Raw genomic sequence first — 41,380 nt, 5'->3', positions numbered from 1 at the left:
TTTCATAGTGAATATTTGTCATGTCTAAATAGTCGCGACTATTTAGACATGACCAAAATACACCGAAAAATGACTACTGCCAAAAGAGATTTAGTAAACGGTAAAGAAAGTATAGCCGCTGAAGCTAAAAGGTTATTCTCAGAGCTTGATTTTACAGGTATAACAAAAGGAACATTTATTACCAAAATGCTGGAAGAGGTGTCTGCTTCTCCCTCTGATACTCATAGCCTCATTAAGCATTTAGAAGCTGTGTGGCGTGGTAAAGCTGCTCCTACAATTGCCGAACTAGATAGAGCTAAAAAAATGGTTCAAAACTTCAACGGAGAGACTAAACGAGAAGAACCACAAGTCTCGCAGTCCCTTTCTCGCATGGGAGTTTACGTGCCCAAATACGATAAAACACGTGAGTTACAGCAGAAAATGAAAGCCTCTAAGAAGTCATGAATTCAATAGTCTTGCACTTACCCTATATCGTCGTCGCCCTAGGAGTGGTGGCTATGCTGCCATTCCTATTCAGGGCAACCCGCTCCCCTCGGAAATTCAAATAATGTTTCACCATAAATTCTAAGCAAAATGAAAATCTATTGGAAAACTAGCTCGGTTGGCGCTGAGCTTATTCAAGAGCCAGAGCATGATGGCAAGCCAGAAAAAGTATTGGGTGCAGTGATTATAGCACACGGGTACGCATTTCCCTGGGCATACAATACGCGAGATTCCAAGATATTTCTACCTAGCCTTTTTTCGGAGAAAATAGAGCAAGGGAAAAAAAGCGTAATCACCTATTTACAGCACATTGGTATCCTCCCACTCGAAACCACCCCAATGGCCCATGAGAAAGCTGCTTGAAATAGTCGCATTGTCTTGTATGGTGGTGGTTGCTCTTCTCATTTGCATCGCCACGGGACCAGACCCTAACCCACCCTACCATGACTCCGATGAACGTTAACCGTCCTTTTGCCCGCCCTCAGAATCCGCTTACTTGTTCGCTTCTTTGGTTTAACCTGAGCTACAGATATGCAACGTATCCCAACATCTAAAAGCACAATCGTAATGACGCCCACTACAGTGGCACAAGTAGAAGAGTTGCTACAAAAACGCCTCTTGTGGAAACTAGGAGCGGCGGGGCAAGCCGCTTGCCGCCGAATTATTCGTGATGCTATTGACGACCTTCCCAACCGTTTTCCGCATCCGAGTCAAGTGATGGCGTATCGGATGCAGAAAGGCAAGTTGGAGAGAACACTAGAACGATTAGGTAAATAAAACATTCACTGCCCCAGCTCCCGTTAGAGACCTACACAAAATGTAGAGTAAAGGTTTGGGTTTTTCAAATTCCTCTTGTCCCTGCTCTGCGGGGAACGAGAGCTGGGGCCAAACCAATAAATTCCATGAGCACAGAAACTTTCACTTACACGTACAGATTGACCTTTGCTGGCAACAAGGTTATCAAAAAAACCATGACCGCCGAAAACCCCCGTGCCGTGTGGCACGTGGCCTGTCGCGATGCCGACGCCCAAACGCGTGAGGTACGCAGTATTGTCGTCGAGAAGGTAGCCTGATGGCATCCATTTCTAATTTCCGAAGTATAAACCTGATTTTTTATGTCGAAGATTGACATTCAACGCCTGTTTGCCGAAGATGGTGGCCGCGCTTATATCATCTATCTCTATCCTGACAGTGAACAGAGCTTTGATAACCCCAATAGAAAATTTACACTTCGCCCCGAAAAAACCCCATCCGCTTCATTGAAGCGGATGGAAAGTGGCGAATGGGGCGTAACAGATTTTGGGGACGATAGCAAGTGGAGAAATGCCATTGCCCTTGCGATGAAAGAATTTAAGCTGGAGTATGGTGACGCCATCAGAACCGTAGCCGAGTTTTATAACTACAAGGATGAAAGTATCAATCTTAGCCCTAAACCTCTATTTGAAGACCGCCCCGCACGACCCGACGAAGCCGAAGGACAATGCGACGTTGAGTTCAAAGAATTTGAAGCCTGGGAATGCCGCATAATACTCACCGATTCGGCATGGATGGCCCTTGATAAATTTGACGAATTGAAGCGTTTTGAGGCGGCCAAAAGCCTGTTTCAACGCTACCATCTGAAATGCCTTCACAGCTATACTACTGTCAAAAACGGCAAAGCACTGAAGCGAATCTCTACCACCAATTACCCCATGTTTTACTTCGACGAAGGCGACTGGGGGAAAATCTACCTTCCTAAAGCTGAACACAAAAATCGTTTTCGGTACCGTGGAAAAAAACCTGCCCATTATATCCACGGCCTGAAACAGGCCCAGGACTTCATACGGGAACTACGCCAAAAGAAACTCAACGAGGAAGGCAGCGCCGAAGAATTTCAAAGCTCAGAAGAAGAGAAGAAGAAACAAACAGAGCAGATGACGAACGTAAAGCTACCTGAGCTGATTCGTTGCTCGGGAGGCTCTGACGCGCTCAACGTCGCGGCCCTGGGCTATCGGGTGTTGTGGCAGAATAGTGAGTCGGAACAACTCGACGATCACGATATGAAGCTCCTTCGCTCCCTTGCGTGGAATATCTACAACCTGCCAGACATCGATGCAAGTGGCCGCAAAAATGGCCATGAGTTGGGTATGAAGTTTTTGGATCTCAAAACCATTTGGCTTCCTGATGAATTCCTGAAGGTGGACGAAAACGGCAAAGCTGTTTCCAAAGACCTACGCGATTGGTTACGCTCAGGCAAAAAGAAATTCGATTTTGACCGCCTTGTGGCGACTGCCATCCCATACCGATTTTGGGACGAGGAACGTCAGTTCGACAGTGAAGGCAATCCGAAATATAAGTTTGGGCGGCCGTTGTTCACCTATAAGTTCAACCACGTTCAAGCGTACAATTTCCTACACAGAAACGGGTTCGCTCGATATAAATCTGAACGCGAAAAGGAGGGCTATTTCTACATCAAAATTGATGACAATATCGTGACGCGCATCGAAGCCAACGACGTGAAAAACTTTATCCATAGTTTCCTAAACGAACGGGCGCTCATTGATGATACCATCACGCAGGACCTTCGCAATGCGATGTACACTTCCAACCAATTGAGTGTTTCTAACCTTGCCAATCTCCCGCTTATTGAGCTTGACTTCAAATCATACGGCCCCGACTTCCAGTATTTTTTCTTCCCCGAACACACCTGGAAAGTCACCAAGACGGGGATAGAGGAAGCCAAAGGGTTAGTAGGCGGAAAATACGTATGGGCAGATAAGGTAATACAGCACCCAACGAAGGGCAACGAGAAAATTAATATCAAAAAGCTGAAGCCTTTTTTTGAAGCTCAACAGGTGGATGATTCCTGGCATATCAAATTGCTGGATAAGTCGTGTATGTTCTTCCGTTTCATTATCCAAACGGCTCGGGTGCATTGGCGCAAAGAGCTGGAGGAGCGCCCGCAGCTCTACCTAAAGTACGACACTGCAAAGAAGCAGGAGGAATACGCCCTTGAGCATGGCCTTACGCAAGCTGAGCGTGAGCTTTTCTTTGCTCGCCGTACTCCTGAGCAGGTCAAAGCCTACCTCGATGCCAACAAGTTTGAGATTGGCGGAGCATTGCTCACCGCCGAAGAACGCAAAGAACAAGTGCAGCACCTGGCCAACCGAATATACACACTTGGCTATATGCTGCACAGGTACAAAGACCCTGCCCGCGCCTGGTGCGTTTGGGCGATGGATAACAAACTTTCGGAACTCGCAGGAGACGATGCTAAATCGAACGGAGGTTCTGGAAAGTCACTGACGGGCAAGGCCCTCAAATGGTTTTGGCGTAATAACGTGGGGCTTTCGGGTCGTAACCCACTGTTGACAAAAAACCCGCACGTGTACGATAAGGTATCGAAACAAACCGACCTAATCATCATCGACGACTGTTACGAATACTTGGATTTCGGGTTCTTTTACGGTGACATCACGGGTGACATGAACCCCAACCCCAAACAAACCCAATCGTACAGCATCCCGTTTGATGAGTCGCCAAAGTTCTGGTTTGACTCCAATTTTGGCGATCGAGATTTTTCGGAATCCACTCAGCGTCGGAAGCTCGTCACCTCGTTTTCGGATTATTACCACGAAAACAACGGCAGCTACTTAGAAACCCGCTCCCCTTCCGACGATTTTGGTGGCCGTCGCCTTTTCTACGATTTCACAGCTGCCGACTGGAGCTATTTTTTCAACTTCATGGCTCAGTGTTTACACTTTTACTTGGCCGTGGATTCGAAAATCAAACCACCAATGCGCAACCTGGCCAAACGTAACCTGTTGAGCGCGATGGGTGGGCGTTTCTTCGAGTGGGCAGAGGTGTATTTTGCGCATGACAGCAACCGTCTCAACACGATGGTATGCAAAAAAGACGCAAAAGAGGAATACATGAACTCCGAAAAAATCAGAGAGCTGAGCACTCAGAAGTTCACCGAATACCTCAAAAAATACGCCGAATACCACGGGTATGTCTATAACCCTACCGAATACCAAAACTCACAGGGGCGGATTATGCGTGACCACAACGGCAAAAAAGAGGAAATGATTTTCTATCGTACTGTTGGCAGCACTTGGGAGCCTACTGCTGAAGTCACCCCCGAATTTGACTTTTAGCCCCCCCTGCCCCCCGCAAAAACTTTTTGTATTTCTTAACTTTTTATCAACCAATAATTTCTAAGCACAATGGAAACACTCACAAAACAAGGGGCTATGCTTCGATTTGAATCACAACGAAAAGCCCCCACAAAGGCTGTCGATTGGCTGAGAGGCTCGCTGATGGCGCTCATGCCCGATGATTTTAAAGACTTTCCCACCGTACTTACCAAAATCAAAGAGAAGATTTCTGAAATGGAAAAGCGCTCCGCGACGAAGCCAGGAAAAGTATGGCTTTCTGTTTATGATTGCCCCACCAGCGACGGTCTTAGCCGTGCGTGGCTTATGTATGGCTGCGATAACGGCGGCACGTGCATCGGAATGATAGAAGCATTTTTCCCAAAGGAAGGAGGTGAGCAATGAAACACGAGAATCAACCTTCAGGCCAATGGGTCTCCTATGAGCTTGAAGAGCAATTAAAACAGATAGGAGTTCCACAGATTTGCCAAACAGGCTATAATGTACATGAGCTTTTTGAACTACTCCCAATCCCAACAGGTAACAGCGAATTGTTTCTACGCATTGGTATTAGCCGTCGTCATTTTACGATGGGCGAACCCAAGTATTACTGTATGGTCAGCAAATGGAAATCGTTTTTGGCTGATTCGGCTGCCGATGCAATGGCCAAAGCCTTTCTTGCTTTGGTCAAGTCAAAACGTTTGAATTTTACTCATTTACAGGAAGGAGGTGACGGATGAATGAAACCCTTAGAATGTTAACCGAAGGTTCGATTTGGTTAGACGAAAAAATGAGAACCATTGTCGTATTCCGAATCCATTTTTCTAACGCCGCCACGGTGGGCTCATACGAGCTGCTGGTAATACCAACGATGAAGATAGCAACGAGAAGTGCCAATTATGTGGCAGAGCTCGTTCAAAGCGGAAAAATGCAGTTTTGCCGCGAATGTGAAAGAGTTTAATACTTCAAAACCTTATACAAAAATGGAATGGATTTCAATGGCTGAAAAGCCACTTCAACAAGAAGACGCTTTTGAGGTGATAGGATTTCACCAAGATTGGATAGACGCAGACTTTAACCCAAACGGCACACGGGTGGGGTTCATCGGTGGTGATGACACATTTATTTCTGCACGATGGTCAGACTATCAAGATTGCTACACAGAAGATGATGAAATAATGCCGACTCATTACATGTTTATTCCTCCAAACCCAAACCAAAAACGCTTAGAACAATGGCAAAATTCGCAAGATTAATCGAGGTCGATGACGACCAGGTATTGTTGACGGTTACGTACAATGATGAATCTGAGCGTTGGGAAACATCCATCATGTCAATATTTGAAGACTTTACCGCAACATTAACCTTTGGTTATACTGACCGAGAAAATGCCGAACAAATGATGAATGAATATACATTAGAATCCGCCACGGAGTTTATTAACAATGTCAGTACTCAGTTTACGGGTTAAAAAAATACAATTCTAAGTCCATTTTAAAAGGCTCGCTTCGGCGGGCTTTTTTTATGGGGCAACGGGGGGACTTGCCAACTCCCCAACTCCCCTCCCTTGAAACTCTAATTATTTTTGTAACTTCTTATCTTGAATTGGAAAGTATGGCTTTATAGTGTGAGAATCAGCCTATTAATGGGATAAATATTTTTTTATCTTTTTTTATTCAAAAGATAAAAAGTTACAAAAAAATAAAAATAGAAAATGGCCTTCGGCCTATATAAAAGGGGCCGATACAAAAAATACAAACCCCAATAAAAACCATAGTACGTTGTTTTGATGGCTAAAAGTCTGACAGTCAGCCACAAAAAAGAAAATACAAAAGTTACAAAAAAAATGGTACTTCAGCTGGGGTAGCAGTTTGGGAGGGATAGACAGCAGCAAGTAAAAAAACAGGAAGAAACGTAGGAAATACCCTCAAAAAAACCTATATTGAAACTTCCTAAAATGCAAAATCCCCTGTTGGGTTCAGGGGATTCAATGCAAGGTTTTCCAGCTTTGTATATTTGGAAGCGCACCCAAATATACAAACAATGGCTGATTCTGTCTCTTACGTATTTACCAACAATGCCACAGGTGAGCGCTTCATAGAAGTGCTTGTGCCCCGCCACGTGCGTCAATTTTTGCTTATTGAGTATGCCGAGCCTCGGGCTGATTCTATAAAAGCCTGTCAGAATCAGTTTTTAGGGTCGTTGGTGGTTTCGGTCTGCGAAAAAGTACCCTACAAACGCGTCAGGTCTCGCAAACGCTTCAAAGGCTCAAAAGTCCGCATCATTCTACCCGAAGCGGCTGAAGATAGCCACGTCAGCGGCCAAACGCTCATCGACCTCGGTATTATTTTCGAGAAACTTTTCTTCGAGAAATTCAACTCATTTGTGCGGTGCGGGTACCACGTACACTCCAGTGAGTTGAATGCCGTTTCGCTTTTCCTGCAAGTCTATGACATTTGCCCCGACGACTGGGACCAGGATGCCGCCTATGCCTGTTGGAAAAGGTACAAGGCCAAACTTGAAACCGATGGTCTGCCCCGCTTAAAAAACAAGGCAAAAGCAAAAAAATGAGTGGCAAATTCGTCCTGTTTTAGGGGCGGTTTCATCCTATTTTCATATTGAAAGCCCAAGTAGCTTTGTGGTATGAAGCGACTGCCCCAACTCACACGATTTGCCAACAACAATGCACCTGGCCTTGACCTGGTCAGGCTGATTGATGTGCGTGACATCGTAAGTATGATTCCCGATGTATTACTATGGTCAGAAGTGTACAATGGAACCCTACCGAAAGGCGGAATTGTGCCATCCCAAAGTTCGGTTTGGATTGATATGTTCTTTGCGCCTGGCTTGGCTCGTTACACTTGTGTGAATGACCCAAACAACCACGGGCCATTGTGGAAAAATACCCTAACACTACCTATTTCGGGAGATTCACCACTACACGCCCAAACCGCCAAAATGCTATCGAAAGGACGATGGATAGCAATGGCGATGGATGCCAACGATGTCATAAGGCTTATTGGAAGTATAGCCCAACCGCTCAAGCTACGTCAGGGCAATTTTGGTACCGCCCCCAACGAATGGGGCGTTGAGCTTATTTCGTCTAGCCCTAACCCTGCCGCATACCTTTCGTCATGGGATGACCTCTATGGAAACCCTGCCGATTATAGTTTTGATTTTTCACTTGACTTCAACGCCTAATACCATGCCAATCAGTAGTTTAAACGAACTTGTAACAACCCTTACCACCCGATTTGCAAAGGCAAAACGATGGGTGAATGGCTCATTGGGCATTACGAAAGAAGAGCTGCTTCAAAGTATGATTGATGTAGCTACGTTTTCGACTGCCTACGGGGCTCCACTTCGCTCCAACTCAACCGTCAACGTCATACCTTTTTTGGGTACATCCACTCAGCTCAATGACTCAAAGCTGTCTCATTTTGGCGGTTTGGGCGGTGGTGTACGTTTGGATGGCGCTTGGCAATTAAGTGCGAATGGAATCACCAAACACGAGCTTTTTCAACCAACTGCCCACGCTTCCAATCGGTATGAAACTACGATAGCACTTCCGAAAGGAAGCTACGGCGCTGTGACGTTAGAAGTGAAAGTGGTAGCGCTCGGCCAATCGTCTGGAATTATTAGAAAGGTCTATACCTTCGATGCCAGTACGGCAACTGGAGCATCGAACACCGTCCAGACAGCTCAAGGCGACATAGCCACCAAAATATTTGTGGGTGACCCTGATTGGAGTGGTAGCAATATCATTGTTCCACTGTATGAGCGAAGTGCGGTTAATACCGCCAAAATATACGTTGTAGAAGTAAGTATATCTGCCAATACTACGTTTTTGGCTCAGTTGCTCACGCAAACGACGCTACTCAGTGCAGTGGCTACCACTACTCGAAATGCTGCCTCGCAAAACGTTGGGTTAACATCAGGCACGCAAATGTCAATCACTTCTGATGCTAATGGCTTAAGGCTCATAAATGACGTTAGCACCCCAAATGCTTTTCAACTGTACGGTACCAACAGCGCTGGTACGCGTGGCTGGTATGACCAAGTTGCCTTGAAATCCGTAGTATTGAAAGCAAATCGGAATAGACAAACTACTTCTTATACGCTTGCCCTCGCAGATGCGTGGGGGATTGTTGAGCAAGATGTAGCAACTGCCAATACAGTGACTATACCTCCAAACTCAAGTGTGGCATTTGAGATTGACACGGCCTGCACAGTTATACAGCTTGGTGCTGGACAGGTAACGATAGTTGCAGGCGCGGGCGTCACGCTACGTACAGCAGACGGCAAGCTTAAACTAAGAGTTCAGTATAGTTCTTGCACAATGATTCAACGGGCAATTAATGATTGGTACGTAATCGGAGACACAACGTCATAACTATGCTACTCAGAACAGGTATAATAGCGTCTTCGGGTGCTAAAAGTCAATTAATTCTGGACACATTGGCAACAATGGGTGTAACACCTGCTTTTGCGATTAGCTCTAGAAAGCTTAGAGAGGGGTATAATGGACCTGCTTTCACAGCTTACAATCTAACAAATTCAGCAGTCGCTACGGTCGCGTTTTTCAACGGTATTGAGGTGACAGACAGCAGCATTGTCACCATCACGGCGGCGGGTAGTAGTGGACATTCAGTAGGCCAAACAATGCCCTACAGCACTTTTCGCGGTTCGGCAACTGTGACTGTCGTGCCTTTCGACCAATCGACCAACGCACGCCATCCAACTCAATCCAACGCTAGCAACCGACCCAGAATTACAAATGCAGGTAGTAACGAAACGATTTCGAACGGTAAGATGGGTATTCGCTTCGTGAGTGCAAGTAGCAATTTCCTTTCGGTGCCTAACGTGGGTACAGGCAGTGCAATATGGGGTAATTTGGTGCTTAGAAGTATGGCGGTACCGCCTGCTTCGGCGAATGGCCCCGCGCTTGGAGATTTTTCAAGTATTACGGACGCAATGCACTGGCCTTGGACTGATAGCGTGATGTATGATGGATTCGGTAGGAGCATACGTAATACGATCGGAACGCTCAGCCCAAACCTATCTAATGTAATGGTAATGAGCATAGTTTCTGACGCTACTCGTTACGAATTATTCACGAACGGTGTTTCGCGGTTCAGCAATACGGGGGGAGCTGTCAACATCCATACTGGAAGTCATAGAATTGCTAGTGGCTCACTTAATGCAACCACCTATTTCTGGGATGGTATTGTAGGAGAAGCAATTGTTTTTCTTGCATCGCCAAGCGCAAGTGTTAGACAAGCGCTTGAACTCAATCAAAAAGCCTTTTTTGGAACACCTTAAATATTACGATTATGAATTACATCTGGAAAATTGAACCTTTCGACATCCCAAGTACCGACCGAACAGCCCCGCCGAAACAAATTGTAGGTATCGAAGTCGGCTATTTTGCGGGCAAAGTAGCTGTTTTGGACAGCGATTTTTCGCCCGTTACGCTCGTCATTGATTACTATGATAATCAAGGTCGCAAGCGTGAATACCTTCAAGACCGCATCGACGAAAACGTAATACGTGCGAAAGCTGCCCAAATTGGCATTGAAGGCGAAAACATTGAATCGTTCGTAAAACAATCAATGGATACGATTGTGAAAATGTTCATTGGAGGTGTTTCCATTGAGGTCAAATACCAAGCATTACAAGAGTTAGCAGGTATGTTTGGGCAAGTTCTTATTCCTATTGAAGCTCAAAATGGCAATATTGAAACAACCCCCAATCAGGCACCTGCTTGACGCTCCTCGTGACGACTGGTACGTCGTCGAAGAGCAAATCGTTTTTGCTTGGAATGAACTTGGCTATGTCACGATTCCCGATGGATACGTCACCGATGGGTGTTCGGTACCGAAACCATTGTGGGGAATTTTTCCGCCCATGGGTGCTTTCCTCGTTCCTGGCTTAATTCATGATTACTTGTATGAGAGTAAAGAAATTGAGGTGGAAAAAGGTGAGAAACGGTATGTGTATCGGTTTACGAGAAAGGATGCCGATGCCTATTTTTTAAAACTGCTTCATTTATACTCGCCTAAAACAAGAAGGCGTAATTATATAAGATACTTGGTAGTGCGAGCATTTGGCAAAGCTTACTGGAAAAAAGCAAAGCTCGTGAATCTAAGTAACTACCAAAGAGCGTTTCCATAATTTGTTTTGTAGTATAGTACCCAAAGCCCTACCTCATTGAAGTAGGGCTTTTTTTTCGTCCTACCTATAGTATCTATTCGGCAGTATTCTCGCATCGAAATAATTTGATACGTCGATGACGCGCGAACGCCTACTTGCAGAACGCCACTTGGCAATGGAAGATGCCCATGCCAACGCTATCCTTAACAGCCAAACAGTCAATTTCAATTTTGCAAAAATCGAAGAACCCAAAGTGGAGTTTTTCGCGGCTGAAAACACCTACAGCGAATGGGAACTGAACTGGATGGGAATCGGTACCAATCAGGTTAAATCTGGACTGGTTGCAGTATTACCCGTTCGTGGGTCATTATCCCCCGACTGGAGCTGGGGTGGTACAAATACCGAATGGCTTGCCCGACAGCTAGATATATGCGTTGGTAATCCACTGGTCTCGGCCATTGTGTTGGCGGGTGACAGCGGTGGCGGCACTGTAAACGGTACTGCCCTTGCGGCCAATGCCGTAAAAGATGCAAATGCCGAAAAGCCTGTTTTGGGGTACGTCAAAGGGCTAGTAGCAAGCGCTGCCTACTGGATTTTCTCCCAAACTTCGGAAATATACCTTTCGTCTGGGGTCTCGTCAGCTGTAGGCTCTATCGGCGTTATGGGGGTCTATATCTCCCAAGCGGAGGCGCTTCAAAAAGCAGGTATGGACGTTCGGGTACTTCGTTCAAAGGGAGCAGAAGACAAATTTGCGCTTCACCCTGCTGAAAAAATTAATGAAGACGCCCTTGCAGAAGAGCAAAAAATCATCGACGCCATGCGTGTCGAGTTCTGGAATGCTGTGCAGGCAGGGCGCCCACAAATCACCTCCGATCCAGGGGGAAAACTCTACTACGGCCGTGAGGCCATCAAGGCAGGACTAGCCAACGAAGTTGGCACACTCACCGACGTAATCAAACGTGCTGATTACTTGGCCCGTAAACGCGCTTCTTCAATTTCCTAATTTTTCACAATTCAAACCACACCAAAAAATGCAATTTTCTTGGCAAAACCTCAAGGCAGCTATTGCCGAAATGGTTACAAGTAAGCAGCTTTCGGTAGAGAGTGGCAAGCTGATTACCGACGCTGTGGAAGCAGATGTATCTGGAACTTCAGCAAGTGCCGTTCCTGCTACCCCTCCTGTAGCTGCTACGACTCCTGTGGCTACTACCACGCCTACTGCTGCACCTGCTGCGGCCGCTCCTGCTGCTTCAGCACCCGTTGTTCCTGCTCCTGTTGCTCCAGCTGCTCCCGTAGCTGCAACAACAACCGTTCCCGTGGCTGATGCTGATGTTCAGAAACAGCTTGCCGATGCTCAGGCCGAAATTCGTAGATTGAAAGCCGCCCAAACCCCTGGGCTCGCCGCCGCCGCCGCCGCTGGTGACATTACTCAGCATTCAGGAAAAACGTCAGCTTCAGGTGAAAAAAATTCACACTTTGAGAACCTGAAGCGAATCAAGGCTCAATACAATCGCTTTGGTCTGACTGACGAAATCAATCTCGGTAGCTCTCAAGACTAGCTTTCCGACTACACACCATTTTTCCACACCTTAATTAATTTTTCAAAATGTCAGGAATTAAAGTCGATGTAAGTGCCCTTCACGCGGGCCTTACGGAAAATTGCAAAGACTACGAAACCATTTTCAGCCAAAAACTGGTGAATGCTTTTGCGGCCAAAAACGACATGGTATCGTTGCCTGTCGTGCAAAAAGTTACGCTCGTGCGAGAAGAGTTAGGGCCTGTTTCGCAACCAGGTCGCACGGGGGAAATCAACAACCCCAATCACACGCTTTGGACTTACAAGGAGCGTACTGCCGAGCTCAAACCTGCGAAAGCAGATATTGGCATTGAGGAAGTGCAGTTGAACAAACTTGCTGTAAGTTTTCTTGCAAAGAAAGAACCTGCTGACCCGCGCGATTTGCATGGTTTTGCTGGCCAAAGATACCTCATGGCGAGGATTATTGATAAAATTAGAAAAGAGCAAAGTGCGGCGATCATCAAGGGGCAATTGGGCTACAATTATGATTCTGAGAACAAGCAAAGTTTATTCCAAGGTGGGTTAAACTTGTTCGATGGCTTGGGATTAAAGTTCCTTACAGGCTACGCGACCTCTGGTACGGGCGCAGTTGGTGACATTCCAAGCGGCAACAAAGTAACAGGTGCAGCTTCTACCGTCACGGCGTCAAACATCCTTACTGAACTTGGCAAGCTACAAGACCTGATTTACAACAATCAAGACCTTCGCGTTGCTGAAGACGAAGTAGGTGGGCGCGTGTGGATTGACCCTGTATGGTATGGTTACGCGCTCGATGCCCTTGACGCATTGCCATACAAGCAAGATTTGGTCGTTCGTCAGGAAAATGGCCGTTTGGTGTTCAAAAAATTGCGCAACACGGAAATCGTGAAGCGTGAGTACATGGCAGGGGTACAGAATATGTTTTGGTCGTTGACCGACAACATTTTCTATCTTCACCAAGACACTGAGGAAGATATCCCAACGATTGAGATTCAAAAAGTCGGTCGTGGCCTTCAAATCTTGATTGACTGGCAAAGCAACGTTGACTACGCTGATGGGCGCTACGTAGCGCTTTACAAATAGTCTTTTACCCCCTCGCTTTCTGGCTTGGGGTTCTTCTTTTTCAACTCTAAATTTTATTTTCTCTAAATGAAATTCTTAAAAAATCTTTCGATTATCGGCTTTGTGCTGTTGTCCATCGCAGCTGGAGCATCGGTAGCAGGCCCTGTGGGGGGCTTGGTTGGTGGAACGGTGGCCTATGGAGCGCTGCAAGTTAGTGGTATTGTAGAATTACCTTACGCATTGTTTACGGGCGTAAAAGTGGGCAACATCAAACGTAAAGACCGCCGTGAAGACGACGTCTTGGGTGGTTTTCAAAAAATGGCAATAATCTTGCCTGAGTCGTTTGCATCGCATTGGCCCTTAGCTTCCCACATTACTGATGGTCTTATTTCGACGGCTCCTACACTTCTTCTAAACGAAACGTTTGGACAAATCCTGTTTGACCTTGATAAGGGAACGATGAAATATTCGCGGAAAGGAGAAATCAACAGCCGTAATTATCAACAGGATGGAGACTTTACAACCTCTGGCGTTACTGACGATCAAATTGCCGAAATGGATAAAACAGGCGGTGGAGTTCTCATAATTGGATGGGATAACAATGGCCGCCGATGGCTGGCAGGTACGACACGTCGGCCGTTGAAACTGGAATATGACGTAATGCTCGGTAGTAAACCCGATGACCCAGTAGCAATCGCGGCGAAGTTCACCCGAGACGGGTATCGTCATGGCTTGTTACGCATCCCTGATGATATTGTATTGCCATTGGCCACCCTCACAGGCTTAGACTAATCTTTCATTCTCACCCGTGTGGCGCGGGTGAAATTTCTCCTTACACAATGTACGTAGTTAAAGAAAACATGGACGGTAAGATTGATTTCGACTTCGGGAGTGAAGTCGGAACCCGTACTTTGAGCAATAAACTCCCTCAAGATTTGCTTGAGCGAATTTATAATGGCCCTTATGGCTCATCGTATGTTACCAAAAAAAAGGGCGCGGAAGCTCCAGCGCTAGAAAGTGAGGCGACCAATGGCTAAAGTTAAAGATGTCCAAAAGGCAATTTCGGTTTTAGAAACTGCCAAAAAGCAGGTAATTGCTGTTTTGGGAGAAATGGCCTCCTTGAGTTTCATGCCGATTGAGTCGAGTTTGAAAGCCGAATTGGAACGTGCCAATGCCCATAATCCCTACGAAGGATTGAGCGACGAAGAAGTCGAGTCCAAAAAGGAAGAAGCTCGCAAAACGCAGCTTGAACAACTTGAAAAAGAGGCCAATGAACGACTTGCCCAAATCATGGAAGCCCGTTCGGGGAAAAAAGAAAAACCAGCGCCATCAGAACAAGATGAACAAAATGGCGAAATCAACCTACCAAACGGCGCAAATGTCGAACCAAATGGCGACAAGATTACGCCAAATGGCTCAGGTATCGAACCAAATGGCGACAAGATTACGCCAAATGGCTCAGGTATCGAACCAAATGGCGATAACAGCACACCAAATGACTCAACTATCGAACCAAATGGACAAAATGGTACAGCAGATGGAACTTCAAATGCTATACCTCAAACTTCTGCGGATTCCTAGTCAAAATTTATTGGTGCTGACAAAATAGAAGCTAAAAAAAACAAAAAGCCCCTGACTGAAAAGACAGGGGCTTTTTGTATGTTTGTACCGCGCATTCTTAATTAAACAGCAGGTCATCCGGAAGGCTTTTCCGGTTGGCAATGGGTTGTGAGTACCCTGTTCGACCTGTTGGAAGAATGCGCAAGTGACCAATCGGATTTTTTTATGATACCAGCGCCTTCAAATTTTACGTCGTTGGGTGAGCATCTGATAGATGACCACTACAATCCTTCTACGTTGGCGAAGTGTCTGATTTCCTACCTTACCGCTCCCCAAAACGCTGAGTCGGTTGGTCAAGACGAAATGGATGATATGCACCAGCGTTGGCAGTACAGGGAGATTATCAAAGATTTTGTGAGAGTGTTAATGCCGCACTGCGAAGGCATTGAAGATGAGAACGACTTGTTTTAGTTCTATTGCTTAGGAGGGTTGTACGTGTATGTTTGACGAAAAACAACATGCACGACATACAACAATTAGAGGCGCAGGTGGCAATGCTCAAGGCGATGGTAGCAACGCGCCGTGCAAAACCCGAAGAGCTTCATCGAGCCGAAGAGGTGTTACGACTTGCCAACCAAAAAGCCCAAGCGAAAACCGTAACGACTCGACCCATTGCCGAAAAAACAGAAGCGCCTACCCCCGAACCCGTGCGGGCATCACCTGTCGTGACGTTCACGCCTGATTGGGTAGTAGAAACCGTCTTTAAGCGCAAAGGTGAGCTCATGACGGAAATCAAATCGCTGACGGCCGAACGCAACGAACTGTCGAACCGACTGCATGAAATTCCTAGCGAGGTTGCCTGCCAAGAACTGACAAAAAAGATTGTGTCGTTGCAACGCCGAATCGAATCGTTTTGGACAGAATACAGGTTCATTGAGCGAAATGGCCGTTTACCTGATACCAAGCCCAAAGAGGAGAAGCCGTATGACCCTGAGCGCGAAATCAAACTATTGCGTATCAGTACCGACCTGAAACGCTTGCGGGACATTCGTCTGAAGCTGGAAAAGAAACTCGCTGAACCACACTTAAACACGAAGTTTCCAGAGCGAAAAGTCCCTGAATGGCAGCAAGACCTTATTTTGGTGAATGCCCAAATTGATGAGTTAGAGTTCCAAAAAGATAATACATAACATGAACGAACCCCTCAAATGGCATACCGTGTCGATGACATGGAATGACATGATTCCTTATGAGCATAATGCCCGTAAAATTTCGGCCAAGCAAGTCCACAATTTGGACGGCTCTTTGAACGATTTTGACGTCGTTGAAATTCCTGTCATCCACATTGATAACATTATCATTGGCGGCCATCAGCGCCATGAACGTATGATATCCTTAGGCCGTGGCGATGAGTACACCGACGTACGGAAGCCTAACCGGAAGCTAACCGAGGAAGAATTTAAGCGATTGAACTTTATGCTCAACGCCGTGAAGGGCGACTTCGTAGATGAGATTCTACGAGCTCACTTCACGGGGATTGTTAACTTCGATGATTTTGGAATGCAACTGGAGGCGCTAGATGAACTTCACGCCTCACAAGCTCAGGAAGAAAAACCAGAACTACCGATCGTGGCCAAGATGAGCGAAAAGTATAGCTGCTACGTGATTGTATGTACCAACGAGATTGATGAAAATTTCATTGCCGAAAAACTGGGTATCGCCCGCGCCCAATGCTATAAAAGTTCAAAAGTAGGTACGTCGCACGTGTTGGATGCTAAACAGGTCATTGAGCGATGGAAGTAAAAGTAGTTATTCCTTCACACAAGCGCTGGGACAGGGTTCTGACCACGAGCGCGGTTGATAACGCAATACTTTGCGTAGCCGAAAGCCAAAAGGCCCTGTACGAAAAATGTAACAAGAGTATTGAGATTGTAACGCATCCTGATAATATAATTGGACTTGCCAGGAAACGCGACTGGATCACGAAGCACTTCAAAAACGTGATGATGCTCGACGATGATATTACTCACCTGACGCGCATCTACACCGAAAAAGGAGAGCCTACCATCGTAGAACCAGAGGAAGCCTACGACATCGTCCAAATGACTGCCAACGCTGCCCAACAGGCAGGGGCTTACTTGTTTGGGTTTAGCAGTTCGCCTACGCCCATTTCTTTCAATAGCCTTAATCCCATCCAATTGAGCGGCTACGTGACGGGTTGTGCGCATGGAGTGTTAGACGGCTCGAAGCTGTGGTATAATCCCGACATCATTTGCAACGAAGATTATTGGATAAGCCTTTTGAATGCCTACTATCATCGACTCATATGGAAGGATACGCGTTTTTATTGGGCGCAAAAAGATACCTTCGTGAACAGGGGTGGTTTAGCAGAATTTCGTAACTTAGATGCTGAAGAGAAGGACTTTCATCTTTTGAAGCGTGTGTTTGGCGATGTAGTAGAACTCCGTCGCAACCCCAAAAACGCCAAACATCCATTCCAGAAAACCTTAAAATTGCCTTTTTAGTATGATACCCATACAGTTTGACGAGGTTAATGTCGTATTTGGGAAACCAGATACGATGACCGACGAAGAATGCGGCTCACTTCCCGCTTTGGTAGATACTTTACCCAATGGTCAAGACGTTATTGTCTCCTGTTGGCAATTGTCTGAGGATGAAATAGCGATGTTAACGAAAACAGGAAGAATTTACTTAACGGTTTACTCCAAGATTATGTTTCCAGTACTTTTGTCAACTGAAATAACTGTTTAACCAATAAATTCCAACCATGGCAAAGTTTGTTTATTTACCACAGCTGAAAAAAGCTATCAATCTTGATTGTATTAGAGAGGTCTCTTTTTATGAAGCTGATGACAAAAAATGTAATATCGTTTTCTATGATGCTGTTTCTTCTGGCAACATAAGCATTACCGTTGATTCGATTGAAGTAGGCGAAAATATTCTAAAGAAAATTACAAGGCTAACAGACGGGTTTAATGTCGAGTCTGAAGCACCTGCACCACCAGAGCCTTTGGATGTGGTTTTTTTATAAAGTTTGATACTTTTTTGGTAGCCAAAATTTCTTGCCGAAGAGATAATGATAGCAATCGAGGCCAGTGTTTGGAGTCCACAAATAGAAAATAAGGCTTGCTATCGTGCCTTATTTCACAGCCGCTAAACACGTCGTTTAGGGGCTTTTTTTATGCCTTCTAAATAAGATTTTAACCTCAAAAAAATAGGAAAAACGCTTTTTTAATCCGTTTTGCTGGGAGAAATTTAATTGTAAATCAAGCAATTAAGTATTTACCAACCAATCAAATTTCAAGCAAAATGGAACAGTTAATCTCACCTCAAAGTACCCCTTCAAAGCGCAACTTAGAGCGTTTTATCGCCGCCACTGGCAAAACAGAAGCCGATTACCAAGCCTGGGCGACCGAAGTAGGCAAACGGATGCACATCAACAATTTGGATAAATTGGTTTGTGCCAAATTGGAGATTTACACCGTGGCTCATTTAAACTACATTTTGACAGAATTACCCGTAGCTATCCTCGAAAACGAAGTCGATGAGTACCTACTTGAGCATTCCTACAATCCACTGGAGCTTGCTCGTTTGTGGGCTTCTACGATGTCGGATGCTCAGGCATGGAGCTGCAAGGAAAGCACCATTGCCAATTCCTTAGCCTGTTTCCCAAAAAGTGATTTTGAAAAGTGGGGCGACAAAAACCACCTCGTTGATGTCAGTCGTTCTTGGTTCAAATCCGACGGCCTTCACTTAGATACGCAAGCCGCCGAAATGAGCGAGAATAGCGGCTACGAAATAGAGGTGCAAGATTTGATTGATTTTGTAATGAAACATCGCCCCCGTACTTATCGAAACCCTGCCGAACTAAAGCTAAAGCGGATTGAAGCCCGCTGGAAGGAAATAGTAGGTTTCTCTATCAAAGACTACTACGTAGAGCACCTGATGAAAATGTGTGGGTTTGAAAAAAATGAGGTAGTACCTTTTTAACCATGCCTAAAACAGTGGATGTTCCTGTTGAGCTCAGAGAGTTCAACAGGATATTCGAAACGATTGCTTATCGTTTTGGATGGAGCGAAGTTTTCACGGATTTCCTTGACTACTCAGTAGCCTGTTTTCTTGACACTGGAGACGTGATTGTTGCTGAGCGTCTTCAGAAAAAATACCAAAACCATTATAACAATTTTAGGGAGCTTTTCAAGGCATGGATTATGGCTCAGGGTACAATGGTGAAACACGAAAAGGATTGGTACGATGGGCTTGGAGCCTTTTACGAGGTTATTTCTTCGAGTGGAAAAGCAAGCGCCCTTGGACAGTTTTTTACTCCAGCTCCGTTGGTCGATATGATGGTTGAGCTTAATCAGTGTGAGATAGGTGCTGGCAAACGAATGCTTGAGCCTGCTTGTGGAAGTGGTCGTATGGCCATTGCTTTCCATGCTCACTATCCTGGCAATTATATCTATGCTTCCGATATCGATTGGATATGTGCCAAGATGACGGCCCTCAATATGGTGATTCACGGTTGCGAAGGTCAGGTAGTATGTATGGACGCATTACACCCCGACGATTGGCGTTTTGGCTATGTCGTCAACCCGTGGATTCGAAGTGTTGGGGGTGTACCACACCTGGTACGCATCGAAAAAGAACAATGCAAACAATGGAGACATTGGCAACACGAAAAGGCCATCATTCAGGCAAGAAAACAAGCAGAAACGGAAAGAAAAAAGGAGGAACAGAAGACCCCAATAGTACGAGAGGAACCGAGAGTTGGCAAGCATGGCCAACTCTCTTTTTTTTAGAAAAAACCCTAAAAAAAACAGGGAAAACGCTTTTTTAATCCGTTTTGCTGGGAGAAATTTAATTGTAAATCAAGCAATTAAGTGTTTATCAACCAATCAAATTTCAAGCAAATGAGTACTTTTCAACAAAAGACAAAATCACTTAGAAACCTAAGTATTGAGTACGGTCAACGTGCAAGTCAGGCACGTAGAGACGGAAACGAAGAGGCGTACCAGCGGTTATCACGGCTTGCCGCGCAATGCTCTCTCGAAATTCAAATCCTTGACTACAAAGAGCATTTTGGAGAACAAATGGCCATTGATTTCCTCAATCGACTAGCAGTTAATATTCAAGCCTCTAATTCCTATCACAATGAAAAATTTTAGAATTAGCTACGTAGATGGTGGTGTCAGTGGCGAAATTACCATCAAGGCAATCAATCGCGGTTCAGCTCGTGCCGCATTTCGGCAAAAATTCGGGAGCGCGAAGGTTGAGAAAATGGAAGAAATAATCACCGAAGCTCAGAAGGTAATTCAAAAAGCAGTGACGGAAAATGTGTTGACTTTCGGGATACAAAAATCGTTGCAGCTGGGCTATAATGATTTACCTCTTTTTAAAGACACTAATCAAACAGAACTCTTTTAAAAACAGAAACCCCGCGTGGCGAGCGGGGTTCTGCGATTTACTGGTGTTAACCAATAAATTCCAAGCGGAACAAAGATGAAAAGAAAAATTCGAGTAAGCAAGTTGGCCAGGGTCAACACAATGAAAAAAGTGAAATGGATTCCCTCGATACGATTGGCGGGGAATTGGTTGTCGGCCGCTGGCATTCAACCAGGTTGCGTAGTAGAAATTGAGGTCCTTAACCAAAAATTGATTGTCACATGTCGAAATACGAAATAATCACCAAAAACAATTATTCGGGCGAAGAAGTAATATCAAGCCTTCAAAAGTGCATTCGTCGCGGTGAAGAGCAAGATGCCTTGTTTTGGGCCGTAGAGTTATACGAAAGCGGATACGCCGAATGGTGCTGGAAACGCCTTCGCATCATTAGCAGTGAGGACGTTGGGTTGGCCGAACCAAACATCAGTACTGAAATTTGGTCGCTGTATCAGATGTTCAAAGAATCAGCCAAAAATAAAGAAGACAAGGCAGAGCCACAGCGCTTGTTCCTTACTCATGCAGTCATTAGGCTTTGCCGATCACGAAAAAGCAGGCTCATTGATTGGGCGTTGATTTGGGCATGGCTCAGGCACCCATTCCTAAAAACCAACATTCCTGACGTAGCCCTCGATAAACATACGACCCGCGGACGGATGATGAAACGCGGCTGGAAACATTTCTTTGACGAGGGCAGCTTCTTGGCTAACCACTCGCCCCAACACTTTGAAGAGCATTACCGCGAATGGGCAAAAGATGCGATTTCAAATCCTTCGGGGATTAGTTTGTTTGGCGATTCTGAATAGCCTTCGTCCTACACTCTCGAATAGGTGTGCTGTATGATTGCGGTACACCTATTTTTTTTCGTCGATGCAACTTGAAAAATCAGAGCATAAGCTCGATGCCTATCTAGATCACCTTAACCCAAACCTCAAACGCGCTTTGACCAAAAAGCAAAGCGAGATGATGGATAAATACTGGAAAATTTTCGGGTGGCGCTGTAAACTGTTTTCGCCCGAACAAACCAGAAAGATGATTATGCAGGAATGGGACGTTTCCTATTCCTGGGCCTGCGAGATGTACAACGACATGGAGTACATTTTCGGAAACACGGAGGAAGTGAATAAGAATACGACGCGTCGAATTCTATTGGAGCATTACTACACGGCTCTTTCGTTAGCAGTCCAGGGAAAAAATAAAGACCCTCTCAAGGCTGGGGAGTTGATTGCCAAAATTACCGACCGCATCGCGGCCTTATGTGGTATTGGTGACAATACCGAACAAATCCCGCCTGAGCTGCTTATGCCACGTCGTTCAGTTACCTACGTGGTAGGTACCATGAATGTCAACATGAGCAACGAGCAACTTGAGCCTACTACTATACCCATTATCCCTGTAAATCCTGAAAAATAATGAGCGCTACTCAACAACTGAGCGTGCGCCTAAATAAAAAGCAGGCCACGTTTCTTGAAGCTGTATGCAACAATCAGGCTGATTTTGTGCAGCTCGACCGTAAAAACCCTACCTATGGTCAAGCCTATCAGACTGGACTACGTGCCACTTTTCAGGGTTCACGCGGGTCTGGGAAAACAAACGTATTGCTCAGGCTCGTTGCCAACTCAGCTTTTGAACTCCCAGGTGCATTGGCTGGACTTGCTGCACGTACGTACAAGCAGGTGCAGGATATTGTACTGAGCCAAGCGAAAACCGTTTGGGAGGAAGAAGGCTTAATCGAATACAACACGCGTTGGAAGGGGTTTGGGCATTATGCAGTGAATTGCCGTCCACCGGCTCACTGGCCCAAACCTCATAATACCCCAAGAACGTATGAAAATACAATCACGTTTTGCAATGGGTACACGATAATAATGGTATCGGGAGACAGGCCAGAGACGCAACGCGGTCTTAACTTAGACCAATTGTTTCTCGACGAATCGGCCACCATTTCGCGTGAATTCATGAAGATTCTACGCCCTACCATTCGTGCCAACAAGTACAAATATTCTGATACTCGCCCTGGGCGTACTGGCTATAATCACCCGCTACATTGGTTGGTATGTGATTTTACGTCCGCTCCGTGGCTCCCTGAAGGGAAGTGGATATATGAGACCCGTGATAAGTCCAAAGAAAATCCAGACCGTTTTTTTTGGATTGAATCTACTGCATACGATAACCTTGAATTTCTCCCGGGCAACTTTATTGAGTCACAGAAAGAAGACCTTACCCCTATTCAATTTGATGTCGAAATCCTCAATATCCCCTACAATAAAATTGAGGGTGGATTTTACAGCTCGTTCAGTGCGGTTACCCATACTTACGATAAAGTATATAGATACGTATGGAATGCTACAGCGAATAGGGCGGAAGATGTACGCCTAGACTATGACCATGAAAAGCCCCTTGATATTTCCTTCGATTTCAACAGTAGGTTCACCAGTATGATAGTAGCTCAGGACTTTGGTGATGAATACAGGGTAATTGATTGCTTCTACGTCAAGACATCTACCACTACGTTAATTGATACCCTAATGACAATGTTCCATTCTAAATATGGAACTCACTCAAAGAAGAAAGTCAATGTCTATGGCGACTCAAGCGGCAAAGTTGTTCCGCCCGACAAATCCAATTCAATATATCAACAGATTCGAGACACCTTCAAAGGTTGGATTTACACTGAAAAGGTTCGAAGCTATAACGTCAAATACAAGTTTCGTTACAAAGTCATCAACACCTTATTGATGGAGAAGAACGATTCTTTGCCTCGTATTCGAATCTCTCAGGATAATTGTAAACCTCTCATCATTTCAATCGAATCGGCTCCCATCGATGCGAAGTACGAAAAGGATAAGACTGCTGAGCGCCGCAAAAATTTCCCTCAAGAATTTGCCACACACTTGAGCGACGCCTTTGACTATTTGCTTTATGAGAAATTTTCGCGAAAGATTTTGATTACTTCTTCTCGTACAAGAGGAATAGTGCAGCGCTAACCGCCGTCACCCCCTGGCACATATTCACGTTTTTCAACTGGCGGCCGCCAGCGGGGTTAAGGGCGGGCCTAGCATACAAGGTCAAGCGTATGATTTCGGGGTGATTTTCGGGGTAAGTGTTTGATATTGAAACGGTTGTTATAAAAACAGAGCGGAATCACCGTAAAAAGAGACTTAAATAAACTTACGTCCTACCTTTTCGGCCATTTTCAGGATTAGTTAGCACCAAAAATGGAAAGAATAGGAATAACAAGCGTGTTGACCAAAATCAAAAAAGGGGGTGCAAACCACACTTTTGATTTGACTTACCGGAAAGAAGACGGTAGGCTAGGTAGAAAGGAAAATGTTCGTAACAGAGTCGGATTAGAAACTGATACCGCTCGACCAAAGCGTGACCTTTCAAGTATTGCAGTTGAAAGTTCACAAGCTGGGAAGCTGCACTTAGTTGATGAGCATGGCCAAAAGTTTGACCTATTCATTTGCCTGCTAATAAAATACAATGGAACTGAAATTGACCACGAAAAATGAATAAAACAGGAAGAATCGTTTCAAGTAGTTATGAAGCTGCAATCAATATTCCTGGCATGGATTATCGCTATGATGATAATACAGGCAAAGGCAGTGATGTCAAAATGACGATAGGTGGTGAAGATGTGATTGTATATCCTTGGGGAAAAAACAATAAGTTACCCAACGATATGATTTCGCTCTTACGAACCAATGGCGACCTTAGCAACCTGCTTGATACTCGTAACGACTTTCTCTTTGGGGCTGGTGTTGGACTTTATAAACGGGTTAATGACAAAAAAGATGTCGTTTTTGAGCCTTACTTCAACGCTGATTGTGCTGAATACCTTTTAGAAAAGGACATAACGGCCTATGTTGATGGAGCTGGTACGCACATAGTTGAGTGTGGCACGGCCTTTATTAACGTTTCCAAACAAAAATCAGGCAAGAAACTGATCCCAATGGACCCGCTCACTGTCCGAACTGTAAGGCTCAACGACGGTGAAGTGGAGAAATCAAAGTATGTGGTTAGTTCCAATTGGGGTACTGGATTTCGGAAAAACGGTGTAATCGTGCCTGCTTATGATTATGACTCAACCAGTACTGCCAACGAATCTATTGTACAGCTGATGCGTGTACAATCAGGGCAGTTTTACTACGGTTATCCTCGTTGGTGGGCATCGGCGGAGTGGATTCGGCTCGCTAATCGAATCCCTAAATTTCACAATCAAGCCTTAGACACTGAGTACAACGTTACTCACATTTGTCGAATCGCTGACCAATATTTCGAGACGATGTTCCAGATTGAGAACATCGAAACGGAAGAAGAAAAAGAGAAGTACCGTAGTACATTTTACGCGATGATTGACGACATCGTGTACAACAAGGAAGGTAAACGCCGCGTGTTGTACGATGAATGCCCCGTCGGCGAAGATGGCAAACTACATGGCTGGATTGAGTTGATACCCGTCCCTCGTACTGTCAAAGGGAACGAATACACGGAGCTGTATCAAGCCTGTGTTCTTGCATTTGCCAACGTAAGCGGTGTACTCTCCCAACTGACAGGAATTTCGGACGGCAAGGTAGTTGGGGGTAGTGGCTCTGAACTCCGTGTAACTGCCGAATACCAGCAGTTCTACCGTACCCCCCGTGAACGTGAGCTTATTTTGAAACCGCTCAACCGTATTATTCTTCCCGAAATCCGAAAAACATTCAATCTGCCAAAAGATGTTGTTTTTGGCTTCAATAACATCCTTCTTGAAGCGCTTAACACTGCCAAAACGGGTAGTACTCAGGTAGGCACTGGCGGCCAAAACGCCACAAAACAAATCCAAAAAACGTCTCAAAAGTCATCGAAATAATGGCAAAGCTTATCTCAACTAACCAACAGCTACGGGCATTTCTTGGAGGCGCTTACAGTGCAAGTGATGACTTCGACAGAATCAAGCCCTACATAGAGCTTGCTGAGCAAACCTACATCGCAAAAGCAATATCGTCCGAATTGCTCCTGCACTTGGAGACGCTTGCTGACTCATCAAGCATTTCTGAGAAGGAGCAAAACCTACTCCAACTCACTCGTCGAGCATTGGCTTTTTACGGGTATTGGATGTACTTACCGTTTGCCACTGGCGTCGATGGTGACAACGGATTACAGGAAACAACTACCGAACGTACCCAACCGATTCGTTTGGCAGTGCTTGAAAAAAGAATTGCTACAACGGCCGATTACGCATCGCAAGCGCTGGAATCTGTACTGTTAACGTTGTTCAATCGGCCTGACGATTTTCCTGTTTGGAAAAGCTCGGACACGTACGAAAATGCCAATAGGCTGTTTTTAAGGAACGGTACTGAGTTGAAAACTGCTTGCTCGTACACACGTGGACATCATCGTTTGTACCTTTCGATGAACGGATTTTTAGAAGAACGGCAGCGCAAAACGATTGTACCAATGTTAGGCGAAGATTTTGCGGAAGCTCTCTTAGAAGCCCAAAGCGAAGGCAATTTGACGCCTCTTAATAAAAAGCTTTTGCTTTACGTTCAACGAGCGTTGGGTTATGCCGCCTATGAAGATGCACTTATGCAACTCACTGTCGTTCAGCTGCCCAACGGTGGCTTACGTGTGCTTTCTGAGTTCGATGGCATCAACAACCAACGGTCTCTTACTGACCAAGACAAAGTGTTTTGTGAGTATAAAAACACGATTTCAACGCAGGCTCAATCGTACCTACGTGAACTCAGAGGCTTCTTAGATGCCAATGCTGATGACTTCCCGTTATACACTCCCCCCACAACTCCCCGACCCAAAGGGCCAATTGATAATTCACAGTACAACACCGTAATCCGTATGCGATAATGAAACCGCTCGAAAAAACACCCGTCCCCCCACCATTCAAAGTCACTCACACAAATGACGACGTACCCACTCCCGAGGAGCTGGAAGCAAAAGCAAAAGAAATGCTCGCACAGGCTGAAAATGCACGCGCTGAAGCAGAGAAAACAAAAGCTGCCAAACTGGAAAAAGAACGCGAACTTGACCTTGAGACACTTGGCAACTTAAAGCGCGAGGTCAAGAAACTTGAGTTCGTAGAAAAGGGTACAGTTGACCCTACAAAACGGGAAGAATTGTACACCAAAATCGCTAGTTATCAGGCGAATATTATAGAGATTGAGGAAAAGTACGGGCTAAATATCCCTGCAGCAATCCCCTATTCATCACCTGATATTACAAACGATACTGGTTCGGTAATGCCATCGGCGGTACTTATTACTACCATCAAAATTGCGGCTTTAATTGCTGCTTGTTGGGGAATCGTGCTCTATTCGGGTGATTGGATTATTGCCAAATACCCCAATGCTGCCATCTATAATGAGGTTAGTTTTCAGAAAATCTTGTTTGGATTCAGCGTGTTTATCGGTGGTTTGGTAAGCGTAATCATCGCTTTTAATGTGTTTTTCCCTGGGTTTGGAAAGTACTTCAATCCCTTTAATCATAGTTCACTTGATTTCTACGACGATTTTCACACTCTCACACCATGGCAACGCAACTTAATCGCTATTGCATTGTTTTTCTGCTTGCTCTGCTCGTTCGTTCTGATTGCAGGGGGCAAACTCGATTAACACCCGAAGATTCCCTTCGAGAAAAAATCTTTCAAATTGCTTTGGGGGAAGTTGGTCTTCGTGAACCACGTGGCCGAAACGACCATCCGCGAATCTTGGATTACCATCGTTCGGTAAATTCCTATCTCGCCAAGATGGTACCAGTTCCGCCATACTGTGCAAGTTTCGTGAACTACTGCTACACCAAAGCTGGAGTAAAAGTTACGAAGGTAGTTGCTCCCGCTAGAGCAAGGGACTGGTTTAAGGAAAGTAGTCGTATTGTTTTAACGCAACAAACACTAAGAGGCAACCAAAGAATGGTCAAAATGCCGAAAAAGGGCGATGTGATTGGGTATATATTCTACGGGAAAAACATATCTCACATCGAAATTCTCGAAAAGATTGACATTGCTGAAGGCTATCTCTACGCAATAGGTGCCAACACTTCTGGTGATAATGCCTACAATACTGTCAATCGTGAAGGTGACGGAGTCTATTACGTACGGCGACGAATCAAAATGTTTTACCAAATCGCGAACGTCCTAAAATGAGAATTTTACTGTACCTCACTTGCTTGGTTGGCGCATTTTCATTGCTGGTTTTTCGGTATGTAAAGCCCCAAAAAACATCGACACCGTCGCCCATCAGCGCCGCTCCCACGGTTTCTGTGCCAAAACCTGCTCAGATTCCAGCCCCAAGCAGCCGTAATTCTGATAGCTCGTCTTTCCCGATTATCCCTGTTTCGCGTCGAGTTCCGTGGCCATCAAAGGCGACGAACTACCGTAATAACTCAAAAAAAAAACGTCGGAAGTCGAGGCCGTAGAAGCCCGTTGGGCCGCTCGATACGATTCCTTGCGTAGAGCCTTTGCACGATATGTAATCAAACATCCTTAATTATGAAACTGATTGAGAACATCGGATTAGTCCCCACTTTGCTGATTGCCTTCGCAATTACTGTTTTTGCGTTTTTTGGAATTGATATTTGTGCAGGAAAAAGGCAAAACGATATTGTTGTTGTATATGAGAAACAGTTTATCCCTGCCTATTCTGAAACCTATGTTGAAATTGAGCACCATCTTGTAAACGATCAAAATGTATCAATTCCAGTAGTCAAAACAAGGCATCACCCAGATGAATATATTTTCTACGTGGATGACTACCAACATAGATACACATTGCACACCAACGCCCAAACGTTTTTTGCTGTAAACCCTCGACAAGAGGTTCGAACACGATTTGTGAAGGGAAGATGGACAAAGTTGAAGTATTTTGAAAAAGTCATTTATTAATTCCACACCACACCATATGTTAGACCAAAACAAAATCGGCCTAGTTGAGCGCATCACAGCTCCTACGCCCAAAATCTTCACAATCATTCGCAATATCGGCGTAATTCTTGCCGCCGTCAGCGCTGCCGTTCTTGCCGTCGAACAACAGGGCATTCAGCTCCCTGAAATTGTCAGCCTTTTGAGCGAAAAAGCAGCGTGGATTTCTGGCCTTATCGCGGCCATTGTCGCACAATTGACAGTCGATTTCAAGGCGCTTAATTCAAAAAACGCACTCACAAGCGTAGGAAACATCCCTCAAAAAAAAACTTCATAGCAGGGCTACTTTCCAATCAATGGTTCTATGTATATGGTGCTGCCCTCATAATGATAGGGGGTGCCATATACAAGCAATCAACCCTTTTCACATTTAGGCAGGAAAAACTTATCCTATCCAAAAAACATGAGCTTGATTCCCTTAAAAAACAGCACGAACAGCAACGCACCTCGGTGGATAGTATTGGTATTGATAGTCTTGGCCGTGTGCTTGAGCAAGAACTTACTACGCGCCCAAACACCTACGAAAAACCGCGCGGCGTACAGTCACGTAACCATTAGCGAACTCGCAGCGCGTAACGCTTTGAGGTACAAACTTGACGCTGAGTATTGGTACCAAGTTGCCGCCAAAAAGGACACCATTATTGCAGCCCAAGACACTATAATTAAAGCCCAAAAGAAAAAAGTATTCTGGAAAAGCGCTGAAAATTGGGGTTGGAGAGCGCTTGCCCTTGCCACCCTCCTAAAACTTGCCATCAAATGAAATACTTATTGTGGCCTTTTAAACTCGCCGCCCTTATCGTCTTAACTGCCTTTGTCATCGAATTTGCGGTGGTTCTTGCAGTGGTGGGCGTTATTTTTTGGCTTATCAATCGTTTAATCCTGTACGTCGATGCTCGAATTAAAGCTAAACAAGAAAACGTTTCATTGCCCTGAGTCCTGGGCTGAGTGTACCCCTGAGCAAACAAAAATATTCCTGACGGCTCGACGAATCCCTGTCGAACACCGCAATCGGATAGTCTATGAAAGTATGCTCAAGGCATATTTGTCGATGACCGAAAAAGCCTGGCTAAAACTCATACTCAGTTTTGAGCAATGGCGGTTACTAAAAGATATGCTGCATTGGGTTTTTGAGGAAATCCCTTCCCAAAAACCGTTCGATTACTTCGACTATCAGGGCATACGGTATTACTTACCCGACGAAAGCTTCAGCAATTCGACCGCTATCGAGGTAAGTATAGGCAACATGAAGTATTTGGATTTTGCAAAGCCCGAAAACCCCAACACCGCCGCACTCAACGAGCTGATTGCCACGTTTTGCCGACCAGAAAGAGCCGACCTTGAGACCTTCAAAATGTCGTCAGAATGGAACGGCGACCTTCGAGAACCTTACAACCAAACTCGTACGGAGCAAACAGCAAAGAAGCTGGAAGGGCTTGATACTCCCACTAAAGTAGCTTTTCTAACCTACTTTGAAGTGATGAATACCGCCTTTTTGGAAGAATTCGAGGAGCTATTTGGCGATTCCAAAGAAACCCCTCGGTACCAAGACGGCACGGGTTGGCTCATGCTCCTAAAGACGGCAGCAAAAAGCCCGTTGTGGGGTGGCTTTGAAAAAGTGTGTAACCAACCTGCCCGCATAGTGTGGGCTTTTATGCTAGATGACGTCCTCGATGCACGTCAGGAAATGGCCGAATACGAAAAGCAAAAAGAAGAAATGTATGCAAGTAGAAATCACTGACCTGCTCACGCTCGAAGAGTACGTCAGCAGTCTTAAAGAGCGTGTTCCAGGTATTAACAGCTATAAATATCTTGGCTCAGGCGACGAGTTTGATTCCGCCATTCAAGCCTTTTTCAACAATAAATACCAGGGCGGCATCGTCCTGTTTTTGGGCATTTTTGATTCCCTTACCCGCGATTCGGGTGGGAAACAGTCTTTTGCCCCTGTTTTCTGTCAGATATGCGTCCTAAAGAAAGCCGACCCCAAAGTTGAGCGTGATACCCTTATTGCCAAAAATGAAACGTGGAAAACGGCTCTCAATCTCATCGGGACTATCGAAAAAGACATGGAAGAAAGCGCACGAATGGCATCGACCAAACGCCTTCGGGTCGAAGTCGATGGCGATAAGCTGATTCCGCTTGAGCGCGTGGCAAACGTCAACGCATGGGGATGGGCAACCGACATTATTTTCACGATTCCAGTCAATTCAATTAAGTTTTCATAATGGATTACTTAGCCTCATTCCAACTTTTACCGCTCCGTTTGGCAGGAAATCAACTCATCGCCAATGTACCTAGCCCCGATGGAGTTACCAACCGTACTAACCTTCTCTATCGTCTTGACATCTACCGCCCAAAATCTTTTCGCTCTGGGGAGTATGTCATTCATGAAAAGCTACGCGGTCGCGAAGCCCCTCCCGTCGTTGAGAATAGTACTATATTTTCGGACGGTTGTAATTTCGACTTATCAGAATTTATATGGGGACTTCTTGAAGCAAATCCTCCAGTTCCCAACCAAACCGAAATCACGTTACAACCCTTAGCCACTATGCCATTTTTTGTGCGTAGATGGGTGGAGCCTTACCAGGTTTCGACACAAACCGATGAGCCTATTGAATACCTCATACGTGCCAAATTACATGAAGACCATTTTGCAAGTTGGAAAGAAAGTTTTTTCACCAATTACCTTCAAGAAAATAGAGCATTTCTGACGTGGCAACCCCGTTCAGAAAAAATCATTGATAGAAATCAGCCTGAGTTCTTGAGTTTCCTTACGCATCATAATCCACTACCATCGGCCTTAAAAGTTCGCGTTCAGGTTACCTTCACCGACGAAACAACTTCGGAAACGTTGACCCCTATCGAACTGAAAAAAGTCGAAAATTATACGTTATACACTATTCCAGTTGGTTTTCAGGCATTAGGATTGGCCAATTTAGAGCAAGAAAAAAATGTACTTTATTATAAAGTATGGCTCTCAAACCACCTTTTTCAGCAGCTCACAGAGGAACGTGTGTACTATGTCTCAAACGACTACGAACATCACGTGCGTTACGTTGTATTCCTCAATTCGTTGGGGGGATGGGATACCTTACGAATGACAGGGCTTAGCAACGAGCAGCTTCAAACGTCTGTATCAATCATGCAGCGTCAGCTTGAGCCCAACTATTCTGTTTCTTCTGACGAAATTTTTACGGTCAACATCACTGGTGAAAGACGTCTCACCTTATATACTGGCAACCTAAGTCGCCCATGGCTCAAATACCTCGAAGAGTTAGTTTGGTCCGAGAAAATATTCGTCGTGACAGCTGATGGATTCGTCCCCATTATCATCAATCAAAACTCCTTCGATGGCCCCAATGAAGACGATGATTTCTCAGGGCGCGTTTTTCAATTTCGTCAGGCTAAAGTAGCCAAAGCCTACAGCGAACTACCTGCATCACCAACCTCCAACACCAATCGCCCCACTCAATGGGTTGGTGTGGGAGCTTATTGCATGGTCAACGAAAAGGGGCTTCGTACTGGCTTTCAATCGTTCTCCTTACTTGAGCTACGTTACTCGGATGGCGCTCAAGAGCGTGTACCAGGTATAAAACGTCAGGCTAATATCCCAACCAATAATGGATACATTGCCCCCTTAATATCACTCGCTTGTCAATCGTCACCCTACCTAAACACACGTATTGAGCGTTTCGGCACGTTCCAAAAGAACAACTGCGGCGACGGATACATTGGTAGTTATGTCACAATCGTGGTAGAAGCTGGTACGCACGGAAGCGAAAATTCACAAGCTGAAGCGCAAGCACGTGCAGAGTCTACTTGGAACCTGCTCAATACCCAGGAAGCGGCCAATGCCAACGGAGTATGTAGCCTTGGCTATCGAAACACTGCCATAAGCCGTCAATCTACTTACACTAGAAACACGTGTACCAATGGACTCGCTGGATCCAAATGGACAATTGTAATTCCAGAAGGTCAGTTTATCAGCGCTATATCACAAGCTGATGCTGATGCTCAGGCCAATGCTCAGGCCAATGCCCTCGATACCCAAGCCAATGCCGATTTGTACGGTGCTTGTGGCTGGTATAATCAAAGCTTAAGTAGAAAATCGTTAGCGACTCGTCAGAACTGCTCTTCTGGATTATCTGGTAGCAATTGGACTATTCAACTTGGCGCAAATCAGTTCTTTAGCACGATTTCGCAAGCCGACGCCAATGCGCAAGCTGAGGTACACATGACTCAACTGGATACTCAAGCCAATGCCAATCTATACGGTGCGTGTGGCTGGTATAATCAAGAGTTTCAAATCAACTCTCAAAAACGAAAGAATAATTGCGCCCCTGGGCAAATTGGAGGAGGCTGGATGATTGTAATACCAGCGGGCAGATTTTTCAGCACTATTTCCCAGCAAGATGCATACAATCAGGCGAACGCTGAGGCCAATGCACTTGACACACAAGAAAATGCTAACCTAAACGCTGGTTGTTTCTAATGCAAAAAAAGTTTGATGTTCGCATCGGTGGCATATCCGCCGATGTAGCCCCTGATACCGCGTTCGAGTTGGAGTTGCTTAACTCCATGCTCGACATTGATACCCCCCAAAGCTCACGAGCTTTGGGGATTACCCTGCCATTTACCCCTACCAATCACGATTTGATGGGGCATATATACCACCCTCAGTCGGCAACCACACAGCGGAACTACGCCACTGAACTATACCTTGACACCAACTTGGTAGATTGGGGGTATTCCTATCTGAAAGATGCGAAAGCTAACTATCCCTTAGATTTTACCTCCAACATTAAAGAGTTTTTTGGCTCCTATCAGGCACGACTTCTTTCAGACATTGATTTAGGTTCCTTCACGCTACCGTCGAGTCTAAACGACACGCTTCTAAATTCGTGGCAGGTAGCCAATGGCTGCGTTTTCCCTACCATCCGCAACGATGTCTATTATGAAAAGAACGTACCAAGTACGTTTGATGGCCTTGTGAACAAGTACAGTGCAGGGTATATAGCTACTTCACCCAAAACACCCCTATTTTTCGTAAAGTATGTATTGCAGAAAGTTGGAGATTTGGCGGGGGTTACCTATGCGGGTGAGTTTTGGGACGATACAGCCACGGCCAAACTCATCCTGTACAACACGCGTGAAGCGGTCGGGACGGTCGAGCGCAGATTATTCATGCCCAACATGACCATTGCTCAGCTGATTGTAGGGCTTAGAAAAACGTTCAATCTTTACCTTCGATTCGACGTCTATCGGAAGGTTTTGCGGATGGACTACGCCAAATCGGTTCACAATGGTACTTGTTCTATTGATTGGTCTAGCTCAGCGCCAAAATTCAAAGGAGGTTCGCCGATCAACATTCCTGGACTGGAACTTTCATGGACGCTCGACACTAACGACCAGCTCCACAAAGACGCGTTTTTTTTACCTTATGCTACCATCGATGCAGTTGGTCAGCGTCAATCCATCAGTAGTCCATTTCGTACGCTTTTGATGGAAAGTGGACTGCCCAAAACCTCACAGTTTGGGGCTGCTGTTACTCAGCTCGACAAAAAGTGCATTCCTGGGCTGCTATCGTGGCAAGGTCTAGTTTCAGGGGTTCCATTGGCAACCAACCAATTTGGTACCACAACCTTACAATGGAGCGATATACGTACTTCATTTTGGTTGGAGGAAGAACGTTTTCGGATGGGTAGTTTTCGCGTAGAAGACAGAATCGCCCTCACTAGTGCTCAAATCTCGCAAATCTCAGCAATTTTGAGAGGCGAAGATTCCGCATGGCCTATTGTTCACATCAACGGTGTGAATTATCTTATAGAACGCCTAGTCATTCCGTCAGGCTCAGCCAATACCCCACTAATGTCAGCTTGGAGAATATGAGCATCACACAACTAACCCAAAAAGAATTCGAGGACATTGTCACCGAGGAAGTGGAAACCATCACCAACGATGCCACAAAACGTTTTCAGGAAGCCCTAGAACGAAACGGCCTCATACTTACCGCTGACCTCAAAAATAGCTTCGTAAAGTTTGTGGTGTCTAACTCCGTAGCGATGATTGCCCAAGCGCGTATTGAGTTCAATGGTTACGGGCGTTTCAAGGATATGCGTCGTTACACTTTTCGCGGTCATATTCCTCCAGTATTTGAAATGGAGTATTTTATCATGAAGGAAGGAGTTGATAAATTTCAATGGATTCTTGACTATCGTCATACAAAAAACCGCCCTTCAGCTTTTACATCCGACAATAGAACCGTGAATCGTATTGCGTGGGCTATCGCGATGAATAAACGACGTTTTCCCGACGTTAAGCGAGGGTATAGAGGTAGTTGGTACAATGAAAACAAGATGAAATACATCAACGAAGTAAAAAAACGCCTCAGATGGCGTATTAGTAGTGCCGTTCATTCAGCATTTAGAGGTGCTTTTGATGAAATTGGGAAGGGGGCATAGTAAATTAAATAAACTCAGAAGGCAAGCTCTCTACTATTTCAGCAGCCGCTTGATAGGGCGGCTTCTCCGTATTAATAATGATAGAATTCGGAAAGACCAAAGGCCAATCAAATAGTATGTTGCGTCTAAAATACATAGGTGGTGCTTTGTACCCCATCTTTTCCCGTTCGTCATACCTCAATTGGACGGTCAACATACCAGCATCAAGTAGAACATGCACAACTTCACATTCTAAGCTTTCTATCAATATTTTCAGGTTGTTCGATGTACCCGAGCTTTCCAAAATTATGTATTCTTCACAGCTTGCAGCTACATATAATTCATACCAAGCTTTCATTTCTCCATTGGGTGTTCCATCACTGTACATGTGACGAAACCAGTCAATCGACAAACTCGAATAGGTTGGCAAATAATCCTTCAGCTCTTCAATCACCGTACTTTTCCCAACGGCCTGAGGCCCCATGATGTTAATGATGTAGCGTTTCATGCCCTCAATTTACGTCCTATTAGTCGCTTGAGCAATGTTCCACCTTCGCGTAGTACCAAAATCCACACCCGAAAATGGAACTACGCGACAAGTCAATTTTGGATTTGTACATAAACGGTGAACCTGCCGTTGACAGCTTAAAAAAGCTGGATACCGAAATTGACAGCCTGAAAAAGCAGCAAAAGGACCTGCAAAAGCAGCTCAACCTACCCGACCTCGACCCAGAGGTACGAACCAAACTTATACAAGAGTATAAGGAGGTAACCGACAAAATCAAGGATACGACCCACGCCAAGGAAATGCTCAGGCGGGAAATGGACATGGAAGAATTGTCCATCAAAGAGCTTCGACAACTCCTGAAAGACTACAGAAAGGAATGGGAATCCGCGACCGATCCCGCCATTCGTGAGGCGATGAAAGACAAAATTGACGCAGTCAACGACCGATTGGGTGAGTTGGGCGTCAATGTCCGAAAGCAAGAAAGTTTGTGGGATAATTTCAAGGGCTGGATAATGGCGGCATTCACCGCCGATGGCATTATGGCCATGCTCCAAGCTTTGTACGAATTTGGCGTTGGGGCTGTGAAAATGGCCGCTGAGTTCACCGATTCATTCGCGGACATTCGGAAGGCCACGGGCATGACCACCGACGAAGTGCAGGCGCTAAACGACCAAATCGCCCAAATAGACACCCGAACCGCGCAGGAAAGCCTACTAGAAATCGCCCAAGTCGGAGGGCAAATAGGCATTGCAAAAGACGAAATGCTCGGTTTCGTGGAGTCGGTCGATAAAGCCGTCGTTGCGCTAGGTGATGAATTTCAAGGGGGAGCGGAAGAGGTCGCCGCCAAAATGGGTACGCTCAAGACGTTATTCAAAGAGACGGCCGACCTCGATGCTGGTACCGCCATCAATCAGATTGGTTCTGCTATCAACGAATTAGGCGCGGCTGGTTCGGCAACGGGTCCCGTCATCGCCGATTTTTCCATGCGAATGGGGCAATTGGGCAATCTTTCGCCCCAAATTTCCCAAACAATGGGCTTGGGTGCGGCTTTTCAGGAGCTTGGACTTACTGCCGAAATTGCTGCAGGTGGCCTTTCTAACATCTTGCTCGGAGCTGCCAAAGCCACCGACCTGTTTGCTCAGCACCTCGGAATGACCGAAGATGCCTTCAAAAAGCTGATTAATACCAACCCCAACGAGGTCATCCTAAAGCTCGCCGAAAGCTTCAAGGGCCTTCCTACCGACGTGGTGGTGAAGCAGCTTGACAACTTGGGTATTAAAAGTCAGGAAGCGACAAAAGTCATGTCGTTGCTCTCCGACCAAACGGGCGTAGTTCGCGAAAAACAAGAACTTGCCTCGAAGGCCATGCAGGAAGCTACCAGCCTTACCAACGAGTTCAACGTCAAAAACACCAACGCGGCCGCTGAACTAGCCAAGGCAGAAAAGGCCGTCGATGCCCTTAAACTTCAACTCGGTAGCGCTCTCCTTCCCGTAGTCGTCAACGCGATCACGTCGCTGGTTGGCTTTGTGAACATCATTCGCGCCATACCCGCCTTTGTGTCCGAAAACAAGGAAATGTTTATCGCCCTGGGTGCGGCGGTGCTGAGCTTCAACAGCCACCTTATCGCAGCAACAGCCGCTTCCATCGCCCATCAAGCCGCCGAAAAAGCACGAATGATATGGACGGAATCGGCGACCGTAGCACAATGGGCCATGAACACCGCCCTTACTGCCAACCCAATCGGTGCCGTAGTGGCGGCAATCACGTTGCTGGTTGGTGGCTTGGTCACCCTTTGGAAAAATTCCGAAACGGTTCGCGGAATTGTCATGGGGCTTTGGGAGGCCATGAAAATGGGTGCCACAATCGCGGCCGAAGTCGCATCCGCGATATGGAAGGGAATGCAAGACCTTATCGACAAATTCCCCCTTCTTACAAATACCATACAGCTCGTTTGGACTGGAGCAAAAGCAGCCTTCGATGCCCTTATCTCGATCCTGGGCAGTGCGGGCGAAAAGGTAGGTTGGTTGACCGACAAAGCCTCGGGTATCGGCTCTTCGATAGCGTCTGCCTTACAGCCTGGCATCGACTACATTTCGTCGGGTTTCAGCTTCGTAAAAAATGCGGTGGGCGATTTCATCACCCTAGTGCAGACTGTCGGCAACAAAGTCGCCACGGCCCTCAAAGCCATCACGCCAGATTCATTTCTCGAAGCCGCCAACATTTTCGCAGGTGCTGGAAAACGCATTTCGCAGGCGTTCAATTCGGCTTTTGGGGATGAGCAAGCCAAAGGCCACAAAGACCAAAACGACGCTGACGACGCCAACAACGCTAAAAAGGTCACTGAGAAAAAGAAAGTAGCTGTACAAATCGGCCTCGATGACCAAACCGCGAACAAAGACACCAACCAGAAAAATCAGGCGGCTAATGATGAGCACCGTTCCGCTGAGTTCAAAAAGGAACAGGACGCGATAAAAAAGAGGAAAGAAGAACGCGAAAAAGCCGAAAAAGAAGCCCTCAAATTGATTGAGGACATGCAGATTAAGGCAATCGCGGATGAGCAAGAACGCGAAATCGCCAAACTTGAACTGTCCCTAAAACGCGAACTCGCCCGTGTCGAAGAATCGAAAGCCAGTACCACCACCAAAACGATATGGGAAAAGGCACTCAACGAACAATTTGAACGCGATGTCGCCAAAGTTCAGGAGGATTTTCGGAAAAAGCACCTTGCCGAAAATGAAGACTTAACCAAAAAAATCAACAAGCTCAAAACCGATCAGATAACGGATGAGCTTGAGAAAAAGAAAGCCCAACTCCTTACCGAGCTTAACACCGAACTCGAAAAAAACAAAACCCTGAAGGGCGATGCTGAGCTTAAAGCACAGTACGAAGAACAGCTTAGAACGAATTTCAAAAATGCCGTCGAAAAGCTTGAAAAAGACTATCGTGACAAGCACCTAAGCGAAGAAAAAAAGCGCCTTGAGGAAATCAAAAACCTCGAAGACCGTCAGCGCGACCAGCTATCTGAAGCGGAACTTCAAACGATGCGTACCACCCTGCAAACCAAATTGCAGAGCGAAACCCTAAACGTCAACCAGCGCAAAGACCTCAAGCTACAACTTATTAAACTTGAGCATGATGCCGAAATGGAGAAGATTGAGCGCATCGCCCAAAAGGAAAAAGCTGAAGCGCAGGCGACCTCCGATAAGCTGATGGCGCTGGCCAAAGACGACGCCGACAAAAAGAACCAAATAGCCTCCAATCTTGACCAACAAATCAGGGCCATCGACGCCAAAATGGACGCCGACAAACGCGCCAACGATGCCAAATACCAAGCTGACACCAAAAAGGCGGAATTAGATTCTTTAGCAGAACGGAAGGCTAACCATGGTAAATTCATGGATGCCCTCAAAGGCTTATTAAATGGTGACTTTCAGGCATTCACTGGATTTTTGAATGATAAATTCAAGAATGAAAAAGCCATGAACGATGCCAGATTACAAAACTGGACATCGAAAGGGCAGCAAATCCTTGAAGTGGTGGACATGGGCATACAGCTCATGCAAAAGCTGGAGAAAGCCCGTCTTGATAAGGAATTAGCAAACATAGCGAAGGAAAAAAACACCCAACTAGCAAGTTGGAAGGAGAAATATGATAAGGGCTTAATTTCAAAAGACGAATACGAAAAAAACGTCGATAGAATCAACAAGGAATCGTCTGAAAAAGAAAAGGCTGAAAAGCTAAAATCGTGGAAACGTGAGCAAAATATGCAAATCGCAATGGCGGTTATCCACGCGGCAATGGCGGCTCTGAAATCCTTAGCCACAATGGGTTTTCCACTTGGATTGATTGGCGTAGCAGCTTCGGCAGCGGCCGCGGCGGTACAAATCGCGCTCATTAAGCGCCAACAACCTCCAAGTTTTGAAAAGGGTGTTGTATTAAAAAATGGTGGTGTTCCTGATGGCCCTCGACACGGCTCTACTTACGGCACTGGAGGAATCGGCCTCGTTCGTCGCGACACAGGTGAAGAAATTGGCGAAATGGAAGGCGGTGAGCCGATCATGATTTTGTCTCGAAACACCTATGCGAATAACCGTCGGGTTGTGGACAAACTCCTACACAGCAGCCTACACCGAAACGGCGCACCTATTTACGCCGAAAAAGGAGCTATGTTTTTTGAAGGGGGGTACATGGAGGATGATTCTCGCCCGAAAGAAACTGTTAGCGAAAACGAGGGCTTCAACCCTGGCTACACGGGAAGTAGTGGTAGCTCCAGTGGCGGTAGTTACAACGATTCCACGTCTGAGAGCTTCGACGGTGGTGGGGGTAGCTACGACAGTGGTGGTGGTGATTCGGGCAGTTACGATACATCAAGCGCCCAGGAGACCACAAACCTCACAAACGAGGAAATCGCGAAGTCGCAGGCATTAATGGAGAATATCCAGAAAAACACTGCCGACACGGCGTCGAACATCAAGGAGGGTTTACAGACAAACACCGACAGCGTGACGTACATGCTCGGCAGGATGTCCGACAACATGGTCAGCTCCTTCGCTCAGCTTAACGAAACGCTCAGAAGTATTCTTTCCACTTCAGATGCAAGTCTGTCGGTCGAGCGTTCAATCGAAAACTGGACGCGCATCACGTCAGAAAAGAACCTTAGCGTAAGCGTTACGACCATCAATGACATTCAGAACAATATCAATGTGATGATTGACAAAAGTCAATTTAAGTAATATATTTGAATGCGCATATGTTTCGGAGTGAAACATAGTAGCCCTACACTGAGATCTGCGGTGCTAGGGCTATTTTTTTAAATTGGCGGAAACTTTTCGATTTGGCCTTCGTAATAGAAAACGCCCAAATCCCTCAAGTATTCAACAGTCTGCTTAATGTCCGTATGGCCGCATTGCTCCTGCACGAGCTTCAAATCTTTGGTAGCACGGTAAAGCGCGGTTACCCCTGTGTGCTTCCAGCCGTATAGGTCATACCCCTCTTTGTATAACCCCATCTGCTTAATATACCTCTTATGTCGTTCATACCAGTAGGCTTCTCCTACCAATGTATTCCCTGGCTTACCATAGGAAAATACATAAAAATGAGGTGGGTAATTTCTAATGCCTCGTTCCTCAATCATTGCTTCTAATGGCGGGGGAATTTGGATATGTCTAACCCTGCTTGATTTGGCATTTAGCTCACTGACTCGAATCGTTTTAGCGCCGATGTCCTCTATACGCATCATTCTCGCTTCTTGATGCGGACGGCTAAAAGTATAATAGATAAAACACACAAAAAACCACATAGCGTCATCCTTCGCCTCCTCACATAGTTGCCTAAACTCGCTTATTTGAGCTGGGCTGAACACCCTATGTTTGCCTTGTTTTACTCTAAGTTTCTGAATACGCTTGAAAGGATTGTTGGTTATTACCTCACGGTTAATGAACTCGTTAAACAGAGCCGAACAAAATCCTTTCATTTTGTTGTGTGACTTATTGCTCAGCTTCTTTTCCATAACAAGCCAATCGGAAAAGCCATGTGCATATTCATTTGTGAAGTTTTTGAGCTGAATTGCTTCTAAATTATATTCCTTCAAAAACTCTATAAAAGTATTCGCATTACTTCTATATGTCTCGTGTGAGCGAGGTTTAAGGGTAATTTCTTTCCTTTTGAGGAAATGTTCAATGGCAGATATTATTGAAATGTTTGCTTTTATTTCAAGCGGCTTTACGGTCGATTCTGCTGCTTTTTTAGGATTAATAACCGCTCCACTTTCTAAAAGCTCATTGATTCCTGAAATAAACTTATCAGCTTTTTGCTCTCTCTCTTGGAGGGTTTTGCCACTAATTACCAATCTTTTCCTGACAAGCTTTTTTTTGATTTCATCAAAAATGTAGAAGCAGACAAACCATTTTTTGTCGAGCGACTTGTCAAGTGGCCTTTGTAGATACGCTTTTTTAAATGGGTGCGCCATCTTGGAAATGTGGATATGATTGGCCGCAACATAGGGCTTCAACCACGTTGCCACCCCCTTTGCCACCACCTTAGTTTTTTTAAACATACAGCCTGTAAGTTTATGACTTACAGGCTGTTACGTTGGTGACGAAGGCGAGATTCGAA

General features: G+C 45.6%; 53 protein-coding genes. 51 read left to right on the top strand and 2 right to left on the bottom strand.

The features are described 5' to 3' along the window. From FHS57_RS30660 to FHS57_RS30415, 50 genes are all read left to right on the top strand, one after another. Positions 1-444, top strand: a 444-nt coding sequence (locus FHS57_RS30660) for a hypothetical protein (protein ID WP_221225778.1), incomplete at its 5' end; no start/stop codon positions are given. Between the two features lie 129 nt (positions 445-573). Then, complete coding sequence (locus tag FHS57_RS30655) at positions 574-846, top strand: hypothetical protein (RefSeq protein WP_183980462.1); 273 nt, start codon at positions 574-576, stop codon at positions 844-846. 168 nt (positions 847-1,014) lie between these two features. Further along, positions 1,015-1,260, top strand: a complete 246-nt coding sequence (locus FHS57_RS30650; protein ID WP_183980460.1) for a hypothetical protein — start codon at positions 1,015-1,017, stop codon at positions 1,258-1,260. A gap of 125 nt (positions 1,261-1,385) precedes the next feature. Beyond that, entirely contained in the window at positions 1,386-1,556 is a 171-nt protein-coding gene (locus FHS57_RS30645) for a hypothetical protein (RefSeq protein ID WP_183980458.1), read from the top strand. 42 nt (positions 1,557-1,598) lie between these two features. Beyond that, a complete protein-coding gene (locus FHS57_RS30640) occupies positions 1,599-4,619 on the top strand; it encodes a hypothetical protein (RefSeq protein ID WP_183980456.1) in 3,021 nt (1,006 codons plus the stop codon). Positions 4,620-4,688: 69 nt separating this feature from the next. After that, on the top strand, positions 4,689-5,021 hold the full coding sequence (locus tag FHS57_RS30635) for a hypothetical protein (protein ID WP_183980454.1): 333 nt from the start codon (positions 4,689-4,691) through the stop codon (positions 5,019-5,021). Beyond that, on the top strand, positions 5,018-5,356 hold the full coding sequence (locus FHS57_RS30630) for a hypothetical protein (protein WP_183980452.1): 339 nt from the start codon (positions 5,018-5,020) through the stop codon (positions 5,354-5,356). Before FHS57_RS30635 ends, FHS57_RS30630 begins: the two co-directional genes overlap by 4 nt. 50 nt (positions 5,357-5,406) lie before the next feature. Next, a complete protein-coding gene (locus FHS57_RS30625) occupies positions 5,407-5,577 on the top strand; it encodes a hypothetical protein (protein WP_183980450.1) in 171 nt (56 codons plus the stop codon). A gap of 22 nt (positions 5,578-5,599) precedes the next feature. Next, the gene (locus FHS57_RS30620; RefSeq protein WP_183980448.1) at positions 5,600-5,872 is read left to right on the top strand and encodes a hypothetical protein; all 273 of its coding nucleotides are present in this window, start codon (positions 5,600-5,602) and stop codon (positions 5,870-5,872) included. Beyond that, positions 5,851-6,087 carry a hypothetical protein gene (locus FHS57_RS30615; RefSeq protein WP_183980446.1) on the top strand — a complete coding sequence of 79 codons (237 nt, stop codon included), beginning with the start codon at positions 5,851-5,853 and terminating at the stop codon, positions 6,085-6,087. Before FHS57_RS30620 ends, FHS57_RS30615 begins: the two co-directional genes overlap by 22 nt. Before the next feature lie 572 nt (positions 6,088-6,659). Next, positions 6,660-7,187, top strand: coding sequence for a hypothetical protein (locus FHS57_RS30610; RefSeq protein WP_183980444.1), 528 nt, complete (start codon positions 6,660-6,662; stop codon positions 7,185-7,187). Between the two features lie 72 nt (positions 7,188-7,259). Continuing rightward, positions 7,260-7,817: a hypothetical protein gene (locus FHS57_RS30605; RefSeq protein WP_183980443.1), complete on the top strand. Its 558-nt coding sequence runs from the start codon at positions 7,260-7,262 to the stop codon at positions 7,815-7,817. A gap of 4 nt (positions 7,818-7,821) precedes the next feature. Next, complete coding sequence (locus FHS57_RS30600; RefSeq protein ID WP_183980442.1) at positions 7,822-9,009, top strand: hypothetical protein; 1,188 nt, start codon at positions 7,822-7,824, stop codon at positions 9,007-9,009. Positions 9,010-9,011: 2 nt separating this feature from the next. Continuing rightward, positions 9,012-9,938, top strand: a complete 927-nt coding sequence (locus FHS57_RS30595; RefSeq protein ID WP_183980441.1) for a hypothetical protein — start codon at positions 9,012-9,014, stop codon at positions 9,936-9,938. A gap of 11 nt (positions 9,939-9,949) precedes the next feature. Beyond that, complete coding sequence (locus tag FHS57_RS30590) at positions 9,950-10,384, top strand: hypothetical protein (protein ID WP_183980440.1); 435 nt, start codon at positions 9,950-9,952, stop codon at positions 10,382-10,384. Beyond that, the gene (locus tag FHS57_RS30585) at positions 10,353-10,790 is read left to right on the top strand and encodes a DUF1353 domain-containing protein (RefSeq protein ID WP_221225777.1); all 438 of its coding nucleotides are present in this window, start codon (positions 10,353-10,355) and stop codon (positions 10,788-10,790) included. Before FHS57_RS30590 ends, FHS57_RS30585 begins: the two co-directional genes overlap by 32 nt. Positions 10,791-10,905: 115 nt before the next feature. Continuing rightward, entirely contained in the window at positions 10,906-11,772 is an 867-nt protein-coding gene (locus tag FHS57_RS30580; RefSeq protein ID WP_183980438.1) for a S49 family peptidase, read from the top strand. 28 nt (positions 11,773-11,800) lie between these two features. Further along, positions 11,801-12,328 carry a hypothetical protein gene (locus tag FHS57_RS30575; protein ID WP_183980437.1) on the top strand — a complete coding sequence of 176 codons (528 nt, stop codon included), beginning with the start codon at positions 11,801-11,803 and terminating at the stop codon, positions 12,326-12,328. 47 nt (positions 12,329-12,375) lie between these two features. Continuing rightward, positions 12,376-13,407 (top strand): hypothetical protein, encoded by a 1,032-nt coding sequence (locus FHS57_RS30570; protein ID WP_183980435.1) that lies wholly within the window; start codon positions 12,376-12,378, stop codon positions 13,405-13,407. A 66-nt stretch (positions 13,408-13,473) separates the two neighbouring features. Continuing rightward, complete coding sequence (locus tag FHS57_RS30565) at positions 13,474-14,178, top strand: hypothetical protein (protein ID WP_183980433.1); 705 nt, start codon at positions 13,474-13,476, stop codon at positions 14,176-14,178. 47 nt (positions 14,179-14,225) lie between these two features. Then, positions 14,226-14,423: a hypothetical protein gene (locus FHS57_RS30560; RefSeq protein ID WP_183980431.1), complete on the top strand. Its 198-nt coding sequence runs from the start codon at positions 14,226-14,228 to the stop codon at positions 14,421-14,423. Further along, the gene (locus FHS57_RS30555; RefSeq protein ID WP_183980429.1) at positions 14,416-14,967 is read left to right on the top strand and encodes a hypothetical protein; all 552 of its coding nucleotides are present in this window, start codon (positions 14,416-14,418) and stop codon (positions 14,965-14,967) included. The genes FHS57_RS30560 and FHS57_RS30555 overlap by 8 nt, the downstream gene beginning before the upstream one ends. Before the next feature lie 204 nt (positions 14,968-15,171). Continuing rightward, positions 15,172-15,417: a hypothetical protein gene (locus FHS57_RS30550; RefSeq protein WP_183980427.1), complete on the top strand. Its 246-nt coding sequence runs from the start codon at positions 15,172-15,174 to the stop codon at positions 15,415-15,417. Positions 15,418-15,464: 47 nt separating this feature from the next. Further along, positions 15,465-16,136, top strand: a complete 672-nt coding sequence (locus FHS57_RS30545; protein ID WP_183980425.1) for a hypothetical protein — start codon at positions 15,465-15,467, stop codon at positions 16,134-16,136. A 1-nt stretch (position 16,137) separates the two neighbouring features. Continuing rightward, on the top strand, positions 16,138-16,749 hold the full coding sequence (locus FHS57_RS30540; protein WP_183980423.1) for a ParB N-terminal domain-containing protein: 612 nt from the start codon (positions 16,138-16,140) through the stop codon (positions 16,747-16,749). Continuing rightward, positions 16,740-17,471: a GREB1-related protein gene (locus FHS57_RS30535; RefSeq protein ID WP_183980421.1), complete on the top strand. Its 732-nt coding sequence runs from the start codon at positions 16,740-16,742 to the stop codon at positions 17,469-17,471. The genes FHS57_RS30540 and FHS57_RS30535 overlap by 10 nt, the downstream gene beginning before the upstream one ends. Before the next feature lie 263 nt (positions 17,472-17,734). Further along, entirely contained in the window at positions 17,735-17,998 is a 264-nt protein-coding gene (locus FHS57_RS30530; RefSeq protein ID WP_183980419.1) for a hypothetical protein, read from the top strand. Between the two features lie 278 nt (positions 17,999-18,276). Beyond that, a complete protein-coding gene (locus FHS57_RS30525) occupies positions 18,277-18,957 on the top strand; it encodes a hypothetical protein (protein WP_183980417.1) in 681 nt (226 codons plus the stop codon). 2 nt (positions 18,958-18,959) lie between these two features. Beyond that, the gene (locus FHS57_RS30520; RefSeq protein WP_183980415.1) at positions 18,960-19,766 is read left to right on the top strand and encodes an N-6 DNA methylase; all 807 of its coding nucleotides are present in this window, start codon (positions 18,960-18,962) and stop codon (positions 19,764-19,766) included. Between the two features lie 111 nt (positions 19,767-19,877). Then, complete coding sequence (locus FHS57_RS30515) at positions 19,878-20,132, top strand: hypothetical protein (protein WP_183980413.1); 255 nt, start codon at positions 19,878-19,880, stop codon at positions 20,130-20,132. Continuing rightward, positions 20,119-20,391 carry a hypothetical protein gene (locus tag FHS57_RS30510; RefSeq protein WP_183980411.1) on the top strand — a complete coding sequence of 91 codons (273 nt, stop codon included), beginning with the start codon at positions 20,119-20,121 and terminating at the stop codon, positions 20,389-20,391. Before FHS57_RS30515 ends, FHS57_RS30510 begins: the two co-directional genes overlap by 14 nt. A 75-nt stretch (positions 20,392-20,466) precedes the next feature. Next, a complete protein-coding gene (locus FHS57_RS32235; protein WP_374758010.1) occupies positions 20,467-20,649 on the top strand; it encodes a SymE family type I addiction module toxin in 183 nt (60 codons plus the stop codon). After that, a complete protein-coding gene (locus FHS57_RS30500; protein WP_183980407.1) occupies positions 20,631-21,212 on the top strand; it encodes an AAA family ATPase in 582 nt (193 codons plus the stop codon). The genes FHS57_RS32235 and FHS57_RS30500 overlap by 19 nt, the downstream gene beginning before the upstream one ends. A gap of 64 nt (positions 21,213-21,276) precedes the next feature. Continuing rightward, positions 21,277-21,819, top strand: a complete 543-nt coding sequence (locus FHS57_RS30495; RefSeq protein ID WP_183980405.1) for a hypothetical protein — start codon at positions 21,277-21,279, stop codon at positions 21,817-21,819. Continuing rightward, positions 21,819-23,393: a hypothetical protein gene (locus FHS57_RS30490; protein ID WP_183980403.1), complete on the top strand. Its 1,575-nt coding sequence runs from the start codon at positions 21,819-21,821 to the stop codon at positions 23,391-23,393. The genes FHS57_RS30495 and FHS57_RS30490 overlap by 1 nt, the downstream gene beginning before the upstream one ends. A gap of 231 nt (positions 23,394-23,624) precedes the next feature. Next, the gene (locus FHS57_RS30485; protein ID WP_183980402.1) at positions 23,625-23,921 is read left to right on the top strand and encodes a hypothetical protein; all 297 of its coding nucleotides are present in this window, start codon (positions 23,625-23,627) and stop codon (positions 23,919-23,921) included. Beyond that, the gene (locus FHS57_RS30480) at positions 23,918-25,261 is read left to right on the top strand and encodes a hypothetical protein (protein WP_183980401.1); all 1,344 of its coding nucleotides are present in this window, start codon (positions 23,918-23,920) and stop codon (positions 25,259-25,261) included. The genes FHS57_RS30485 and FHS57_RS30480 overlap by 4 nt, the downstream gene beginning before the upstream one ends. Then, the gene (locus FHS57_RS30475; protein WP_183980400.1) at positions 25,261-26,253 is read left to right on the top strand and encodes a DUF6712 family protein; all 993 of its coding nucleotides are present in this window, start codon (positions 25,261-25,263) and stop codon (positions 26,251-26,253) included. The genes FHS57_RS30480 and FHS57_RS30475 overlap by 1 nt, the downstream gene beginning before the upstream one ends. Then, complete coding sequence (locus FHS57_RS30470; RefSeq protein ID WP_183980399.1) at positions 26,253-27,017, top strand: hypothetical protein; 765 nt, start codon at positions 26,253-26,255, stop codon at positions 27,015-27,017. The genes FHS57_RS30475 and FHS57_RS30470 overlap by 1 nt, the downstream gene beginning before the upstream one ends. Before the next feature lie 305 nt (positions 27,018-27,322). Then, complete coding sequence (locus tag FHS57_RS31720) at positions 27,323-27,547, top strand: hypothetical protein (RefSeq protein WP_221225776.1); 225 nt, start codon at positions 27,323-27,325, stop codon at positions 27,545-27,547. Beyond that, entirely contained in the window at positions 27,544-27,819 is a 276-nt protein-coding gene (locus FHS57_RS30460) for a hypothetical protein (RefSeq protein ID WP_183980397.1), read from the top strand. The genes FHS57_RS31720 and FHS57_RS30460 overlap by 4 nt, the downstream gene beginning before the upstream one ends. 73 nt (positions 27,820-27,892) lie before the next feature. Further along, positions 27,893-28,285: a hypothetical protein gene (locus tag FHS57_RS30455; protein WP_183980396.1), complete on the top strand. Its 393-nt coding sequence runs from the start codon at positions 27,893-27,895 to the stop codon at positions 28,283-28,285. 16 nt (positions 28,286-28,301) lie between these two features. Next, the gene (locus FHS57_RS30450; protein WP_183980395.1) at positions 28,302-28,598 is read left to right on the top strand and encodes a hypothetical protein; all 297 of its coding nucleotides are present in this window, start codon (positions 28,302-28,304) and stop codon (positions 28,596-28,598) included. 126 nt (positions 28,599-28,724) lie between these two features. Next, positions 28,725-29,081 (top strand): hypothetical protein, encoded by a 357-nt coding sequence (locus FHS57_RS30445; protein WP_183980394.1) that lies wholly within the window; start codon positions 28,725-28,727, stop codon positions 29,079-29,081. Then, a complete protein-coding gene (locus FHS57_RS30440; RefSeq protein WP_183980393.1) occupies positions 29,078-29,254 on the top strand; it encodes a hypothetical protein in 177 nt (58 codons plus the stop codon). Before FHS57_RS30445 ends, FHS57_RS30440 begins: the two co-directional genes overlap by 4 nt. Before the next feature lie 94 nt (positions 29,255-29,348). Further along, positions 29,349-30,059, top strand: coding sequence for a hypothetical protein (locus FHS57_RS30435; protein WP_221225775.1), 711 nt, complete (start codon positions 29,349-29,351; stop codon positions 30,057-30,059). Further along, complete coding sequence (locus tag FHS57_RS30430) at positions 30,040-30,543, top strand: hypothetical protein (RefSeq protein WP_183980391.1); 504 nt, start codon at positions 30,040-30,042, stop codon at positions 30,541-30,543. The genes FHS57_RS30435 and FHS57_RS30430 overlap by 20 nt, the downstream gene beginning before the upstream one ends. Further along, positions 30,543-32,810: a DUF5977 domain-containing protein gene (locus FHS57_RS30425; RefSeq protein WP_183980388.1), complete on the top strand. Its 2,268-nt coding sequence runs from the start codon at positions 30,543-30,545 to the stop codon at positions 32,808-32,810. The genes FHS57_RS30430 and FHS57_RS30425 overlap by 1 nt, the downstream gene beginning before the upstream one ends. Further along, complete coding sequence (locus FHS57_RS30420; RefSeq protein WP_183980386.1) at positions 32,810-34,207, top strand: hypothetical protein; 1,398 nt, start codon at positions 32,810-32,812, stop codon at positions 34,205-34,207. Before FHS57_RS30425 ends, FHS57_RS30420 begins: the two co-directional genes overlap by 1 nt. Next, the gene (locus FHS57_RS30415) at positions 34,204-34,779 is read left to right on the top strand and encodes a hypothetical protein (protein ID WP_183980384.1); all 576 of its coding nucleotides are present in this window, start codon (positions 34,204-34,206) and stop codon (positions 34,777-34,779) included. The genes FHS57_RS30420 and FHS57_RS30415 overlap by 4 nt, the downstream gene beginning before the upstream one ends. Positions 34,780-34,783: 4 nt before the next feature. Here the strand turns inward: FHS57_RS30415 and FHS57_RS30410 are convergent, their stop codons facing one another. Beyond that, the gene (locus FHS57_RS30410; protein WP_183980382.1) at positions 34,784-35,266 is read right to left on the bottom strand and encodes a hypothetical protein; all 483 of its coding nucleotides are present in this window, start codon (positions 35,264-35,266) and stop codon (positions 34,784-34,786) included. A gap of 74 nt (positions 35,267-35,340) precedes the next feature. Here FHS57_RS30410 and FHS57_RS30405 point away from each other — a divergent pair, with 74 nt between their 5' ends. Beyond that, complete coding sequence (locus tag FHS57_RS30405; protein WP_183980380.1) at positions 35,341-39,999, top strand: phage tail tape measure protein; 4,659 nt, start codon at positions 35,341-35,343, stop codon at positions 39,997-39,999. Positions 40,000-40,076: 77 nt separating this feature from the next. Here the strand turns inward: FHS57_RS30405 and FHS57_RS30400 are convergent, their stop codons facing one another. Then, entirely contained in the window at positions 40,077-41,321 is a 1,245-nt protein-coding gene (locus FHS57_RS30400; protein ID WP_183980378.1) for a tyrosine-type recombinase/integrase, read from the bottom strand. Positions 41,322-41,380 lie beyond the last annotated feature (59 nt).

The sequence above is a fragment of the Runella defluvii genome (assembly GCF_014195535.1).
GTDB lineage: Bacteria > Bacteroidota > Bacteroidia > Cytophagales > Spirosomataceae > Runella > Runella defluvii.
Note: the sequence above shows the minus strand (reverse complement) of the source record. Positions and strands in the feature narration are given on the sequence as shown.

Coding starts and splice junctions, on each gene's coding strand:
- FHS57_RS30630 (WP_183980452.1), top strand. CDS start 5,018: ATGAAACACGAGAATCAACCTTCAGGCCAATGGGTCTCCTATGAGCTT.
- FHS57_RS30510 (WP_183980411.1), top strand. CDS start 20,119: ATGAAAAATTTTAGAATTAGCTACGTAGATGGTGGTGTCAGTGGCGAA.
- FHS57_RS30420 (WP_183980386.1), top strand. CDS start 32,810: ATGCAAAAAAAGTTTGATGTTCGCATCGGTGGCATATCCGCCGATGTA.
- FHS57_RS30410 (WP_183980382.1), bottom strand. CDS start 35,266: ATGAAACGCTACATCATTAACATCATGGGGCCTCAGGCCGTTGGGAAA.
- FHS57_RS30645 (WP_183980458.1), top strand. CDS start 1,386: ATGAGCACAGAAACTTTCACTTACACGTACAGATTGACCTTTGCTGGC.
- FHS57_RS30500 (WP_183980407.1), top strand. CDS start 20,631: ATGTCGAAATACGAAATAATCACCAAAAACAATTATTCGGGCGAAGAA.
- FHS57_RS30440 (WP_183980393.1), top strand. CDS start 29,078: ATGAAATACTTATTGTGGCCTTTTAAACTCGCCGCCCTTATCGTCTTA.
- FHS57_RS30470 (WP_183980399.1), top strand. CDS start 26,253: ATGAAACCGCTCGAAAAAACACCCGTCCCCCCACCATTCAAAGTCACT.
- FHS57_RS30425 (WP_183980388.1), top strand. CDS start 30,543: ATGGATTACTTAGCCTCATTCCAACTTTTACCGCTCCGTTTGGCAGGA.
- FHS57_RS30540 (WP_183980423.1), top strand. CDS start 16,138: ATGAACGAACCCCTCAAATGGCATACCGTGTCGATGACATGGAATGAC.
- FHS57_RS32235 (WP_374758010.1), top strand. CDS start 20,467: ATGAAAAGAAAAATTCGAGTAAGCAAGTTGGCCAGGGTCAACACAATG.
- FHS57_RS30610 (WP_183980444.1), top strand. CDS start 6,660: ATGGCTGATTCTGTCTCTTACGTATTTACCAACAATGCCACAGGTGAG.
- FHS57_RS30635 (WP_183980454.1), top strand. CDS start 4,689: ATGGAAACACTCACAAAACAAGGGGCTATGCTTCGATTTGAATCACAA.
- FHS57_RS30575 (WP_183980437.1), top strand. CDS start 11,801: ATGCAATTTTCTTGGCAAAACCTCAAGGCAGCTATTGCCGAAATGGTT.
- FHS57_RS30620 (WP_183980448.1), top strand. CDS start 5,600: ATGGAATGGATTTCAATGGCTGAAAAGCCACTTCAACAAGAAGACGCT.
- FHS57_RS30400 (WP_183980378.1), bottom strand. CDS start 41,321: ATGTTTAAAAAAACTAAGGTGGTGGCAAAGGGGGTGGCAACGTGGTTG.
- FHS57_RS30525 (WP_183980417.1), top strand. CDS start 18,277: ATGGAACAGTTAATCTCACCTCAAAGTACCCCTTCAAAGCGCAACTTA.
- FHS57_RS31720 (WP_221225776.1), top strand. CDS start 27,323: ATGCCGAAAAAGGGCGATGTGATTGGGTATATATTCTACGGGAAAAAC.
- FHS57_RS30625 (WP_183980450.1), top strand. CDS start 5,407: ATGAGAACCATTGTCGTATTCCGAATCCATTTTTCTAACGCCGCCACG.
- FHS57_RS30495 (WP_183980405.1), top strand. CDS start 21,277: ATGCAACTTGAAAAATCAGAGCATAAGCTCGATGCCTATCTAGATCAC.
- FHS57_RS30430 (WP_183980391.1), top strand. CDS start 30,040: ATGCAAGTAGAAATCACTGACCTGCTCACGCTCGAAGAGTACGTCAGC.
- FHS57_RS30450 (WP_183980395.1), top strand. CDS start 28,302: ATGTTAGACCAAAACAAAATCGGCCTAGTTGAGCGCATCACAGCTCCT.
- FHS57_RS30515 (WP_183980413.1), top strand. CDS start 19,878: ATGAGTACTTTTCAACAAAAGACAAAATCACTTAGAAACCTAAGTATT.
- FHS57_RS30405 (WP_183980380.1), top strand. CDS start 35,341: ATGGAACTACGCGACAAGTCAATTTTGGATTTGTACATAAACGGTGAA.
- FHS57_RS30600 (WP_183980442.1), top strand. CDS start 7,822: ATGCCAATCAGTAGTTTAAACGAACTTGTAACAACCCTTACCACCCGA.
- FHS57_RS30555 (WP_183980429.1), top strand. CDS start 14,416: ATGGCTAAAGTTAAAGATGTCCAAAAGGCAATTTCGGTTTTAGAAACT.
- FHS57_RS30480 (WP_183980401.1), top strand. CDS start 23,918: ATGAATAAAACAGGAAGAATCGTTTCAAGTAGTTATGAAGCTGCAATC.
- FHS57_RS30475 (WP_183980400.1), top strand. CDS start 25,261: ATGGCAAAGCTTATCTCAACTAACCAACAGCTACGGGCATTTCTTGGA.
- FHS57_RS30530 (WP_183980419.1), top strand. CDS start 17,735: ATGGCAAAGTTTGTTTATTTACCACAGCTGAAAAAAGCTATCAATCTT.
- FHS57_RS30570 (WP_183980435.1), top strand. CDS start 12,376: ATGTCAGGAATTAAAGTCGATGTAAGTGCCCTTCACGCGGGCCTTACG.
- FHS57_RS30415 (WP_183980384.1), top strand. CDS start 34,204: ATGAGCATCACACAACTAACCCAAAAAGAATTCGAGGACATTGTCACC.
- FHS57_RS30535 (WP_183980421.1), top strand. CDS start 16,740: ATGGAAGTAAAAGTAGTTATTCCTTCACACAAGCGCTGGGACAGGGTT.
- FHS57_RS30490 (WP_183980403.1), top strand. CDS start 21,819: ATGAGCGCTACTCAACAACTGAGCGTGCGCCTAAATAAAAAGCAGGCC.
- FHS57_RS30560 (WP_183980431.1), top strand. CDS start 14,226: ATGTACGTAGTTAAAGAAAACATGGACGGTAAGATTGATTTCGACTTC.
- FHS57_RS30545 (WP_183980425.1), top strand. CDS start 15,465: ATGCACGACATACAACAATTAGAGGCGCAGGTGGCAATGCTCAAGGCG.
- FHS57_RS30655 (WP_183980462.1), top strand. CDS start 574: ATGAAAATCTATTGGAAAACTAGCTCGGTTGGCGCTGAGCTTATTCAA.
- FHS57_RS30615 (WP_183980446.1), top strand. CDS start 5,851: ATGGCAAAATTCGCAAGATTAATCGAGGTCGATGACGACCAGGTATTG.
- FHS57_RS30605 (WP_183980443.1), top strand. CDS start 7,260: ATGAAGCGACTGCCCCAACTCACACGATTTGCCAACAACAATGCACCT.
- FHS57_RS30650 (WP_183980460.1), top strand. CDS start 1,015: ATGCAACGTATCCCAACATCTAAAAGCACAATCGTAATGACGCCCACT.
- FHS57_RS30590 (WP_183980440.1), top strand. CDS start 9,950: ATGAATTACATCTGGAAAATTGAACCTTTCGACATCCCAAGTACCGAC.
- FHS57_RS30580 (WP_183980438.1), top strand. CDS start 10,906: ATGACGCGCGAACGCCTACTTGCAGAACGCCACTTGGCAATGGAAGAT.
- FHS57_RS30640 (WP_183980456.1), top strand. CDS start 1,599: ATGTCGAAGATTGACATTCAACGCCTGTTTGCCGAAGATGGTGGCCGC.
- FHS57_RS30520 (WP_183980415.1), top strand. CDS start 18,960: ATGCCTAAAACAGTGGATGTTCCTGTTGAGCTCAGAGAGTTCAACAGG.
- FHS57_RS30445 (WP_183980394.1), top strand. CDS start 28,725: ATGAGCTTGATTCCCTTAAAAAACAGCACGAACAGCAACGCACCTCGG.
- FHS57_RS30485 (WP_183980402.1), top strand. CDS start 23,625: ATGGAAAGAATAGGAATAACAAGCGTGTTGACCAAAATCAAAAAAGGG.
- FHS57_RS30460 (WP_183980397.1), top strand. CDS start 27,544: ATGAGAATTTTACTGTACCTCACTTGCTTGGTTGGCGCATTTTCATTG.
- FHS57_RS30435 (WP_221225775.1), top strand. CDS start 29,349: ATGCTCAAGGCATATTTGTCGATGACCGAAAAAGCCTGGCTAAAACTC.
- FHS57_RS30565 (WP_183980433.1), top strand. CDS start 13,474: ATGAAATTCTTAAAAAATCTTTCGATTATCGGCTTTGTGCTGTTGTCC.
- FHS57_RS30595 (WP_183980441.1), top strand. CDS start 9,012: ATGCTACTCAGAACAGGTATAATAGCGTCTTCGGGTGCTAAAAGTCAA.
- FHS57_RS30550 (WP_183980427.1), top strand. CDS start 15,172: ATGATACCAGCGCCTTCAAATTTTACGTCGTTGGGTGAGCATCTGATA.
- FHS57_RS30455 (WP_183980396.1), top strand. CDS start 27,893: ATGAAACTGATTGAGAACATCGGATTAGTCCCCACTTTGCTGATTGCC.